The sequence below is a fragment of the Quatrionicoccus australiensis genome (assembly GCF_020510525.1).
Lineage (GTDB): Bacteria > Pseudomonadota > Gammaproteobacteria > Burkholderiales > Rhodocyclaceae > Azonexus > Azonexus australiensis_B.
The window spans coordinates 226,477-283,767 of the sequence record NZ_CP075188.1; the positions used below are offsets into that span (position 1 = coordinate 226,477).

49 protein-coding genes and 2 riboswitches (2 of these 51 cut by a window edge) are annotated in these 57,291 nt (G+C 62.4%); of the genes, 31 read left to right on the forward strand and 18 right to left on the reverse strand.

Features of this window, described 5'->3' with window-relative positions; all coding sequences use genetic code 11:
• From KI612_RS01070 to KI612_RS19810, 5 genes are all read left to right on the forward strand, one after another.
• On the forward strand, positions 1-1,609 hold the 3' portion of the coding sequence (locus KI612_RS01070) for an electron transfer flavoprotein-ubiquinone oxidoreductase (protein ID WP_226441993.1). 29 nt of this gene lie to the left of the window's left edge; 1,609 of the gene's 1,638 nt are visible here — the last part of the coding sequence; its start codon lies beyond the left edge, outside the window; the stop codon is at positions 1,607-1,609.
• Positions 1,610-1,729: 120 nt separating this feature from the next.
• Positions 1,730-2,044 carry a DUF485 domain-containing protein gene (locus tag KI612_RS01075; protein ID WP_226441994.1) on the forward strand — a complete coding sequence of 105 codons (315 nt, stop codon included), beginning with the start codon at positions 1,730-1,732 and terminating at the stop codon, positions 2,042-2,044.
• Positions 2,041-3,714: a cation acetate symporter gene (locus KI612_RS01080; RefSeq protein WP_226441995.1), complete on the forward strand. Its 1,674-nt coding sequence runs from the start codon at positions 2,041-2,043 to the stop codon at positions 3,712-3,714. The genes KI612_RS01075 and KI612_RS01080 overlap by 4 nt, the downstream gene beginning before the upstream one ends.
• 152 nt (positions 3,715-3,866) lie before the next feature.
• Positions 3,867-3,957: riboswitch (cyclic di-GMP riboswitch) on the forward strand.
• 53 nt (positions 3,958-4,010) lie between these two features.
• Positions 4,011-4,418, forward strand: coding sequence for a hypothetical protein (locus KI612_RS01085; RefSeq protein WP_226441996.1), 408 nt, complete (start codon positions 4,011-4,013; stop codon positions 4,416-4,418).
• Between the two features lie 30 nt (positions 4,419-4,448).
• Positions 4,449-5,210, forward strand: coding sequence for a methyl-accepting chemotaxis protein (locus KI612_RS19810; protein WP_319002972.1), 762 nt, complete (start codon positions 4,449-4,451; stop codon positions 5,208-5,210).
• A gap of 2 nt (positions 5,211-5,212) precedes the next feature.
• Here the strand turns inward: KI612_RS19810 and KI612_RS01095 are convergent, their stop codons facing one another.
• From KI612_RS01095 to minC, 5 genes are read right to left on the reverse strand one after another with little or no spacing between them, the layout of a single operon-like run.
• Entirely contained in the window at positions 5,213-6,091 is an 879-nt protein-coding gene (locus KI612_RS01095) for an alpha/beta fold hydrolase (RefSeq protein WP_226441997.1), read from the reverse strand.
• The gene (gene clpX, locus KI612_RS01100; protein WP_226441998.1) at positions 6,088-7,083 is read right to left on the reverse strand and encodes an ATP-dependent Clp protease ATP-binding subunit ClpX; all 996 of its coding nucleotides are present in this window, start codon (positions 7,081-7,083) and stop codon (positions 6,088-6,090) included. The genes KI612_RS01095 and clpX overlap by 4 nt, the downstream gene beginning before the upstream one ends.
• 42 nt (positions 7,084-7,125) lie before the next feature.
• A complete protein-coding gene (gene minE / locus KI612_RS01105; RefSeq protein ID WP_226441999.1) occupies positions 7,126-7,383 on the reverse strand; it encodes a cell division topological specificity factor MinE in 258 nt (85 codons plus the stop codon).
• A 1-nt stretch (position 7,384) separates the two neighbouring features.
• Positions 7,385-8,200, reverse strand: coding sequence for a septum site-determining protein MinD (gene minD, locus KI612_RS01110; RefSeq protein WP_226442000.1), 816 nt, complete (start codon positions 8,198-8,200; stop codon positions 7,385-7,387).
• 33 nt (positions 8,201-8,233) lie between these two features.
• Complete coding sequence (gene minC / locus KI612_RS01115) at positions 8,234-9,025, reverse strand: septum site-determining protein MinC (RefSeq protein ID WP_226442001.1); 792 nt, start codon at positions 9,023-9,025, stop codon at positions 8,234-8,236.
• 57 nt (positions 9,026-9,082) lie between these two features.
• Between minC and KI612_RS01120 the strand changes: the two genes are divergently transcribed.
• The 3 genes from KI612_RS01120 to KI612_RS01130 all read left to right on the forward strand — a co-directional run bounded on the left by KI612_RS01120 (position 9,083) and on the right by KI612_RS01130 (position 14,798).
• Complete coding sequence (locus KI612_RS01120; RefSeq protein ID WP_226442003.1) at positions 9,083-12,043, forward strand: response regulator; 2,961 nt, start codon at positions 9,083-9,085, stop codon at positions 12,041-12,043.
• An 83-nt stretch (positions 12,044-12,126) separates the two neighbouring features.
• Positions 12,127-13,767 (forward strand): 2,3-bisphosphoglycerate-independent phosphoglycerate mutase, encoded by a 1,641-nt coding sequence (gene gpmI, locus KI612_RS01125; RefSeq protein ID WP_226442005.1) that lies wholly within the window; start codon positions 12,127-12,129, stop codon positions 13,765-13,767.
• Positions 13,768-13,910: 143 nt separating this feature from the next.
• Entirely contained in the window at positions 13,911-14,798 is an 888-nt protein-coding gene (locus tag KI612_RS01130) for a YihY/virulence factor BrkB family protein (RefSeq protein ID WP_226442006.1), read from the forward strand.
• Positions 14,799-15,003: 205 nt separating this feature from the next.
• On the opposite strand, the gene KI612_RS01135 is transcribed toward KI612_RS01130, so the two are convergent.
• Positions 15,004-16,347: an NAD(P)H-dependent oxidoreductase gene (locus tag KI612_RS01135; protein ID WP_226442007.1), complete on the reverse strand. Its 1,344-nt coding sequence runs from the start codon at positions 16,345-16,347 to the stop codon at positions 15,004-15,006.
• A 103-nt stretch (positions 16,348-16,450) separates the two neighbouring features.
• Positions 16,451-17,464, reverse strand: a complete 1,014-nt coding sequence (locus KI612_RS01140; protein ID WP_226442008.1) for an AraC family transcriptional regulator — start codon at positions 17,462-17,464, stop codon at positions 16,451-16,453.
• Positions 17,465-17,659: 195 nt separating this feature from the next.
• Here KI612_RS01140 and icmF point away from each other — a divergent pair, with 195 nt between their 5' ends.
• Both icmF and KI612_RS01150 read left to right on the forward strand, forming a co-directional pair.
• A complete protein-coding gene (gene icmF / locus KI612_RS01145) occupies positions 17,660-20,923 on the forward strand; it encodes a fused isobutyryl-CoA mutase/GTPase IcmF (protein ID WP_226442009.1) in 3,264 nt (1,087 codons plus the stop codon).
• A gap of 152 nt (positions 20,924-21,075) precedes the next feature.
• Positions 21,076-22,401: a M48 family metalloprotease gene (locus tag KI612_RS01150; RefSeq protein ID WP_226442012.1), complete on the forward strand. Its 1,326-nt coding sequence runs from the start codon at positions 21,076-21,078 to the stop codon at positions 22,399-22,401.
• A 25-nt stretch (positions 22,402-22,426) separates the two neighbouring features.
• Here KI612_RS01150 and KI612_RS01155 read toward each other — a convergent pair whose 3' ends face one another.
• Positions 22,427-23,545: an extracellular catalytic domain type 2 short-chain-length polyhydroxyalkanoate depolymerase gene (locus KI612_RS01155; RefSeq protein WP_226442014.1), complete on the reverse strand. Its 1,119-nt coding sequence runs from the start codon at positions 23,543-23,545 to the stop codon at positions 22,427-22,429.
• Between the two features lie 267 nt (positions 23,546-23,812).
• On the opposite strand from KI612_RS01155, the gene KI612_RS01160 reads away from it, so the two are divergent.
• The 3 genes from KI612_RS01160 (at position 23,813) to KI612_RS01170 (ending at position 29,769) form a co-directional block, all read left to right on the forward strand.
• Entirely contained in the window at positions 23,813-26,617 is a 2,805-nt protein-coding gene (locus KI612_RS01160) for a cache domain-containing protein (RefSeq protein ID WP_226442016.1), read from the forward strand.
• Between the two features lie 132 nt (positions 26,618-26,749).
• Entirely contained in the window at positions 26,750-28,426 is a 1,677-nt protein-coding gene (locus tag KI612_RS01165; RefSeq protein WP_226442018.1) for a type I secretion system permease/ATPase, read from the forward strand.
• A complete protein-coding gene (locus tag KI612_RS01170) occupies positions 28,423-29,769 on the forward strand; it encodes an HlyD family type I secretion periplasmic adaptor subunit (RefSeq protein ID WP_226442020.1) in 1,347 nt (448 codons plus the stop codon). Before KI612_RS01165 ends, KI612_RS01170 begins: the two co-directional genes overlap by 4 nt.
• 109 nt (positions 29,770-29,878) lie before the next feature.
• Here KI612_RS01170 and KI612_RS01175 read toward each other — a convergent pair whose 3' ends face one another.
• A complete protein-coding gene (locus tag KI612_RS01175) occupies positions 29,879-30,553 on the reverse strand; it encodes a Crp/Fnr family transcriptional regulator (protein ID WP_226442022.1) in 675 nt (224 codons plus the stop codon).
• A gap of 177 nt (positions 30,554-30,730) precedes the next feature.
• Here KI612_RS01175 and KI612_RS01180 point away from each other — a divergent pair, with 177 nt between their 5' ends.
• The 10 genes from KI612_RS01180 (at position 30,731) to KI612_RS01225 (ending at position 41,061) form a co-directional block, all read left to right on the forward strand.
• On the forward strand, positions 30,731-32,698 hold the full coding sequence (locus tag KI612_RS01180; protein WP_226442024.1) for an AMP-dependent synthetase/ligase: 1,968 nt from the start codon (positions 30,731-30,733) through the stop codon (positions 32,696-32,698).
• A gap of 1 nt (position 32,699) precedes the next feature.
• Positions 32,700-32,849 (forward strand): hypothetical protein, encoded by a 150-nt coding sequence (locus tag KI612_RS01185; protein WP_226442025.1) that lies wholly within the window; start codon positions 32,700-32,702, stop codon positions 32,847-32,849.
• Complete coding sequence (locus tag KI612_RS01190) at positions 32,846-33,628, forward strand: ABC transporter ATP-binding protein (RefSeq protein WP_226442026.1); 783 nt, start codon at positions 32,846-32,848, stop codon at positions 33,626-33,628. The genes KI612_RS01185 and KI612_RS01190 overlap by 4 nt, the downstream gene beginning before the upstream one ends.
• Positions 33,629-33,640: 12 nt before the next feature.
• Positions 33,641-34,555 carry a branched-chain amino acid ABC transporter permease gene (locus KI612_RS01195; RefSeq protein ID WP_226442027.1) on the forward strand — a complete coding sequence of 305 codons (915 nt, stop codon included), beginning with the start codon at positions 33,641-33,643 and terminating at the stop codon, positions 34,553-34,555.
• Between the two features lie 16 nt (positions 34,556-34,571).
• A complete protein-coding gene (locus KI612_RS01200; RefSeq protein WP_226442028.1) occupies positions 34,572-35,648 on the forward strand; it encodes a branched-chain amino acid ABC transporter permease in 1,077 nt (358 codons plus the stop codon).
• A gap of 42 nt (positions 35,649-35,690) precedes the next feature.
• Entirely contained in the window at positions 35,691-37,013 is a 1,323-nt protein-coding gene (locus KI612_RS01205) for an ABC transporter substrate-binding protein (protein ID WP_226442029.1), read from the forward strand.
• Positions 37,014-37,123: 110 nt separating this feature from the next.
• Complete coding sequence (locus KI612_RS01210) at positions 37,124-37,951, forward strand: ABC transporter ATP-binding protein (protein WP_226442030.1); 828 nt, start codon at positions 37,124-37,126, stop codon at positions 37,949-37,951.
• Between the two features lie 212 nt (positions 37,952-38,163).
• Positions 38,164-39,393: a phenylacetate--CoA ligase family protein gene (locus KI612_RS01215; protein WP_226442031.1), complete on the forward strand. Its 1,230-nt coding sequence runs from the start codon at positions 38,164-38,166 to the stop codon at positions 39,391-39,393.
• A gap of 13 nt (positions 39,394-39,406) precedes the next feature.
• A complete protein-coding gene (locus KI612_RS01220; RefSeq protein ID WP_226442032.1) occupies positions 39,407-39,907 on the forward strand; it encodes a hypothetical protein in 501 nt (166 codons plus the stop codon).
• Positions 39,904-41,061 (forward strand): CaiB/BaiF CoA transferase family protein, encoded by a 1,158-nt coding sequence (locus KI612_RS01225; RefSeq protein WP_226442033.1) that lies wholly within the window; start codon positions 39,904-39,906, stop codon positions 41,059-41,061. The genes KI612_RS01220 and KI612_RS01225 overlap by 4 nt, the downstream gene beginning before the upstream one ends.
• Positions 41,062-41,084: 23 nt before the next feature.
• On the opposite strand, the gene KI612_RS01230 is transcribed toward KI612_RS01225, so the two are convergent.
• Complete coding sequence (locus KI612_RS01230) at positions 41,085-41,951, reverse strand: SPFH domain-containing protein (RefSeq protein ID WP_226442034.1); 867 nt, start codon at positions 41,949-41,951, stop codon at positions 41,085-41,087.
• A gap of 12 nt (positions 41,952-41,963) precedes the next feature.
• Positions 41,964-42,407, reverse strand: a complete 444-nt coding sequence (locus KI612_RS01235; protein ID WP_226442035.1) for an NfeD family protein — start codon at positions 42,405-42,407, stop codon at positions 41,964-41,966.
• A gap of 97 nt (positions 42,408-42,504) precedes the next feature.
• On the opposite strand from KI612_RS01235, the gene KI612_RS01240 reads away from it, so the two are divergent.
• Positions 42,505-43,401 carry an AEC family transporter gene (locus KI612_RS01240; RefSeq protein ID WP_226442036.1) on the forward strand — a complete coding sequence of 299 codons (897 nt, stop codon included), beginning with the start codon at positions 42,505-42,507 and terminating at the stop codon, positions 43,399-43,401.
• Here the strand turns inward: KI612_RS01240 and KI612_RS01245 are convergent, their stop codons facing one another.
• Positions 43,402-43,863 (reverse strand): PhaM family polyhydroxyalkanoate granule multifunctional regulatory protein, encoded by a 462-nt coding sequence (locus tag KI612_RS01245; RefSeq protein ID WP_226442037.1) that lies wholly within the window; start codon positions 43,861-43,863, stop codon positions 43,402-43,404.
• Positions 43,864-43,950: 87 nt separating this feature from the next.
• Between KI612_RS01245 and KI612_RS01250 the strand changes: the two genes are divergently transcribed.
• A complete protein-coding gene (locus KI612_RS01250) occupies positions 43,951-44,613 on the forward strand; it encodes a response regulator transcription factor (RefSeq protein ID WP_226442038.1) in 663 nt (220 codons plus the stop codon).
• Here KI612_RS01250 and KI612_RS01255 read toward each other — a convergent pair.
• From KI612_RS01255 to KI612_RS01265, 3 genes are all read right to left on the reverse strand, one after another.
• The gene (locus tag KI612_RS01255) at positions 44,583-46,670 is read right to left on the reverse strand and encodes a sensor histidine kinase (RefSeq protein ID WP_226442039.1); all 2,088 of its coding nucleotides are present in this window, start codon (positions 46,668-46,670) and stop codon (positions 44,583-44,585) included. The genes KI612_RS01250 and KI612_RS01255 overlap by 31 nt on opposite strands.
• Positions 46,670-47,419, reverse strand: coding sequence for a class I SAM-dependent methyltransferase (locus KI612_RS01260; RefSeq protein ID WP_226442040.1), 750 nt, complete (start codon positions 47,417-47,419; stop codon positions 46,670-46,672). The genes KI612_RS01255 and KI612_RS01260 overlap by 1 nt, the downstream gene beginning before the upstream one ends.
• A gap of 97 nt (positions 47,420-47,516) precedes the next feature.
• Positions 47,517-48,419, reverse strand: coding sequence for a LysR family transcriptional regulator (locus KI612_RS01265; protein WP_226442041.1), 903 nt, complete (start codon positions 48,417-48,419; stop codon positions 47,517-47,519).
• A 135-nt stretch (positions 48,420-48,554) separates the two neighbouring features.
• On the opposite strand from KI612_RS01265, the gene KI612_RS01270 reads away from it, so the two are divergent.
• The 3 genes from KI612_RS01270 (at position 48,555) to KI612_RS01280 (ending at position 51,418) form a co-directional block, all read left to right on the forward strand.
• The gene (locus KI612_RS01270) at positions 48,555-49,154 is read left to right on the forward strand and encodes an FMN-dependent NADH-azoreductase (RefSeq protein WP_226442042.1); all 600 of its coding nucleotides are present in this window, start codon (positions 48,555-48,557) and stop codon (positions 49,152-49,154) included.
• 58 nt (positions 49,155-49,212) lie between these two features.
• Entirely contained in the window at positions 49,213-50,091 is an 879-nt protein-coding gene (locus KI612_RS01275; protein WP_226442043.1) for a pirin family protein, read from the forward strand.
• A 172-nt stretch (positions 50,092-50,263) separates the two neighbouring features.
• Entirely contained in the window at positions 50,264-51,418 is a 1,155-nt protein-coding gene (locus tag KI612_RS01280; protein ID WP_226442044.1) for a GGDEF domain-containing protein, read from the forward strand.
• A gap of 17 nt (positions 51,419-51,435) precedes the next feature.
• On the opposite strand, the gene KI612_RS01285 is transcribed toward KI612_RS01280, so the two are convergent.
• The gene (locus KI612_RS01285) at positions 51,436-52,317 is read right to left on the reverse strand and encodes an HDOD domain-containing protein (RefSeq protein ID WP_226442045.1); all 882 of its coding nucleotides are present in this window, start codon (positions 52,315-52,317) and stop codon (positions 51,436-51,438) included.
• Between the two features lie 73 nt (positions 52,318-52,390).
• A riboswitch (cyclic di-GMP riboswitch) is annotated at positions 52,391-52,483 on the reverse strand.
• A 233-nt stretch (positions 52,484-52,716) separates the two neighbouring features.
• Here KI612_RS01285 and KI612_RS01290 point away from each other — a divergent pair.
• From KI612_RS01290 to KI612_RS01300, 3 genes are all read left to right on the forward strand, one after another.
• Positions 52,717-53,634, forward strand: coding sequence for a VTT domain-containing protein (locus KI612_RS01290; RefSeq protein WP_226444090.1), 918 nt, complete (start codon positions 52,717-52,719; stop codon positions 53,632-53,634).
• A 268-nt stretch (positions 53,635-53,902) separates the two neighbouring features.
• On the forward strand, positions 53,903-55,552 hold the full coding sequence (locus KI612_RS01295; RefSeq protein WP_226442046.1) for a methyl-accepting chemotaxis protein: 1,650 nt from the start codon (positions 53,903-53,905) through the stop codon (positions 55,550-55,552).
• Positions 55,553-55,598: 46 nt separating this feature from the next.
• A complete protein-coding gene (locus KI612_RS01300) occupies positions 55,599-55,961 on the forward strand; it encodes a hypothetical protein (protein WP_226442047.1) in 363 nt (120 codons plus the stop codon).
• Positions 55,962-56,097: 136 nt separating this feature from the next.
• On the opposite strand, the gene KI612_RS01305 is transcribed toward KI612_RS01300, so the two are convergent.
• Entirely contained in the window at positions 56,098-56,805 is a 708-nt protein-coding gene (locus tag KI612_RS01305; protein WP_226442048.1) for a hypothetical protein, read from the reverse strand.
• Positions 56,806-57,087: 282 nt separating this feature from the next.
• Positions 57,088-57,291 carry the 3' portion of an indolepyruvate ferredoxin oxidoreductase family protein gene (locus KI612_RS01310; protein ID WP_226442049.1) on the reverse strand. Its footprint extends 3,273 nt past the window's final position, so 204 of the gene's 3,477 nt are visible here — the last part of the coding sequence; its start codon lies off the right edge, out of view — the gene reads right to left on this strand; its stop codon occupies positions 57,088-57,090.

Consider the following 57,291-nt stretch of genomic DNA (forward strand, 5'->3'; position numbering starts at 1 on the left):
CGACGTCGTGATTGTTGGTGGCGGCCCCTCCGGGCTGTCGTCGGCGATCCGCATCAAACAGCTGGCCGAACAGGCCGGCAAGGAAGTCTCGGTCTGTCTGCTGGAAAAGGGTTCCGAGATCGGCGCCCACATCCTGTCCGGCGCCGTGCTCGAGCCGCATGCACTGGCCGAACTCTTCCCGGACTGGCAGGAACGCGGCGCGCCGCTCAACACGCCGGCCGGTGAAGATCGTCTGCTGTTCCTGACCGAAAGCGGTTCGTACAAGCTGCCGACGCCGCCGCAGATGGGCAATCACGGCAACTACATCATCAGCCTCGGCAACCTGGCCCGCTGGCTCGGCGAACAGGCGGAAGCGCTCGGCGTCGAGATCTATCCCGGCTTTGCCGCCGCTGAAGTCCTCTACCACGAGGACGGTTCGGTCAAGGGCGTCGCCACCGGCGATCTCGGCGTCGGCAAGGATGGCCAGCCCGGCCACAATTTCCAGCCGGGCATGGAGCTGCACGCCAAGCAAACCATCTTCGCCGAAGGCTGCCGCGGTTCGCTGACCAAGACGCTGTTCGACAAATTCAATTTGCGCGATGGCGTTGATCCGCAAACCTACGGCATCGGCATCAAGGAACTGTGGGAAGTCGATCCGGCGAAACACCAACCGGGGCTGATCGTGCACTCGGTGGGCTGGCCGCTGACCTCGGATACCTATGGCGGTTCTTTCCTCTATCACCTGGAAAACAATCTGGTGGCGATCGGCATGGTGGTCGGTCTCGACTACAAGAATCCGTGGCTGTCGCCGTATGAGGAATTCCAGCGCTACAAGACGCACCCGGCGATTCGCGGCTTCTTCGAAGGCGGCCGCCGGATTTCCTACGGCGCGCGTGCGCTGTCCGAAGGTGGCTACCAGTCGGTGCCGAAACTGAGCTTCCCGGGTGGCCTGCTGATCGGCGATACCGCCGGCTTCCTCAACGTGCCGAAGATCAAGGGCACGCACATGGCGATGAAGTCGGGCATGGTCGCGGCCGAAGCCGTCTTCGCGCATCTCGGCAAGGAAAACGCCGGCAGCGAAGCGACCGAATATCCGGAGCAGATCAAGAAGTCGTGGCTGTGGGACGAGCTCTACAAGGTGCGCAACATCCGTCCGGCCTTCAAGTGGGGCCTGTTCGGTGCGCTCGCCTATGGCGCCGTCGACACCTTCCTGTTTGGCGGCAAGGCACCGTGGACGCTGCATCACCACGACGACCACTCGCAGCTCGCCGACAAGAACAGCCAGCCGAAGATCGTTTATCCGAAGCCGGACGGTCAACTGACTTTTGACCGCCTTTCTTCGGTCTTCCTCTCGGCTACCAACCACGAGGAAAACCAGCAGTGCCATCTGCGTCTGAAGGATGAAAGCGTCGCGATCAGCGTCAATTACGCCAAGTACGGTTCGCCGGAAACGCGTTATTGCCCGGCCGGCGTCTATGAAATCCTCGGCGAGGATGAAGGCAAGCCGCGCCTGCAGATCAACGGGCAGAACTGCCTGCACTGCAAGACCTGCGACATCAAGGACCCGACCCAGAACATCAACTGGACGGTGCCGGAAGGTGGCGGCGGGCCGAACTACCCGAACATGTAAATGTGATCTGGACTGGCGGGCGACCTTTCGCGCATTGAGGCGACCCGGCAGCCAGATGAAATACGAACGCGAGAACAGCACTCAGCATCGTTTCAACCACTTATGTTCCCTGGAGGGGTCATGTCACAAAATACTATCCAGACAAAGATTCGGGCTAACCCGAAATTTGCCGAACTTGTCGGCAAGCGCACTCGCTTCGCCATCATTCTGTCGCTTATCGTGTTGGTGCCTTACTACACCTTCATGTTCCTCGTCTCCACGCAGCCGCAACTGTTCGCGGCCAAGATCGGCGAAGGTAGTGTCATCACCATCGGCTGGCCGATTGCTGCACTGATCATCGTTGGCGGCTGGCTGCTGACTGGTGTTTACGTCAACCGTGCCAACGGCGAGTTCGACAGCATCACCGAAGAAGTGCTCAAGGAGGCCCGCAAATGAAGCGCTCCTTTCTCGCACTGATTGCCGGCAGCCTGCTGGCGGTCTCTTTTACCGTCTTTGCTGCCGGTGGCGCCATCGAAGGTGTCGAAAAGCAGCCGATCAACGTCAGCGCCATCGCCATGTTCATGATCTTCGTGCTGGCTACGCTCGGCATCACCAAGTGGGCGGCCGGCAAGACCAAGACAACGGCAGACTTCTACACGGCTGGCGGCGGCATCACTGGCTTCCAGAATGGCTTGGCCATTGCCGGTGACTACATGTCGGCGGCGACCCTGCTCGGTATTACCTCGATGGTCTACTTCAAGGGCTATGACGGTTTTGTTTATGCCGTCTGCTTCTTCGTTGGCTGGCCGATCATCCTGTTCATGATGGCGGAACGCCTGCGCAATCTCGGCAAGTTCACCTTTGCCGATATCGCCTCCTACCGCCTCGACCAGAACCGCATCCGCACCTTCGCGGCCATCGGTTCGCTGACTGTCGTCTGCTTCTACCTCATCGTCCAGATGGTCGGTGCCGGCCAGTTGATCCAGTTGCTGTTCGGTCTGGAATACAACACGGCGGTGGCTGTCGTCGGTATCCTGATGATGGTGTACGTCACTTTCGGCGGCATGACGGCAACGACCTGGGTGCAGATCATCAAGGCCTGCCTGCTGCTCGGCGGCGGTATCACGCTGATGCTGCTGACCTTGTCGCAATTTGGCTGGTCGCTGGACAACCTGTTCTCGAAGGCTATTGAATCGCACAAGCTGGGCGAAAAGATGATGGCGCCGGGTTCGCTGATGGCCGATCCGGTCTCTGCCTTCTCACTGTCGCTTGGCCTGCTCTTCGGTACTGCCGGCCTGCCGCACATCATGATGCGCTTCTTCACCGTGCCGAACGCCAAGGAAGCCCGCAAGTCGGTGTTCTACGCGACCGGCTTCATCGGCCTGTTCTTCCTCGTCACCATCATTCTCGGTGCCGGGGCGATCACCATCGTCGGTACCAATGGGGCCTTCTTCGAAGGCGGCCAGGTCGGTGGCAAGCTGATCGGCGGCAACAACATGCCGGTCATGCACCTGGCCAAGGCTGTTGGTGGCGACATCTTCCTCGGCTTCCTGTCGGCCGTCGCCTTCGCCACCATCCTGGCTGTGGTTTCCGGTCTGGCCCTGGCTGGCGCCTCGGCCATCTCGCATGACTTGTATGCCCGCGTGATCAAGAAGGGCACGGCGACCAGCGCGCAGGAAATGAAGGTCACCCGCTTTGCTTCCGTTGGCCTGGGTCTCACCGCCATCCTGCTCGGCATCGCCTTCAAGGATCAGAACGTGCTGTTCCTCGTCGCGCTCGCCTTCGGCGTCGCCTCGTCGGTCAACTTCCCGGTCCTCATCCTGTCCATGTACTGGAAGGGCCTGACCACCCGTGGCGCACTGTGGGGCGGCATTGCCGGCCTGGTGTCGTCGGTGGGTCTGGTTGTCCTGTCGCCGACCGTGTGGGTCAAGATTCTCGGCAACAAGGCCGCGATCTTCCCGTACGACCATCCGGCCATCGTTTCGATGACGCTTGCCTTCTTTGTCACCTGGCTGCTGTCGGTTACCGACAAGAGCGTGCGTGCCAACAAGGAAAAGGAAGCCTACGAAGAGCAGTACATCCGTGCCCAGACCGGCCTTGGCGCTTCGGCGGCATCGGATCACTAAGCAACTCTGCGGGTAAGACTTCGGAGAACAGCAATCCGTCGTCTTTATCCTTTCGGGAGCCTGCGGGCTCCCTTTTTTTGTCCACGGCAAACTGCTTGATTTGCGTCAAATTCGTAAAATCATCATTTATATAAAATACGTCAAGCAATAAGCCGCGAAAAGGGCAACCCCGGTACGAAAGTCCGGGGGCGCAAAGCCACCTGTCTAACGTCTCGCCGAGACCATGAAAGAGGGGCTGCCGTAGCAGGAGTGCTTTGGCATCTTCGCGAACCGATCATCCGTTGTGAAGGTGTCCCATGAGTCTCCCGGCCAACAAAGCCAGCGTTTACAGCACCCTGTTGTTCGGCATCACGCTGGTCGTGACCTTGCCGTTGATCTATTTCACCAATCCCTGGTTCATCCGCGAACTGCTGCCGGCGGTTGGCCTGTCCGAACAGGCCGGCACGACGATAGGCATCGCCCTGATCCTGATTTCGGTCTATTTCGGGCAGCAGGTCCTGTCCTTCGTCATTTTCCGCGACGGTTCGGCCGGTCAGGCCAAGCGAGAGGCGGCCTTGCTCGAGCGGGTACGTCTGGTCGAGCAGGCCGAAGCCGACGTGCGTCGTCAGTTGCAGGCCATGCCGACGCAGTTAGCGCTTGCCCACGGGCATCTGGCTGACGTGGTGACGGTGGCCGAGCACGCCGCGCAGAGTCTGGGCAGCTAGCTGGCAGGCATCGATGCCAGTCTGCTCGAGATGGACCAGGTGGTGACGGCCTCGCTCGACGCCGCCAATGACGATGCGGCGCTGTCCGAGCATGCGGCGGACAACAACGGCGAATTGATTGCCGCGATGCACGGTTACGTCAAGGAACGCATGGCCGACAATGCGGCGAACCAGCAAAAGATCCAGCGCGTCGTTGCCGAAACGCGCGCCCTCAACGAGATTACCGGGCTGATTTCAAATATTTCCAAGCAGACCCGTCTGCTCGCCCTGAATGCCGCCATCGAGGCAGCGCGGGCCGGCGAAGCGGGGCGTGGCTTCTCGGTGGTGGCCGACGAAGTCAGCAAGTTGTCGGGCGACACCGACAAGGCGGTGGAAAAGATTTCGGCCGGCATTTTCCGGGTTGCCGATTCGATCGAAAGTGAATTCTCGTCGCGTCTGGCGATCGAGCAGGCGGCCAAGGAGCAGCTCGTGCTCGAGCGTTTTGCCGGTCAGTTGAGCGGTCTCGGGCAAAGCTATGCCGAGCTGATGGAGGCGCAGCAGGCAATGGCCGGGCATATCCATGGTGCGGCAGAAGTCGTCGGCGGCAATTGCGCCGAGGCGTTGCGCGGTGTCGGCTTTGCGACCACGATCAAGGGCCAGGTCGGCACGATAGCGGCAATGCTGAATGACCTGGCTGCCCAGGCAGGGCAGCTGGCAACGAGTTCCGCTGAGCGTCCGGCCCTGGGTGTTGCCCACGCCGGGCGGGTCGGCGACACGAACTTCCCGGGCAAGCTGGCGTTGCGCGTCGCCTGATTTCAGCCGGCGCGGCCGGCCGCAGCGCAGATCGCGTCGGCGAATTGCGCGCTGAGTGCGACCGGAAAATCATGTCCCATGCCGGCGATGATGCGCAGTTCGGCGCCGGGAATGTTGGCCGCCACGTCTTCGCCGCAGGCCGGCGGAATCAGCTGGTCGGCGGCGCCGTGCATGACAACGCTGGGCACGCGGATCGTCTGCAGCAAGGCGCGGCGGTCGCCATTGACGATGATCGCGGCGAGCTGGCGGCCGATGCCGCGCGGGTCGAAATTGCGGTCGAATTCATTTTCGAACATTTTTTGCAGTTGACCGCGTGGCGTCGGAAAGTCCGGGCTTTCCAGCGTCGCAAAGCGGGCGATGCTGTCGGCAACGATGCTGTCGCGGTCGCGGACCCTGGGCAGCGGTGCGAACAGCGCTGCGGCAGCGGCCGGCGTCGGCGGTGGCAGGGCCGGGTTGCCGCTGCTCGACATGATGCTGGTCAGCGAGCGCACGCGTTGCGGGTAACGCGCCGCGGCGATCTGCACGATGGCGCCGCCCATCGAGGCACCAACCAGATGCGCCCGTTCGATGTTCAGTGCGTCGAGCAGGCCGATGCCGTCGGCGGCCATGTCATCCAGCGTGTACGGCACGGCCAGCGGCTCGCCGCGCTGCAGGGCGCGCAGATCGGGCACCGGCTGTTCGCCGAAGTGGGTCGATAGTCCGCAGTCGCGGTTGTCGAAGCGGATGACGCGGTAGCCGCGATCGACCAGCAATTCGCACAGCGCGCCATGCCAGCGCGTCATCTGGCCGCCCAGACCCATGACGAGCAGTACGGCGGGGGCGGTCGACGGCCCGAAACTCTCGAATTCCAGCGTGATGCCGTTGGCGCTGAGCTGGCTCATGCGCTGGCGATCATTGGCGGCTCGAACAGCGAGCGGATGCTGACACTGCGGATCGCCGGGTTGTCCGGGATCGCATACAGAATGTCGGCCATCATTTCCTCGAAAATGCCGCGCAGGCTGCGCGCCCCGGCCTTGTATTCGATCGCCAGCTCGGCGATCTGCTCGAAGACGAGCGGCGCGATTTCCAGTTTGACGCCGTCGGCCTGCAGCATGGCGGTGAACTGCTTGGCGATGGCATTTTTCGGTTCGGTCATGATGCGCACCAGCATCTCCTGCGACAGGTCCTGCAGGCGGGTGACGATAGGCAGGCGGCCGGCGAATTCCGGAATCAGGCCGAACTCGAGCAGGTCGGTCGGCTTGATGCGGGCATTCAGGCGTTCGAGGATGTTGCGGTCGTCGTCGCCCGACGTCGAGATGAAGCCGAAGCTGTGCGTCTTGGTCAGGATCTTGTCGAGGCCGACGAAGGCGCCGCCGCAGATGAACAGGATGTGCGTGGTGTCGATGTGACGGCCGTCGCGCAGGCGCACCGGTGCACCTTCCATGATCTTGAGCAGTGCATGCTGGACGCTCTCGCCCGACGTGGCGCGCGCGTCGCCGCCGGCCGCCTTGAGCTTGTCGACTTCATCGACGAAGACGATGCCGCGCTGGGCGCGTTCGAGATCGTCACCGGCGCGGTCAAGCAGGCGGTGCAGGATGGCTTCGATCTCGTCGCCGACGAACTGCGTCTGGGCGAGCGAAGTGGCATCTGCGGTAACGAAGGGTACGTCGAGGATGCGCGCCAGGGTTTCGCAGAGCAGGGTCTTGCCGGTGCCGGTCGGGCCGATCAGCAGGATATTGCTTTTGCTCAGTTCGACGCTGTCGACCGTGCTGGCCGCCATGCGGCGAAAGTGGGCGTAGATGGCGACAGCCAGTGTCTTCTTGGCGGCGTCCTGGCCGACCACGTGCTCGGAGAGCCGCTGGAAGATTTCGCTGGGTTTGAGCAGGGTGGGCATCACAGCCTCCGGGGATTGCCGAAGGCTGTGATGCTAGTCGTGTCAGCCCTTTTCGGGAAGCACGATATTGACTTCGAGGACCTCGTAGCGGTCCTGCTTTTCCAGCGAGACGCGGATGTCGTCGGGATTGACCTTGACGTACTTGGAGATCACGGCGATCAGTTCGCGCTGCAGGTCGGGCAGGAAGTTGGCGCTGCTGCCGCCGCCATCGCGTTCGTGCGCGATGATCAGTTGCAGGCGTTCCTTTGCCAGGTGGGCGGTTTTCGGCTGGTTGCCGAACAGTTTCTGGAGCCAGGACATGTCACTTGCCTCCGAACAGGCGCTTCAGCAGGCCCGGCTTGACGTAATCGACGAAGCGCAGCGGCTTGTCTTCACCGAGGAAGCGGGTAATCACGTCGTGATAGGCCTCGGCCGCATCGGTTTCCTTCTGGTGGATGACCGGCGAGCCCTGGTTGGAGGCCTGCAGGACTTCTTCCGATTCCGGGATGACGCCGATGATGGGCACCCGCAGGATTTCCTGGATGTCCTTGTACGACAGCATTTCGCCGGCTTCGACGCGGCCCGGGTTGTAGCGGGTGATCAGCAGGTGTTCCTTGACCGGCTCGCGGCCTTCGATGGCGCGCCGCGACTTGGCCTGCAGGATGCCGAGGATGCGGTCGGAGTCGCGCACCGAGGAAACTTCCGGATTGGTCACGACGAGCGCTTCGTCGGCGAAGGTCAGGGCCATCACGGCACCCGATTCGATACCGGCCGGCGAGTCGCAGACGATGTAGTCGAAGCCCTGGTGTTCCAGTTCCTTGATGACCTTCTCGACGCCTTCTTCGCTCAGCGCATCCTTGTCGCGCGTCTGCGAGGCGGGCAGCACGTAGAGGTTGTCGCAGTGCTTGTCCTTGATCAGGGCCTGGGTCAGCGTCGCTTCACCGTTGATGACGTTGATCAGGTCATAGACGACGCGGCGCTCGCAACCCATGATCAGGTCGAGGTTGCGCAGGCCGACGTCGAAGTCGATGACGGCCGTCTTGAAGCCGCGCATCGCGAGGCCGGTGGAGAAGCTGGCGCTGGTGGTGGTCTTGCCGACCCCGCCCTTGCCGGAAGTTACGACGACGATTCTGGTCACGGTGATTTCTCGCTGGATGATGTTGGAATGATTTTAACGCAGCGCCAGGGGCGCGATGTTGAGGCGGGCCTCGCCGGCTTCTTCGAGCAGGCTGACGGTGGCTGGCAGACGCGCCATGTCGGCCGGCACGCCGGCCTCGAAAGTGCGATACAGGCCGGCGACCGAAACCAGTTCGGCCTCCAGGCTGGTGGTGAAGATGCGCGCCGTCTTGTCGCCGCTGGCACCGGCCAGGGCACGGCCGCGCAGTGGCGCATAAACGTGGATGTTGCCGTCGGCGATCACTTCGGCGCCGGCGCTGACCATGGCGGTGACGATCAGGTCGCAGCCCTTGGCGTAAAAGCGCTGGCCGGAGCGTAGCGGTTTGTCGAGGGTAATCGTGCGCGGTGCCGGTTCGGGCGCGGGCGCCGGGATGGAAACGGCTTGCGGCCGGGCGACCGGTTCGGCGGCCGGCGCAGGCGCTGCTGCGGGTTCGGCGACCGGGGCAGCTTTGGTGCGCGGCGGCCGGCTCAGGGCGCTGTCGACGAGGGCGGGCAGGCCGGCATTGGCCGCTGCCGCAGCCAGCGTTTCGGGCAGGCCGTGGGTTGCCACCGCATGCAGGCCGGAGCCGCGCAGCAGTTCGCGAATGGCGTTCCAGTCAGCGCTCTCGACCAGGTTTTCGGCGCTGCTGAAATCGAGGACAGCCAGTTCGTTCTCGAAAAAGTCCGGGCTGTTGCCGGTCAGTTCGCCCAGTGCCGCATGCAGGGTAGCGAGGTCGGTCGTCCGGAGAAGGGTCTGGATGATCTTGAGCGAGGTGCCCTTGAACTGGATCGGTGCGTCTTTTGCCATGCCTGCTGCGTGTCTTGCGAAAGGGGGTGGATTATCCCACAGGCAGGCTGTGGCGAAATGAAAACCGCTGTTCCGGCGGCGTCGACCGGTGGCCGGAAAATGCCGCAAAAGACGCTGCCGGCGGGCTTTACATCGACTCCCGCAGAGCGGATAGTTCACCGATTGAAGTCGCTCCTGATCGGCATGAACAAGATATCTGCATGGTTTGCTGCGGCGCGTCCCTTGCGCTGGCGTTTCGTCCTCGGTCTGGTCGTCGTGTTCGTGCTGATCGGCAGTTTGTCGAACGTCTTTTTCGAATATTCGACCGGCCGCATTGTCGACCGTCTGGGCCGCGGTTTTGCCGAGCGCCAGGCGCAATTCGACCGCGAGCGCATCCTGTCGCCGCTGCTCACGGAAATTGCGCTGTCACGCAAGCTCGCGGACTCGCCGTTGCTGAAAAAATGGGCGCTCAACGAAAGCGATCCTGCCCTCAAGCGCGCGGCGCTGGGAGAACTGGAAAGCTATCGCGCCCACTTTCGCGATGGCAGCTATTTCTTCATTCCGGTGCAGTCGGGCAACTATTACACCAACGACAAGGCCAACCGTTACCCGGACGGCCAGATCAGCCAGGTGGTCAAAGCCGGGCTGGAGGAATACTCCTGGTTTTTCGCCGCGATTCGCAGCCCGGATGCCTTGCAACTCAATGTCGATGCGAATCCGGTGCTCGGCTCGACCAAGGTCTGGATCAATGTCCAGGTTCGCGTTGCCGACGAAGTGGTGGCGATGGCCGGAACCGGCATCGAGCTCGGCGAATTCACGCGCGCCGTTGCCGCTTCGGCGACGCCCGGCGTCTACGGCATCCTGCTCGATGCGCAGGGGGCGATCCAGGTACATCCGGATGCGGCGCTGATCGATTTCAACTCGCGCGCCAAACGCGCCGAGGATAGACACACGATCTTTGACCTGCTCGCCGATGACGGCGAGCGGCAGCGCCTGCGCCAGAGCCTGGCGCGTCTGGTCGCCGGCACGCATGCGGTCGAGGTCGAGCAACTGACCATCAACGGCAAGCCGGAACTGGTGGCGATGAGCTACCTGAAGGAAATCGGCTGGATCAATCTGGCGGTGGTCGATACGACGCAACTGGTCAGCCGCGGCGAGTTTTCGACGCTGGGCTTGCTGGTCGGTGCCGCCATGCTGCTCACCATCCTGGTCGTGCTGGTGTTGCTCGAGCGCATGGTGATCCGGCCGCTGCGCCAGCTGGTTTCCGGGACGCGGGCGATTGCCGGCGGCAACTACAAGGTGCGGGTGACGGCCGCCGGTTCGGCCGAGTTCGACGAACTGGCCGGCAATTTCAACCGCATGGCGGAAACGGTCAGCGATTACACCGGCCACCTCGAACGCCGCGTTGCCGAACGCACCAGCGAGCTGGCCGGTACCAACCATGAATTGCTGCTCGCCCGCGATGCCGCCGAGTCGGCGAACCGGGCGAAGAGCGAATTTCTCGCCAACATGAGCCACGAAATCCGGACGCCGATGAACGGCGTGATCGGCATGACCTCGCTGCTGCTCGATACCGAACTCGACGAAGAGCAGCGCGAGTACGCCAACATCATCAACAGCAGCGCCGGCTCGCTGCTCGGTGTGATCAACGACATTCTCGACTTCTCCAAGGTCGAGGCCGGCAAGCTCGACATCGAGGTCATCAACTTCGATTTGCGGGCGCTGGTCGATGACGTGATGTCCATCGTTGCCTACCGCGCGGTCGAAAAGAACCTGCAGCTGGCCGCGCTGGTCGGGCCGGATGTGCCGTCCTTGCTCAAGGGCGACCCGGGGCGCTTGCGCCAGATCCTGACCAACCTGCTTGGCAACGCGATCAAGTTCACCGCGCAGGGCGAGGTCAGCCTGCAGATCAGCCTGTTGGCCATCGACGATGCCGGCGTGACGTTACGTTGCGAGATCCGCGATACCGGCATCGGCATTGCGCCCGAGCAGCTTGAGCGCCTGTTCAAGCCGTTCAGTCAGGCCGATGCCTCGACTACCCGGCGTTTTGGCGGCAGCGGTCTGGGCCTGGCCATTTCGCAGCGCCTGGTCGAATTGATGCATGGCCAGATTGGCGTCGATAGCGCGCCGGGCAAGGGTTCGACCTTCTGGTTCGAGTTGCGTCTGGCCCGCCAGCCGAAAGGCGCCGGCAACGATTATCAGCCGGCGCGCGACCTGGTCGGCCGGCGCGTGCTGGTCGTCGACGACAACGCGACCAATCGCCGCGTGCTGCAGTTGCAGCTGGAAGACAACGGCTGCGATGCGGTCTTTGCCGAGAGCAGTGCCGCCGGGCTGGCCGCGATGCGCGCCGCGCAGGCTGCCGGCGCCGCCTTTGATGTCGCGATCATCGATCTGCAGATGCCCGAGGTTGATGGTTTGTCGATGGCCCGCCACATCCGCGCTGACCCGCTGCTCGCGGCAACGCCGTTGATGATGCTGACTTCCCTGACCAGCCGTGGCGATGCCCGCCTGACCCAGGAGGCCGGCTTCGATGCCTACCTGACCAAGCCGGTGAAGAAGGCACTGCTCGAACGCGGCCTGCGCCAGTTGCTCGGCAAGCCGGAACAGGCAGGGGGAGCGTCTGGACTGATTACCCGCCATTCGCTGGCCGAGTCGGTACGCCAGGGACGCATCCTGCTGGTCGAGGACAATCCGGTCAACCGCCAACTGGCGCTGAAATTGCTCGAACGCATGGGCATGCAGGTCGAGGTGGCGGAGAACGGTCAGCTGGCGCTGGACAGCCTGGCCAGGAGCAGCTTCGACCTCGTGTTGATGGATTGCCAGATGCCGGTCATGGACGGCTTTGCGGCGGTGGCGGCGATTCGTTCGGGCAATGTGCCGGGCATCGACGCCGCCGTCCCGGTCATTGCGATGACCGCCGGGGCGCTCGACAGCGACCGCGAGGCGGCACTGGCGGCCGGCATGAACGATTACCTGGCCAAGCCGATCGATGTCCAGGCCTTCGAAGCCTGTCTGCAGCGCTGGCTGGCGCTGCAGTAGCCCGCCGTTCAACGTAAAATTACGCCTTTTGACCCGCAACGCCAGTTGCCTGTCATGATCCATCCTTTGCCGGAATCCACGCCATGCTCGAGAAGCTTTCCACATTCGCCGGAGTTCCCGGCCCGGTCGTCATCATTGTCATGGACGGCTACGGCCTGCCCAAGACCGAGGCGGGCAGCGCCATTGCCGCCGCCCGCAAGCCGGTGCTCGACCGCCTGTTTGCCGCCTACCCGAACATCCGCCTGCGCGCGCACGGCACCGCGGTCGGCATGCCGTCCGACGACGACATGGGCAATTCCGAAGTCGGCCACAACGCGATTGGCGCCGGTCAGGTTTATAGCCAGGGCGCGGCGCTGGTCGCCAACGCCATCGCCGACGGCGCCATCTGGCAGGGCGAGGCTTGGCAGCAGATCGTCGCCGGCGCCAAAGCCGGTCGCGGTGTAATCCATTTTCTCGGCCTCTTTTCCGACGGCAACGTGCACAGCCACATCGACCACCTCAAGGCCATGGTCGTCCAGGCCAAGGCCGAAGGCGTGCCGACGGTGCGCATCCACGCGCTGCTCGACGGTCGCGACGTGCCGGAAACCAGTGCGCTGGAATACGTCGTGCCTTTCGAAGCCTTCCTCAAGGAAGTCAGCGTTGATGGCTTCGACGCCCGCATCGCTTCCGGCGGCGGCCGCCAGAACATCACCATGGACCGCTACGACGCCAACTGGTCGATGGTCGAAGCCGGCTGGAAGACGCATGTGCTCGGTCTCGGCCAGCAGTTCCCGGATGCGGTCGCAGCGGTCAACGGCCTGCGCGAGCAGAATCCCGGCACCATCGACCAGGATCTGCCGCCCTTCGTGATTGCCGATCAGGGCAAGGCGATCGGCACGATCGAGGATGGCGATTCGGTCGTTTTCTTCAATTTCCGCGGCGACCGCGCCATCGAGATCACGCGCGCCTTCGAGGAAGCGCCTTTCGACAAGTTCGACCGGGTCCGCGCCCCGAAAGTCACCTACGCCGGCATGCTGCAGTACGACGGCGACCTCAAGCTGCCCGCCCGCTTCCTGGTCGCGCCGCCGGCGATCAAGGACACCACCGGCGAATGGTTCAGCAAGGCCGGCATCGCCCAGTTCGCCTGTTCGGAAACGCAGAAGTTCGGCCACGTCACTTACTTCTGGAACGGCAACCGTTCCGGCAAGTTCGACGGCGAAACCTGGCTGGAAGTGCCGAGCGACGTCGTGCCCTTCGAGCAGCGGCCGTGGATGAAGGCGGCCGAAATCGCCGACGCGATGATCGCGGCGCTGAAGAGCGGTCAGTACAAGACCCTGCGCTGCAATTTCGCCAATGGCGACATGGTCGGCCACACCGGCAATTTCCGCGCCGCGACCATGGCCGTCGAAGCGGTCGACCTCGCGCTCGGCCGCATTTTGCCGGTCATCGACGCGCTGGGCGGCGTTGCGCTGATCACCGCCGACCACGGCAATGCCGACGAGATGTACGAACTCGACAAGAAGACCAAGGCACCGGCGCAGAACGCCGACGGCAGCTTCAAGGCGAAGACGGCGCACACGCTGAACCCGGTGCCGCTGATCCTCTACGACAACGTCAGCGGCGGCAAGCTGGCGCTCAAGCAGACCGAAAAGGCCGGCCTGTCGAACATCGCGGCCACCGTCGCCAATCTGCTCGGGCTGGAAAAGCACGTGGCCTGGGACGAGAGCCTGCTGGAAGTGCGCTGATTGGCCCTGTGTCAACACGCCGGGGCGTCGGGCCGCAAGGCCGGCGCCTTTTTTCATGCGGCGCCGCTATTTAGCGGTCGACCGGCATTTTTGCCCGTTTTTCGGCGTCGACCGCTGGCGCACTGAACCGCAAGGGAGACCGCATGCTCTACCCGACTGAATCGATGCGTCACGTCCTGCAGCATCCGGCCGGCTTCGCACTGCAGGTGCTGCGCGGCTTCGGGCGCAACCAGGGCCTGCTGCTGGCCGGTGCGATCGCCTATTACGCGCTGCTCTCGGTGGTGCCGTTGCTCATCCTGTCGGTGATGGCGCTGTCCAACCTGGTCGAGCAGGCGACGCTGCTCGACACCGTCGGCCGCTACCTCGAATGGCTGGTGCCCAGCCAGTCGCAGGCGGTGCTCGCCGATGTTTCCGGCTTTCTCGCCAACGGCCTCGGTCTCGGCTTCGTGCTGCTCGGCACGATGCTGTTCTTCAGCTCGCTCGCCTTCTCGGTGCTGGAAAAGGCGCTGGCGGTGATCTTCGAGCACCGCGGTTGCGACGACAAGCGGCATTTCCTGGTCTCGGCGGTGCTGCCCTACTGTTTCGTCGTGTTGCTCGGCATCGGCCTGTTGCTGCTGACCTTCGCGTCGGTGGCGCTGCAGACCCTGGCCAGCGAGAGCATTCACCTGTTCGGTCGCGACTGGTCGCTGCGCGGCGTCTCGGGCGGCCTGCTCTACCTGTTCGGTTTCGCCATCGAAACCCTGGTCATGACCACGCTCTACCTGGTCATTCCGGTCGGTCGCCTGCGCCTCAGCCACGCGCTGATCGGCGGCGTCACGGCGGCGGCGCTCTGGGAACTGCTGCGCCACATCCTGATCTGGTACTTCACGACCCTGTCGAAGGTCAGCGTCGTCTATGGCTCGCTGAGCACCGCCGTGGTCGCGCTGTTCAGCATGGAACTCGCCGCCACCGTCTTCCTGCTCGGCGCGCAGGTCATCGCCGAATACGAGCGGCTGGACGAAAAACCGCCTGGCGCAGCGGTCGACCGCTAGAAAAAGGCGATTTCCAAGAGGCTGTCCACGATTTCCGAATGGTCGTATTTTTGGACATCGGCACCGCTTCGCCGGGCCCCAAACCCCTCCCAACCTCCCCTTGTCAGGGGAGGAGCCCCAAATCGCGCACTGGCGAACTCCCTCCCCTGAGAAGGGGAGGGCTGGGGAGGGGTTTTAATAACAAATCAAGGAACGCCAATGGCTTCTAAGCGGCTTCGTCCGGATTGCCGGCAGCTGCCGCGGCAAGCGGCCGGGCGTGCAGCTCGCGCCAGGCGACACCGTGCCGGCGCGCCATCCACCACCATTTGAGCGGCGCCACGAGGCGAAACAGCCAGGCCGGCAGCAGCGGGCGCGCCATGGCGCGGCTGGCTTCTTGCGAAATGCCGCGGCCGGCGGCGAGATCGGCGGCGGCCAGGCGCAGGGCGCGGATCTGGGCGCGCGCGACGAAACGCGCCCGGTGCAGCGGCTGGCCGTGAATGATTTCGCCGGCGCCCATCGCGAGGCCGCCGGCCCAGACCAGTCCGTTGGCGTGCGCGAAAGCGCGCAGGATGCGCAGCGCGCTGCGATTGTGGTCGGCCTCCGGGAAGCCGCAGTTGAGCAGGCCGACGACCTGGCGCAGCGGCGAGACCTTCTCTGCGAGATGCGCGCCGAGCTGTTCCAGCGCCCGTCCGACCAGGGCGGGCAGGGCATCGACGTAGAGCGGCGCGGCGACGATCAGCAAGTCGGCGCCGGCCAGTTCGGCCAGCGCCTTGTCTGCCATCCGTCCGTCCTTGACGAAGCTGATCGCGTAGACCAGCTTGCTGGCGATGCCGGCCCGTTCGAGGTTGGCGGCCAGCGCCCGGGCCAGCGACTCCGAGGTGCTCGTGCCTTTCGGGCGGGCGCTGCCGATCAGGATGGCCGCCGTGCGCGGCACCGGGCAGTTTGCCGTCGCCGGGTCGGGCGCACAGGCGCGGGCCAGGGCGCGCCGGTCGAGTTTGGGCAGCGGAGTAGCCTCCGTCGCGGTTAACCCGGCGCGGATGGCGCTTTCGATCTGCGGCTGTGCCATCGCGTCCTGCGGCGTCAGCAGCAGGCTGCGGAACCACGGCGTCTGCAGGTTGATCGCGTTGCCGCCGGCCAGTTCTGCGAACAGGCTGCGCGTTTCGGCATCCGGCTGATCGGCGAGGCCGATGAACAGCATCGCCGGATAGCGTGCATAGCGGCGCTGATGCCGCGTCGTGCCGGCCTGTTCGTGGAAGAAGGAGTCGGTCAGCGGGATCAGGCGGTCGACCAGTTTTTTCAGGGCAAAAGCGTAGCCGCCGAAGACGAGCGGCGTCAGGAAGACGACCAGATCGGCGTCGTGGATGGCCTGCGTGATGTCGGGCGCGGCGTCGCGGGTGCGGCAGCGGCCGGGCGTTTTCGTCCAGCACTCGAAGTCGCCGAGGCAGGGCGCGAGGGCGATGTCGGCCAGCGCGTAGTGCGCAATTTCGGCGCCGAGCGCCTGGCCGGCCAGGGCGATGTGCTGGACGATGGCCGGCTGGTCGGTGCTGCCGTCGAGAATGACCACTTGCATGCTGTCTGCCTCCCGCTGAGCGCCGCTGCCGGGCAGGGGCCGGCGGGCGCGGAATTCGCCGAGTATCGGCGAGTCGACCGCTGGCGGTCAATGCCGGGTGGATTTATTTGCCGCGTACCAGTTGCTGCCGGTAATGCAGCGGCGCCATGCCGGTCCATTCGACGCAGGCGCGGTAGAAGGCCGAGGTGTCGGCATAGCCGAGATCGGCGGCGATGCGGGCGATCGCGTCATCGCTCTTGGCCAGGCGGGCGAGCGCCATGTCGCGGCGCAGCGCATCCTTGATTGCGCGAAAGCTCGAACCTTCCTCTTCCAGTCGGCGATGCACGCTGCGCGGCGACAGGTAGAGGCGCTCGGCGACGGCGTCCAGGCTCAGCGTGTCGGGCAGCGCGGCGCGCAGCAGGTCGCGGATGCGGGTGACCATTTCGCGGTCGCGCCGGTAGAGGGTCGTGATCTTGCCCGGCGCGCCGTCGAGAAAGCGGTTGAGCGCCGCCTCGTCGCGGCGCACCGGCAGGTCGAGCAGGTTGGCATTGAAGGCGGCGACCAGCGTGCCGTTGCCGCCCGGTACGGTCGGCGCGAAGCGCGAATCGGCGGTGAAGATCAGCGCGTAGTCGGCAAAGTGCGCCGGCTTGCGGTAGGGAAAGATGACGCTGTCGAGGGCGATGCCGCGCCCGGCCAGCCAGCAGGCCAGGCCGTGCAACAGGCGGAGCAGCCATTCGAAGGCGAAGATGCGGCCGGGGTCATCCGGCTGCTCGGCGAGCTTGCGCGTTTCGCTGATCACCAGCTCGGCGTGCTCGTGCGAACGCCGCACGCTGACCGCGAGATCGGGCAGCACGACATGCAGGAAGCGGCTCGCCCGCTGTAGCGCCTCGGCTAGCGTCGGTGCCGACAGGCAGCCGCGGCAGAGGAATTCGAAACTGCCGACGCGCATCGGCTGCGCGAACAGGCCGAAGCCTTCGTCGTCGAGCTGGCGGTTGAGCAGGTTGTAGAGCGCAGCGTAATCGGCGACCGGAATCCGGCTGGCGGGGTCTGCAATATCGATGTTGCTGGCGGCGAGCAGCGCTTCCGGATCAATCCGGCGGCGCGCCAGGCCGGCCAGCATGCCGGTAACAAAACCCATTGCAACAGTAGCTTGCGTACGACTTCCCGAATTCGGCATGGTGCATTGCAGCATTTTGGCTGCTTTTGGCGCGTGGACCGCTGCAGCTTATCACCTTGGCGGAATTTGCACGATAGTCGTCAGGCGTGGCAATGGCAGGGTCGGCAAAGCGGCCTACCATGGGCGCCTTTCCGTCCTTTAGTCGAGGCAGATGTCATGACCGATCTTTCCGTTGCCAAGAAACTGATGCCCTACAAGCCGAAAAACAAGGTGCGTTTCGTCACTGCCGCTTCGCTGTTCGACGGCCACGACGCCTCGATCAACATCATGCGGCGCATCCTGCAATCGACCGGCGCCGAAGTGATCCACCTCGGCCACAACCGTTCGGTGCAGGAAATCGTCAACGCGGCGCTGCAGGAAGATGCGCAGGGCATCTGCATCACCAGCTACCAGGGCGGCCACGTCGAGTTCTTCAAGTACATGATCGACCTGCTCAAGGCCAACGGCGGCGAGCACATCAAGGTCTTCGGCGGTGGCGGCGGCGTCATCGTGCCGTCCGAAATCAAGGAACTGCACGCCTACGGCGTGACCCGCATCTACGCGCCGGAAGACGGCGTGCACATGGGCCTGCAGGGCATGATCAACGAAGTCGTCGAGAAATCCGACTTCGATGTCGCCGATGAAGGCGTACCCGGCGTCGAACAAGTGCTGGCCGGGCTGCAGGCCGGCGACAAGCGTCTGCTGGCGCGTGTCATCACCCTGCTCGAAAACGGCGAAGCGCCGGCCCTCAAGGAGCCGCTGCTCAAGGCTGCAGCCGTGCTGAGCGTGCCCGTCCTCGGCATCACCGGTACCGGCGGCGCCGGCAAGTCGTCGCTGACCGACGAAATCGTGCGTCGTTTCCGTCTCGATCAGGGCGACACGGTCAAGATCGGTCTGGTTTCGATCGACCCGTCGCGCAAGCGCACCGGCGGCGCGCTGCTCGGCGACCGCATCCGCATGAACGCCATCGAGCATCCGAACATCTTCATGCGTTCGCTGGCCACCCGCGACACCGGCAGCGAAATCTCCGTCGCGCTGCCCGAGGTGATCGCCGCCTGCAAGCTGGCCGGCTTCGATCTGGTCATTGTCGAAACCTCCGGCATCGGTCAGGGCAATGCCGCCATCGTGCCTTTCGTCGATCTGTCGCTGTACGTGATGACGCCGGAGTTCGGCGCCGCCTCGCAGCTGGAAAAGATCGACATGCTCGACTTTGCCGACTTCGTCGCGATCAACAAGTTCGACCGCAAGGGCGCCGAGGACGCGCTGCGCGACGTGCGCAAGCAGTACCAGCGCAACCGCGAAGCCTTCACGACGCCGACCGACGACATGCCGGTGTTTGGCACGCAGGCCGCCCGCTTCAACGACGACGGCGTCACCGCGCTGTATCAGGCGCTGGTCCCGGCACTCAGCGAAAAGGGCCTGAAACTGGCCCAGGGCAAGCTGCCGCTGGTGACCGTCAAACAGTCTTCCAGCCAGCGCGCCATCGTGCCGGCCCAGCGCGTGCGCTACCTCGCCGAAATCGCCGATGCGGTGCGTGGCTACCATGCGCATACCGAAGAGCAGGTGAAGATCGCCCGCGAACGCCAGTCGCTGCGCATTTCGCAGGGCATTTTTGCCGCCTGCGACAAGTCGACCGCTGATTTCGCCGAAATGCTTTCCTTCAAGGATAGCCAGCAGGATCCGAAGGCCAAAAAGCTGCTCGACATGTGGCCGGCCACCGTCGAAGCCTATGCCGGCGACGAATATGTCGTGAAAATCCGCGACAAGGAAATCCGTACCAAGCTGGTGTCGGAGTCCCTGTCCGGCACCAAGATCAAGAAGGTCATCCTGCCCAAGTTCGGCGACGACGGCGAAACCCTGCGTTTCCTGATGCGCGAGAACGTGCCCGGTTCCTTCCCCTACACCGCCGGCGTCTTCGCCTTCAAGCGCGAGGGCGAAGACCCGACCCGCATGTTCGCTGGCGAAGGCGACGCCTTCCGCACCAACCGCCGCTTCAAGCGCGTCTCCGAAGGCATGCCGGCGCACCGTCTGTCCACCGCCTTCGACTCGGTGACCCTGTACGGTTGCGACCCGGACGAGCGCCCGGACATCTACGGCAAGATCGGCAATTCCGGCGTCTCGATCGCCACGCTCGACGACCTCAAGGTGCTTTACGACGGTTTTGACCTGCTCGCCCCGAGCACGTCGGTATCGATGACCATCAACGGTCCGGCGCCGATCATCCTGGCCTGCTTCTTCAATACCGCGATCGATCAGCAGATGGTCAAGTTCGAACAGCAGAACGGCCGTCAGCCGACCGAAGACGAAGCCGAGAAAATCCGCGAATGGACGCTGTCGACCGTGCGCGGCACGGTGCAGGCCGATATTCTCAAGGAAGATCAGGGCCAGAACACCTGCATCTTCAGCACCGAATTCGCGCTGAAGATGATGGGCGACATCCAGGAATTCTTCGTCCATAACCAGGTGCAGAATTTCTACTCGGTATCGATCTCCGGCTATCACATCGCCGAAGCCGGTGCGAACCCGATCAGTCAGCTCGCCTTCACGCTGTCCAACGGCTTTACCTACGTCGAGTCCTACCTGGCGCGCGGCATGCAGATCGATGACTTCGCGCCCAACCTGTCCTTCTTCTTCAGCAACGGCATGGACCCGGAATACTCGGTGATCGGCCGCGTCGCCCGCCGCATCTGGGCGGTCGCGATGAAGAACAAGTACGGCGCCAACGAACGCAGCCAGAAGCTCAAGTACCACATCCAGACCTCGGGTCGCTCGCTGCACGCGCAGGAAATGGACTTCAACGATATCCGCACGACGCTGCAGGCGCTGATCGCCATTTACGACAACTGCAACTCGCTGCACACCAATGCCTACGATGAAGCGATCACGACGCCGACCGAGGAATCCGTGCGGCGTGCGATGGCCATCCAGCTCATCATCAACCGCGAGTGGGGCGTCGCCAAGAACGAAAACCCGAACCAGGGTGCCTTCGTCATCGACGAACTGACCGATCTGGTCGAGGAAGCCGTGCTCAAGGAATTCGAAGCCATCGCCAGCCGCGGCGGTGTGCTCGGTGCCATGGAAACCGGCTACCAGCGCGGCAAGATCCAGGAAGAGTCGATGTATTACGAGCACAAGAAGCATGACGGCTCCTACCCGATCATCGGCGTGAACACCTTCCTCAACCCGAAGGGCATGGCGCAGCAGGAAATTGAACTGGCCCGTTCGACGGAAGAGGAAAAGCAGTCGCAGATCAGCCGCCTGCGCGATTTCCAGGCGCGCAATGCGGCGACCGCCCCGGCCATGCTGGAAAAGCTCAAGAAGACGGTGATCGAGGACGGCAACGTCTTCGCCGTGCTGGTCGATGCGGTTCGTCACTGCTCGCTCGGTCAGATCAGCTCGGCGCTGTACGAAGTCGGCGGGCAGTACCGGCGCAGCATGTAAGGACTTCTCAGGGGAGAACAGCAACCCCGCAAACCCGCAAGGGTGGAGGAGAAAAAACGACGGCGGGGCCAAGACCCCGCCGTTTTCATGAGCATGACAGGGCGCGCCGTTTTGGCGGAAAATTGTGCCAATGTCCTTTTTCGGAGCCTGCCATGAACATTGACGAACTTGCCCTGAGCCTGCAACGCAATCGCCTGACCCGGCGTCAGGTGCTCGCCCTGTTCGGCGCGGCGGCGCTGTCCGGTTGCGCCAGTTCGCCGGTCGGCGGCGGTTCCATCTTGGTCGGCATGGACGAGGACGAGGAGAAGGCGGTCGACAAGAAGGTCGCGCCGCAGCAGTTCTCGCAGGATCTCGGGCCGGTGCAGGATGCCCAGATCAACGACTATGTGAGCAGCGTCGGGCGCCGGCTGGATGCCAACGTGCACCGGCCGCAGATGCCTTATTCGTATCGCGTGCTCAATGCCAATTACGTCAATGCCTACACCTTCCCGGGCGGGGCGATGGGCGTGACGCGCGGCATTCTGGTCGAACTCGACAACGAGGCCGAACTGGCTGGTCTGCTCGGTCATGAACTGGGCCACGTCAATGCGCGGCATGCGGCGCAACGCCAGGGCAAGGCGATGGTGGCGCAGGTCGCGATGAGCGGTGCCAACCTGATCGGTACGGCAGCCGGCTATGGTGGCCTGGTCGATCTCGGCACGCAGCTCGGGGCCAGCGTGCTGCTCTCAAGCTATTCGCGCGACAACGAGCGCGAGGCCGACCAGCTCGGCCAGGACTACATGGTCCGCGCCGGCTATCCGGCGAATGGCATGGTCGGTTTGCAGGAGTTGCTGGTCGAGCAGCAAAAGAGTTCGCCCGGCATGCTGCAGACGATGTTCTCGACGCACCCGATGAGCAGCGAGCGGCGCGATACGGCACGCCAGCTCGCCGAGGGAAAATACGTGGCGAGCAACAAGCGCGATCCGGGGCGCGAGCGCTTCATGGACAGCACGGCCGCCCTGCGCCGCATCAAGCCATGCATCGATGCGTGCCAGAAGGGCGAAACGGCGATGGCCGGCAAGCAGTACGGCAAGGCCGAGGAGCAGTTCCGTACGGCGCTGAAAGCGACGCCGCGCGACTATGCCGCCAACCTGCTGCTGGCCAAGGCGCTGTCGATGCAGGACAAGGATGCGCAAGCGCTGGAATATGCGCGCACCGCGACGAAAATCTACCCGCAGGAGGCGCAGGCGCAGAAGCTGGTCGGCGTGCTCGCGCTGCAGCAGCGCGATCCGGCCGCGGCCTACGAGCATCTCGAACGTTACGATCGCCTGCTGCCGGGCGATGCCGGCGTCACTTTCCTGAAAGGCGTGTCACAGGAAGGCATGGGCAACCGTCAGGAAGCAGCCCGCTTCTATGCGGCCTACCTGCGCCAGAACCGGCAGGGCAAGGCGGCCGAGTATTCGCAAAGCCGCCTGGTGAGCTGGGGCTATCTGAAATAGCTGGTTCTCCCGGCCGGTTTGCTGCTCAGGGGCGGGCGCCGGCGCCCAGGCGATCGACCATCGCCTTCAGGGTCTGGATCTGCACGCCATTCTGGTTGGCGTAATCGGCGCCGCTGTAGCCCCACCAGTCCCAGCAACCATTCGGGTTCTGCAGCGGGATCGACACCGCCTGCGGGTAGAGGATGACCAGGTGATTGTTGTCGGCCCAGCGGTTGTAGCCGCTGTTCCTGACGAAGGTCGTGCCGTAATAGAGACCGCCGCCCGCCGGTGCCTGCAATGGCAGGTAGCTCTGACCCTGCTTGCAGCCGTGCAGGGCGATGTGCAGGCGGCAGGGCTCGCCCTTGGCACAACTGTTCGGGACGTAGAGCCAGCCGCTGTTGTCCATGCCGCCATGCCAGGAAAACAGGCCTTGCTGCGCGGCTGGCAGGTAGCCGCGCTGGTCGAATTCGACGAGGCGCCCCTTGGCCTTCGTTGACGCCGCCTTGAGCGGACCGTAGATCCAGCTCAGGATGTTCCTGGCGCTGTCATAGTGGCATTTGCCGATGTAGGGCTCATCCTGTTTGGCGCAGGCGATGCCGTAATCGGGTGTCGGCATGGTGTGGGCCGCGTTGTCCAGCGTGACGCGCGACAGGTTGGCAGCGGGCAGGCCGAGGGCCGTGTAGTAAGCGGCGAGCTGATCGGCAATCGCCAGCGGGACGAGGGTGTCCTTGCGGCCGGCGAGGATCAGCACCTTTTGTTGGGCAATTTTCGCGGGCGAATCGATCTTGTTTTGCTCGGCCAGCTGGTGGGTGGCGTTTACCAGCTCCGGTACGGCGGCGCTGTTTTCGCTGACCTGGCAGGGAACGCTGGGTTCGCCGGTGCATGAACACTTGGCGACCGCGGTCAGGACGTTGTTCTGCGCACAAGCATAGGGACCGCTGGCGACGATGCCGGCCCCCCTGACGGTCGACGCGTGCGCGACCTGGAATTGCACGGCCATGAAACCGCCCGAGGAAATGCCGGAAACCGAGGTCTGGCTGACGTCGATATTCAGGGCCGGCAATGGTGGTGCCGCCATGACCAGGCCGGTGCAGCCGGTCAGGATGAAGAGAAGGCCGCGGCGCAAGGGCGTGGCCAGGGGGGTAAGGGTGAGATGACGCAACATGGGTTTCTCCTGTGCTCATGGCCGATGCGCGATCGCATCGGGGAAGGCGGGCCGGCATGCGGCCGGCCGCTGTCAGCCTAATTCTCTGCTGCTTGCATGTCAAAGGCATTTCAGTGCTTGCCGGCAGGGCCGGGGCGCTTTTCGTGCAGTGCTCGGGAGACGCCAGGGAGCAGCTATTCGGCCGATTTTTCGCGGTCGCGGTAGCTGGATGAAAAGACGCATACAATAGCGAAACTATTACTAAAGTATTAGATGGGGGGGAATGCCTTGCAACTGACTGCCGACGAGAAAACGGTTCCGCGCATCCATCTGCTGGGTACGCTGCTCATCGTTTTCGTGCTGACGGTGGGTTTGAGTGCGTTTTTTTCCTGGCAATACCTTGGTGAGCAGCGCGCCTCGCTTGGACGTATCGAGCAGCGTGCGACGGCCCAGGTGCACGGCCGCCTGACGGCGGAGATGGCGAGCGCCGAGAGTTTCATCGAATTCACGCGTTTGCGGACTGAAGCGGTGCTACGCAAGAGCATTACCGAGCAGATCGATACGGCAATGCAGATGGTCGAGGCGATCCATGCCCGCGAATCGAAGACCCACACAGTTGCCGAGGTCAAGCGCCTGATCATCGAAGCGCTGCGTCCGGTGCGCTTCTATGAGGGGCGTGGCTATTACTTCATCGACGACATGCAGGGCCAGTTCATCCTGCTGCCGACTGCGCCGCAGATGGAAGGCAAGACACTGCTCGACAATCGCGACGATACCGGGCACTACATCATGCGCGGCTTGATCGAAGCAGCACAGAAGCCGCGCGGCGAAGGTTTCTCGCGCTACCGCTGGTATCGCCCGGATGATCCGAAACAGATGGCGGAAAAGCTGGCCTATGTCCGTTATTTCGCGCCTTACGGCTGGCTGATCGGCACCGGTGACTACACCTATCAATGGGAATTGATGCAGCAGAAGGAGGCGATCGCCCGTTTGCGTGCGTTGCGCTTCGGCAGCAGTGGGTATATCGGGCTACTGGATCGGGAGGGGCGCAGCCTGCTGTTGCCGGGCTATCCCCAACTGGAGGGCCTGAACTACAAAGACATGCCGGCCCCGCATGGCGCGATCCTGGAAAAAATGCACAAGCTGGCCCACGCTGGTGGTGGCTTTACCCGTTACGAATGGCTGAACCCTGAAACCGGCCTTCCCGCCAACAAGACGGCACTGGTGAAGACGATCGAGCCCTGGGGCTGGACGCTGATTGCCACAACTTACGATGACGAGTTGCAGGCGCTGGTTGCCAGCGAAAACAGCCGCTACGAAGAGGGCGGAACCGAGCGCTGGTTGCGCTTCCTGCTGGTCATGCTGGGGGCGCTGTTGCTGGGCGTGATCGGTTCTTTCCTGTTCTCGCGCTGGTCGAACAGGCTGTTTCTCAGCTACCACCGGCAAAACCTGCTGCAGGCCGAGATCCTGCGGGAAAGCGAGTATCGCCAGGGGGTCATCCTCGACAGCGTCGAGGCCTATATCTACATCAAGGGTAGCGACTATCGCTATCAGTACGCCAACGGCTCCGTGCGTCAGTTGTTCGGCAAGACAATGGATGAAATTGTCGGCCATGACGATTCGAGCTTCTTTGATGCAGCGACGGCGGCCAATATCCGGATCAATGACAGTCGTGTGCTGGAAAATGGCGAACGTGTCGTTGAAGAAGAGGTGAACACCACGGCCGACGGCGCCATTACCAGCGCCTTTTTCTCGATCAAGGTGCCATTGCGCGAGCCGGATGGGCGTATCTATGCGCTGTGCGGCATTTCCACCGATATCACGCCACGCAAGCAGGCCGAGGCCGAGCTTGAGCATTACCGGCATCATCTCGAGGCGCTGGTTCAGTCGCGTACCGCCGAACTCGCCCAGGCCAGGGATGCCGCCGAAGCAGCCAGCCGGGCGAAGAGTTCCTTCCTGGCCAACATGAGCCATGAAATCCGCACGCCGATGAATGCCATCATCGGCCTGACGCATCTGTTGCGCCGCGATGTCGCCGATCCGAAGGCACAGGACCGGCTGGCCAAGGTCAGTGATTCGGCGCGCCATTTGCTCGATGTCATCAATGACATTCTCGACCTGTCGAAAATCGAGGCGGGCCGGCTAGCGCTGGAAGAGCGCGAGTTCTCGCCGGCCGAGGTGCTGGCGCAGACGCTGTCCATGCTCGATGAGCGGGCGGGCAGCAAGGGGCTGCGTCTGACCACCTCGATTGCCCCCGACGTGCCCGCCTTGCTGCGTGGCGATTCGGTACGCATCGGCCAGGCGCTGCTCAATTTCGTCGGCAATGCGATCAAGTTCTCCGAGCACGGTGAAATTGCCCTGCGCGCGACGGTCGACCGGGATGAAGGCAGTCACGTCATGCTGCGTCTGGAGGTTCAGGATCAGGGCATCGGCATGAACGGCGAGCAGCAGGCGCAGTTGTTCCAGGCCTTTACCCAGGCAGACGGTTCGATTACCCGGCGCTATGGCGGCACCGGTCTTGGTCTGGCGATCAACCGTCACCTGGCCCGGCTGATGGGGGGCGATGTCGGCGTGATCAGCAGCGAAGGCGGCGGCAGCCTGTTCTGGCTGACTGCCCGTCTGGAAAAATGCCTGCCACAGCCGGTCAGTCTGAGTGGTGATGCTGAGCAGGTGCCGCTCGAGGATCAGATCGCCCGGCGCCATGGCGGGCGTTGTGTGCTGCTCGTCGAGGACGAACCGATCAATCAGGAAGTGGCTGAGGAATTGCTGCTCGGCGCCGGCCTGCGCGTCGAACTGGCGGCCAATGGCGCCGAAGCGGTCGACCGGGTGCGCAGCGAGGATTTTGCGCTGGTCCTGATGGATATCCAGATGCCGGTCATGGGCGGTTTGGATGCCACCCGGCTGATTCGCCGGATGCCGGGCCGGGGCGATTTGCCGATCCTGGCGATGACGGCCAATGCCTTTGCCGAAGACCGCCAGGTCTGTCTCGATGCCGGCATGAACGACCATATCGGCAAGCCGGTCGATCCGGACGTGCTTTACTCAGTCTTGTTCAAGTGGCTGGAGAGCTGTCACCCATCAACTTCTGATTAGCTTGTCTTGAGACCTGGTTTGATGCCATTTTGTTAAAAATTTCGAATCGCATCCTGCGTTCTATGATTAAATTTGGCCCCCGGCCGCTTCGCCTCTGGCGCCTAACTGAAAATTGTTTAAAGTAATGATTTAATGCATGAGTTTCTAAAAACCTATCGGCCCGTACTGCTGCAGGCAGGGGTTATCAGTTTCTTTTTGAACCTGTTGCTGTTGGCGCCAACCCTCTACATGCTGCAGGTGTTTGACCGGGTATTTACCAGTCGCAGCAATGAAACATTGGTTTGGTTGACGGTGATCACCGTCATCATGCTGTTTCTTTACTTTGTGATCGAGTGGACACGGGCCCGGCTTTTAAACAGCATCGGTACCTGGCTGGACCGCCTGCTGGGTGTGCCGGTCATGCGCCGGGTACTGGAGGATGCGGCTGCGCCGACGCGCGGCAAGTTGACCTATCTGACACGCGATGCCGGTATCCTGCGCAACTTTTTTGCCGGGCCCGGCATTCTGGCTGTGCTTGAAGCGCCGTGGCTGCCTTTCTTCATCCTCATCATCTTTTTCTTCCATCCGTTGTTGGGGGCCATGGCTGTGATTTCGGCCTGTCTTCTGGTCGGTCTTGCCCTGCTTAATTTCAAAATGACGCAGAAGCCGCTCGAGGCGATTCAGGATGCGACCCGACGTGCCGGCCGGTTTATCGATGTTGGTTCGAGAAATGCCGAGGTTGTGAAGGCACTGGGGATGCATGGCAATGTGGTCGAGCGTTGGGGGACTTATAACCGTAAGGCGCTGCAGATGCAGAACGACCTGGCACGCCGGACGGCATGGCTTTCGGGGGGGTCGCGCTTTGCCCGGCAACTGATTCAGGTCATGATGCTTGCGGCCGGTGCCTATCTGGTGATCGATCAGCATGTAACCCCCGGCGTGATGATGGCCGTGACCTTGATCCTTGGCCGGGCCCTGGCTCCCGTGGAGCAATTGATTGCCAACTGGAAGCTGATTGGTGAGGCCAAGGCCGCCTACGGACGATTGCAGGAAGCTTTTGCCGAAGAGAACGAAGTCTTGCGTGGTGTCGAGCTTCCCGCATTACGCGGTGATGTCTTGCTAGAAAAAGTGTTTTTTGCCATCAGGGTAGGCCAGCCGCCTCTTTTGAAAAATGTCAGTTTCCAACTGGCCGCCGGGGAGTTTCTTGGTGTCATCGGCCCGAGCGGTTCGGGAAAGTCTACCTTGGTACGCGTATTGATTGGTGTCTGGAAGCCGCAGTCAGGCGCTGTCCGCTTGGATGGTGCGGAGATCGACCAGTGGGATCCCGCCCTTCTCGGATGCCAGGTGGGCTATCTGCCGCAAGATATCGAGCTGTTTCCGGGGTCGGTGGCGGATAACATCGCTCGCATGGGGGAGCCTGACGATGGCGCGGTTATTGCTGCTGCGCAACTTGCGGGCGTGCATGATTTGATCCTCAATCTGCCCGAAGGCTATGCCACCGAGGTCGGGAGCAATGGTGAAAACTTGTCCGGCGGGCAGAGGCAGCGTGTTGCCTTGGCGCGTGCCCTGTACGGCAAGCCTCGGCTGATCGTTCTTGATGAGCCGAATGCGAGTCTGGATGCCGAAGGCGATGCCGCATTGCTTTCAGCACTCAGGCGCTTGAAGGAGTCGGGGATTTCCGTGGTGATGGTATGTCACCGGCCAAGTTTGCTGGCTATGGCCGACAAGTTGTTGATCTTGAAGGAAGGGATGGTTACCGCTTTTGGGCCAAGGCAAGAAATCGTTGCCAAACTGGCGCCGGTAACTCCTGCTGTACGGGGATTAAGGTGAAGCTGATTCAATCTTGGGTACGCCCTACATCAACCAGTCCGGACGAGTTGCCGGAATTGCGGGAAGTCAGGAAATGGGGGCGCGTTGGTGCCTTGCTGGCCCTTTCCAGTCTGGTTGTCATCCTTGTCTGGGGGGTTATGGCATCGCTGGATAGCGCGGTGGTTGCCCGCGGTTTGCTCAAGGTCGATAGCTATCGCCAGGTTGTGCAACACCAGGAAGGCGGCATCGTAAAATCCATTCTGGTAAAAAATGGCGACGAAGTTCACAAGGACCAGGTTCTGCTTGTGATTGAGGATCTACGAGTTTCCGCTTCTTTCGACATGCTTGAGCAGCAGTATTTTTCCGAGCTGGCGAAAAATGCCCGTTTGACGGCTGAGCGTGAAATGTTGTCGAGTATTGTCTGGCCCAAGACCTTTTTGGCAGGTCTCGGCAAACCGCAGGTGCAGGAAATGCAGCGCAAGGAAAAGGACCTCTTTACCCAGCGGCGTTTTGCCCTGAAACAGCAAGTTGAGATTCTTTCCCGACAGATCCGGGAGGCGGAGGAAGAAATGGCGGCGACCGAGCGTCAGATTGTAGCCGATCGGGCTGGTCTCAAGTCCATGCGTGATGAAGTCAGGGCCAATCGCGGTTTGCTCGACAAGGGATTTATTTCTCCGACCCGCATGCTTGCTCTCGATCGTTCGGAAGCGGACTACGCATCGCGCCAAGCTGAGCATGAAGCTGACCTAGCTCGGGCCAGGCAAAAGCAAAGTGATCTCAAGTTTCGGATCGAAGGCTTGAGGAGTGCCTATCGCGAAGGGGCCGCGAGCGAGTTGAAGGAATCCAACGACCGTCTGAATGACGTAATGCAGAGGGTTAAGCCGGCTCTTGACGCACAGGAACGGCAACAGGTCGTTTCGCCTGTTGACGGTATTGTGGTCGATCTCAAGGTGCATACCTTGGGGGCCAGTGTCGGACCTCGCGAAGTTCTGATGGAAGTGGTTCCGCGCGGTCAAGAGCTGGTGGCGGAATTGAAACTGCCAATTGATTCGGTTTCGGATCTTCATGTCGGAATGCTGGCGGAGGTGCGGCTGTCGGCATTCCAGCAACGGACGACACCATTGATGCCGGGTGTTCTGACTTATATCTCGGCGGATGCGCTAGCCGAGCCGAGCGGGCAAGGCGGTTACTACTATCTGGCGCGAGTCCGCCTGGATGAAAAAGCTCTGAAAGCTGCCAATATCGGTGAGTTACAGGCGGGGATGCCGGTCGAGGCTTACATGCGTTCGCGCAGTCGCTCTGCATTGGGCTACTTCTTCGATCCCATCAGCCAGTCGATGTACCGGGCCTTCCGGGAGAGATAGCGCAAGACGGATCGACCTGCTTCTTCGATCGATTGCACGACGGGGAGGTGAGCGGGTTGCCGTTCTTCCTTGCCTGGTCATGGCCTGAATCGCTTCGGGGATCCCTTGCTCAATCCCCGAAGCTGCGCAGACCTTCGAGGTCGAGCACGTTGATGCCGCCGTATTCGCTGCGCACCAGCCCGGCATCTTCCAGCACCTTGAGCGCCTGGTTGGCGCGCTGGCGCGAGACGCCGGCGAGGTAGCCGAGTTCTTCCTGGGAAATCTGCAGCAGGCGGTTGGTGCCCGGATAAAGCACCGGGTTGAACAAGGCGGCCAAACCGCGGGCGATGCGGGCGTCGGTATCGAGCATGCGCTCGTTCTCGATCATGCCGATGAACTGGCCGAGACGTTCATTCAGTTGTGCGATCAGGTAGCGGTTGAACGGAATGCTGTGATCCATCAACCAGTTGAAGGTGTTGCGGTTCATGAAGGCGACGCGGCTCTCGCGGATTGCCATGACGTCGTAGCGACGCGGCTCGCGCTTGAGCATCGAGCCTTCGCCGAACCAGGCGCCGGAACTGATGCCGGTCAGCGAAGTGGTCTTGCCGGTGGTCCAGTGGCTGGCCATCTTGCCCAGGCCGTCGATCAGCCCCATCCAGTAATCGACCGGTTCGCCCTTCATGCAGATGAAGGCGCCGGCGGCAAAAGTCCGTTCGGTCGTGCCGGCCAGGGCGCGTTCCATTTCCTCGGCGCTCAGCGCTTGCCCCCAGAGCGAGGTGCGCAGCAGTTCCTCAGCATTTTTCAATTTATTTTCCGGATTGTCCGCAGGATGACAATTATACGTCGGGGGCTTGCATACACTGGCTCGCGACTATCGGTGCATTGACTGTCCTGTTGCAAGGTCTGCGTAAGGCAGCAGTAGCCCAATGAGTCAAACGAACGTTAGACCGCGAACAATGAGTCGCGGCGGAGGAGACAAGAAATGCCCAAGCAGGCGAATTTCGCCGCAGTGGACGGTTTGCATACCTTCCCGCGGCTGTTGTTCCATCATGCCCAGGTCCGTCCGCAGGCGCCGGCGATGCGCGAGAAATATCTCGGCATCTGGCAAACGTGGACCTGGCTCGACGTGGCCGAGCGCGTGCGTGCGCTGGCTTGCGGTCTGGCCGCGCTCGGTTTCAAGCGCGGCGACAACCTGGCGATCATCGGCGACAACCGGCCGCATCTCTACATGATGATGAGCGCCGCCCAGTGTCTGGGTGGCGTGCCGGTACCGCTCTACCAGGATGCAGTGGCCGGCGAGATGCTGTTCGTGCTGCAGGACGCCGGCATCCGCTTCGTCGTCGTCGAGGATCAGGAGCAGGTCGACAAGATGCTCGAAGTGCGCGACCAGGTGCCTGACCTCGCCCACATCATCTACGACGATCCGCGCGGCATGCGCCACTACAACCAGCCCTTCCTGCACGACATCCATGAACTCATGGAAATGGGCCGCGTGCATGATCGCAACCACGCCGACTTCCTCAATGCCGAAGTCGAGCAGGGACATTACGACGACGTCTCGGTGATGCTCTACACCTCGGGCACAACCGGCAAGCCGAAGGGCGTCTGCCAGACGCACGCTGCCTTCATCGCCGCGGCGCAGGGTGGTGTCGCGGTCGACAAGCTGGGGGCGGACGGCGACATCCTCTCCTACCTGCCCATGGCCTGGGTCGGCGATCACCTGTTTTCCTATGCGCAGGCGATGGTTGCCGGCTTCACGATCAATTGTCCGGAGTCCGGTGACACCGTGATGTCCGACCTGCGCGAGATCGGCCCGACCTGCTATTTCGCCCCGCCACGCGTTTTCGAGAGCCTGCTCACCTCGGTGATGATCCGCATGGAAGATGCCGGCAAGCTGAAACAGAAAATGTTCCACCACTTCATGGCGGTGGCCAAGCGCTGCGGCGCCGACATCCTCGACGGCAAGTCGGTCGGTCTGGGTGACCGGCTGCAGTACTGGCTCGGCAATCTGCTGGTCTACGGTCCGCTGCGCAACGTGCTCGGCATGAGCCGCATCCGTGTCGCCTATACGGCCGGCGCGGCGATCGGGCCGGAGCTGTTCCGTTTCTACCGTTCGATGGGCATCAACCTGAAGCAGTTCTACGGCCAGACCGAAACCTGCGCCTATGTCTGCCTGCAGCCGGATGGCCACATCAAGTTCGATTCGGTCGGTCAACCGGCGCCCGGCGTCGAAATCAGGATTGCCGACAATGGCGAGGTGCTGGTCAAGGGGCCGATGCTGTTGAAGGAATACTACAAGCGCCCGGATGCCACCGCCGAGTCGATCAACGCCGATGGCTATTTCATGACCGGCGATGCCGGCTTCCTCGACGAGGATGGTCACCTGAAGATCATCGACCGCGCCAAGGACGTCGGCAAGTTGTCGAACGGCGCGATGTTTGCGCCCAACTACATCGAGAACAAGCTGAAGTTCTTCCAGCACATCAAGGAAGTCGTCTGTTTCGGTCACGACCGTGACATGGTCTGCGCCTTCGTCAATATCGATGTCGGCGCGGTTGGCAACTGGGCCGAGCGGCGCGGCATTTCCTATGCCGGCTATGCCGATCTGGCCGGCAAGCCGGAAGTGCTCGAGCTGATCCGCGAATGCGTCGAACAGATCAATGCCGACCTGGTGCATGACAGCATGGTGGCCGATTCGCAGATCCACCGCTTCCTTGTCCTGCACAAGGAGCTCGATCCGGACGACGATGAGCTGACCCGAACCCGCAAGGTGCGGCGCAATTTCGTTGCCGAAAAATACAAGGTGCTGATCGACGCCCTCTACGCGGGCAAGAGCAACCAGTTCATCGAAACCGAGGTCAAGTTCGAGGACGGTCGACGCGGCAAGATTTCCGCCGACCTGAAGATTCTCGATGCGAAAACCTTCCCGATAGTACAAAAGGTGGCCTGACATGACAGCACGCAACAACTACCCGGTCGGCGCCGTGCAGCGGCAGAGCGAGGCCAGCCGGCGCGAGATCATCTTTTCGTTCGCCTCGGTATTCGTGGTCTCGGCCTTCATTTACGCGGTGACCTATTTCGTGGTGAGGTTGCCGGCATGAGCAAGAGAATCGGCGAGGTCATTCTCGACCTGCAGAACATTTCCCTGCGCTTCGGCGGCGTCAAGGCGCTGACTGATATCTCGTTCAACGTCCGCGAGCACGAAATCCGCGCCATCATCGGTCCGAACGGCGCCGGCAAGAGCTCGATGCTCAATGTCATCAACGGCGTCTATCACCCGCAGGAAGGGAAGATTTTCTGGCACGGCAACGAGCGCAAGAAGATGGAACCGCACATGGCGGCGCAGCAGAACATCGCGCGCACCTTCCAGAACATCGCGTTGTTCAAGGGCATGACGGTGCTCGACAACATCATGACCGGACGTATCACCAAGATGAAGGCCAACTTCATCGAGCATGCGCTGTGGTTCGGCCGGGCCAAGAACGAAGAGCTCGAACACCGCAAGAAGGTGGAAGAGGTCATCGATTTTCTCGAGATTCAGCACATCCGCAAGACGCCGGTCGGTCGACTGCCCTACGGCCTGCAAAAGCGCGTTGAACTCGGTCGCGCGCTGGCTGCCGAGCCGTCGATGCTGCTCCTCGACGAGCCGATGGCCGGCATGAACGTCGAAGAGAAACAGGACATGTGCCGCTTCATCCTCGACGTCAATGACCAGTTCGGGACGACGATCGTGCTCATCGAGCACGACATGGGCGTCGTCATGGATATCTCCGACCGCGTCGTCGTGCTCGATTACGGCAAGAAGATCGGCGACGGCGTACCGGATGAAGTGAAGAACAACGAGGACGTGATCAAGGCCTATCTGGGCGCTGGTCACTGAGGAGCGGGCGAGATGAATTTCTTTCTGGAAGTATTGATCGGCGGTCTGCTCAGCGGTGTCATGTACGCCCTGGTCGCCCTCGGTTTCGTGATGATCTACAAGGCCTCGGGCGTCTTCAACTTTGCCCAGGGCGCGATGGTCTACATGGCGGCGCTGTCGGTCGTCGGCTGCATCGAGAAGGGCGCGCCGCTCTGGCTGGCGATCATTCTTGCCTTCGCGATCATGACCCTGTTCGGCATTGCCACCGAAAAGTTCGTGCTGCGCAAACTGGTCAACCAGCCGCCGATTTCGCTATTCATGGCGACCATCGGTCTCGCCTTCTTCATCGAGGGCCTGGCACCGATGATTTTCGGCAGCGATCCGCGCGCGCTGGAACTGGGCATTGTCGATGAGCCGATTCCCTGGATTCTCGACAACTGGAACATGGTGATTTCCAAGTTCGACCTCGTGGCGGCCGGTGTGGCTGCGGTGCTGGTCGCGACACTCGCCCTGTTCTTCCAGTACACCCGCATCGGCCGGGCCCTGCGCGCGGTGGCGGATGACCATCAGGCAGCGCTGTCGATCGGCATTCCGCTGCAGCACATCTGGGCGATCGTCTGGGGCGTGGCCGGTTTCGTCGCCCTGGTTGCCGGCATGATGTGGGGCGCCCGCAATGGCGTGCAGTTTGCGCTCACTTTCACTGCACTCAAGGCGCTGCCTGTGCTGATCCTTGGCGGCTTCACCTCGGTGCCGGGCGCCATCGTCGGCGGCCTGATCATCGGTGCCTCGGAAAAGCTGGCGGAAATCTACATTCCGCCGGTCATGCAGGATCTGTTCGGCGGCAATTTCGGCGGCATCGAAGGCTGGTTCCCGTATGTGCTGGCTCTTTTGTTCCTTCTTGTCCGGCCGGAAGGCTTGTTTGGCGAGAAGCACATCGACCGCGTGTAAGAGAGGATAGAACAACATGCTTTACCGTGAAGCCGGTCAATTCAAGACCACCTACGCCGCCGACCAGCAGCTCTTTCCGATCCGCCAGGACCGGATCGGCGTGCTTGTGCTGCTTGCCGTCGCCTTTCTCGGGGTGCCGATGTTTGCCAGCGAATACTGGTTCTCGGCCATCCTGATTCCCTTCCTGATCTTCGCGCTCGCCGCGCTCGGGCTGAACATCCTGACCGGCTATGCCGGCCAGTTGTCGCTCGGTTCGGCCGCCTTCATGGCGGTCGGCGCCTACGCTGCCTACAACTTTCAGTTGCGCGTCGAAGGCATTCCCATCCTGGTTTCCTTCGCTCTGGCGGGGTTGACCGCTGCCGGCGTCGGCATCCTGTTCGGCTTGCCATCGTTGCGCATCAAGGGCTTCTACCTGGCGGTGGCGACGCTGGCGGCGCAGTTCTTCATCGTCTGGTGCCTGACCAAGTTTCCGTGGCTGTCGAACAACTCGTCGTCCGGCGTGATTTCGACGCAACAACTGATCATCTTCGGTCACGAACTGACTACGCCGGTCGAGAAATACCTGCTCGTGCTCTGCATCGTCGTCGTCATGGCGCTGGCTGCCAAGAACCTGGTGCGCTCGACCACCGGCCGGGCCTGGATGGCGGTGCGCGACATGGACGTGGCAGCGTCGGTGATCGGTATCAAGCTGATGCCGACCAAGCTGCTCGCCTTTGCCATCAGTTCCTTCTACTGCGGCGTGGCCGGCGCGCTCTATGCCTTCTGCTACCTCGGTTCGGTCGAGCCGGACGGCTTCTCGCTCGACATGTCCTTCAAGATCCTGTTCATGATCATCATCGGTGGTGTCGGTTCGATCATGGGCAGTTTCCTCGGCGCCGCCTTCATCCTGCTGCTGCCGATCTTTCTCGACGTTGCCCTGCCGTTCTTTGCCGAACTGTTCGGCCTGCCGTTTTCCAGCGCTACCGTGTCGCACATCCAGATTCTGGTGTTCGGGGCGCTGATCATGTTTTTCCTGATCGTCGAGCCGCACGGGTTGGCCCGCTTGTGGCAGATCGCGAAGGAAAAGTTGCGCCTGTGGCCTTTCCCCCATTGAGGCGGGAAGGTCTGTAATTCAATAACTAGAGGAGACAAAACCATGATCAAAAGCTTCAAACCCGCCCTGAGTGTTGTTGCGCTTTCCCTGGCCATGCTCTCGCAAGGCGCTGCCGCTGCCGAAGAGCAGTTCTTCCCGATTCCCGGCTACCGCGTCGGCCCTTACGGTGCCAACGGTCAGTCCTTTTACGGTGGTTTCATCGACTACCTGAACTATGTCAATTTGAAGGAAAAGGGCGTCAATGGCGTCCAGCTGACCTACGAGGAATGCGAAACCGAGTACAACAACGCCAAGGGCGTCGAGTGCTATGAGCGCCTCAAGGGCAAGGCCGCCAAGTCGGCCGGTCCGATCCACACCATGTCCACCGGCATTTCCTATGCCCTGATCGACAAATCGGCGCAGGACAAGCTGCCGCTCGCCATGATGGGTTACGGTCGCACCGATGCCGTCGACGGTTCTGTCTTCCCCTATGCCTTCCCGCTGGTCACGACTTACCAGATGCAGGCCTCGGCCATCGTCAAGTTCGTCAAGGAAAAGATGGGCGGCGATCTCAAGGGCAAGAAGATCGTTTACCTCTATCACGACTCCGCCTACGGCAAGGAAGCCATCATCGCGATGGAAGCCGAAGCCGCGCTGAACAAGTTCCAGCTGGTGCAGATTCCGGTCGCCCACCCGGGCAACGAGCAGGGTGCCCAGTGGCTGAAGATCCGCCAGGAAAAGCCGGATTTCGTCGTCTTCTGGGGCTGGGGTGTGATGAACCAGACGGCATTGAAGGCCGCCCAGAAGGTCGCTTACCCGCGTGACAAGATGATCGGCTCGTGGTGGACCGGCTCCGAAGAAGACGTCGTGCCGGCCGGCGATGCCGCCAAGGGCTACATGGCGGCGACCTGGAACGTCGCCGGCAAGCAGGTGCCGGTGATCGCCGACATCGAGAAGGTGGTCTATGGCGCCGGCAAGGGCAACCTGCAGGACAAGGCCAAGATCGGCACCATCCTCTACAACCGTGGCGTGTCGGCAGCGGTGCTGTCGGTCGAGGCGATTCGCAAGGGCCAGGAGAAATATGGCAAGGGCAAGGCGTTGACCGGTGAGCAGACGCGTTGGGCGCTGGAAAACCTCAACATCAACGATGCCCGCCTGAAAGCGCTGGGCGCCACCGACCTGCTGCCGGAAATCAAGACCTCCTGCGACAACCACGAAGGTTCGGGCAAGGTGAAGATCCAGCAATGGGATGGCGCCAAGTGGGTGCCGATCTCCGGCTGGATCGAGGGCAACAAGGCGCTGATCCACCCACTGTTCCAGGCCTCTGCCAAGCAGTACGCCAAGGAAAAGGGCATCACGCCGCGCGATTGCTCCAAGGAGAAGTAAGGATCGAGGATTCAGGATCGAGGATCGAGCCAAAGCTTGCGCGCCGCTGGCGCGAACCATAGCTAACAGCTCTAGCCCCTCGATCCTCGATCCTGAACACCGGGACTGCCATGAACACACAAACCACTACCGCCGCCGACAACTACCTTGCCATCAACAACATCGAGGTCATCTACGACCACGTGATCCTGGTGCTCAAGGGCGTGTCGCTGAATGTCCCCAAGGGGAAAATCGTTGCCCTGCTCGGCGCCAATGGCGCCGGCAAGTCGACGACGCTGAAAGCCATCTCCAACTTGTTGCATGCCGAACGTGGCGATGTGACCAAGGGCTCGGTCGAATACAAGGGCGAACGCATCGACCAGCTGACCCCGAACGAGCTGGTCAAGCGCGGCGTCATCCAGGTCATGGAAGGGCGGCACTGCTTCGGCCACCTCTCGATCGAGGAAAACCTGCTGACCGGTGCCTACACGCGCTCGATCTCGCGGGCCGAACTGAAGGACAGCCTGGAGAAGGTCTATCACTACTTCCCGCGCCTGAAGACGCGGCGCACCTCGCAGGCCGGCTACACCTCGGGCGGCGAGCAGCAGATGTGTGCGATCGGCCGCGCCCTGATGGCCAAGCCGGAAATGATCCTGCTCGACGAACCGTCGATGGGCCTGGCGCCGCAGATCGTCGAAGAGATCTTCGAGATCGTCAAGGACCTGAATTCGCGCGAGAACGTCAGCTTTTTGCTGGCGGAGCAGAACACCATGGTCGCGCTGAAATATGCCGATTTCGGCTACATCCTGGAAAACGGGCGGGTGGTGATGGAGGGGGATGCCGAGGATCTCAGAACCAATGAGGATGTTAAGGAGTTCTACCTCGGCTTGTCTTCCGCCGGGCGCAAATCCTTCAAAGACGTAAAGCATTACCGTCGTCGCAAACGCTGGCTGTCATGACAGCAGTGCGCAGCCCGGCGCGGCGTTGTCGGGTGGCTTGTTTGCAGGAGCAAACGGCGCCACCCTCCGCCTTGCTCCTGTCTGCTACTTTGCCGTCATGGATGAGCGTTGGGGAAACTCTGCCTCTCTGCAAGCTCGGGCATGTCCGAGGTTTGCGTTGTAAAAAACATTGAATCTAGACGGTCGACCGCGCAAAAACGGAGAAAACCAAGATGAGTTACTACGATCCGCTGGAAACCCGCGATCCGGATGAGCGCGAGGCCGATCTGATGGACAAGCTGGCGCGCCAGGTGGCGCATGCCAAGGAAACGACGCATTATTATTTCCAGGCGCTGGCCGGGGTGAATCCCTATGAATGCACGACGCGCGAGGCGCTCGCCAGACTGCCGCTGACCCGCAAGCGCGACCTGATCGACTTGCAGAAGAAGACGCCGCCCTTCGGTGGTCTCAATTCGCTGCCGCGGCACAAGGCGAAGCGTGTCTTTGCTTCGCCCGGGCCGATTTACGAAATCCAGGGCAAGGACATCGATCCGTGGCGCATGGCGCGCGTGCTGTATGCGGCCGGCTTTCGCGATGGCGACCTGATCCATAACTGCTTTTCCTATCACTTCACGCCGGGTGCCTTCATTTTCGAGGGCGGGGCGCGCAAGCTCGGTTGCGCCGTGTTTCCCGGCGGCACCGGCCAGACCGAACAGCAGGTGCAGGCGATGCTCGATCTGAAACCGGAAGGCTATGTCGGCACACCATCCTTCCTGCGCATCATTGTCGAGAAGGCCGAGGAACTGGGGGCGAATATCAGCTTCCTGCGCAAGGCCTGTGTCTCCGGCGAAGCGCTGCCGGGCGTGACGCGTGACTGGCTGCGCCAGCGCGGCATCAGCGTGCGCCAGTGCTATGCGACGGCCGACATCGGCGCCATCGGCTACGAAACCGAGGCTGAAGAAGGCCTGGTCGTCGAAGAGGAACTGCTCGTCGAGATCGTTCGGCCGGGTACCGGCGACCCGGTGGCGCCGGGCGAAGTCGGCGAGGTCGTCGTGACCACCTTCAACCCCGACTATCCGCTGATCCGCTTCGCCACCGGCGACCTTTCCGCCATCCTGCCCGGCCGTTCGCCTTGCGGGCGCAGCAATATCCGGCTCAAGGGCTGGCTCGGCCGGGCCGACCAGACGACCAAGGTCAAGGGCATGTTCGTGCATCCCGAGCAGGTGGCCGATCTCGCCAGGCGGCATCCGGAAATTGGCCGCATGCGTCTGGTAGTGGACAATCCGGGCGGCCAGGATCGCATGGTGCTGCATTGCGAAACCGCGCTGGGCAATCCCGAACTGGACAAGGCGCTGGTCGCCAGCCTGCGCGAAGTCACCAAGTTGCGCGGTGAAGTGGCCTTTAGTGCGCCGGGGGGCTTGCCCAATGACGGCAAGGTGATTGAAGATAGCCGGGTCTATTGACCGGGCATTTCCCATGAAATCATTTCTTGTTGTACTGGCCCTGCTGGCAACGCCAGCCCTGGCCGAAGAGACGGCGCTGCGGCCGTCGGCCCGCCTGTTGTTCAAGCAGCCCGAACTGCTGCAAGCCGGTAGTTGTGTCATCTACGAAGAGGGTGGCAGCGGCTGGGTGGTGACCGAGCCGCTCTTCTACCTGAAGGGCAAGGTCATCTCTGCCGAGGTGCGCACGCGTCATCTCGGCGTCTGCCCGCAGGTGCCGGGCAAGAGCATGAAGCAATACAGCCGTGATGAATTCAACCGGCATGCGCTGGCCTATCCCTGCGTCTCGCCCAATGTGCCCGAACGCGACGAACAGCTCGGCGTCGTGCGTATCCGCGTCGACAGCTGGGAGACGCCGCATGCGGTCAAGATGGCCAATGCCGGTCGCCTCTATCGCGGCAATTTCATCGACCGCAAGCTGGAAAAAGGCATGGAAATCGAACTCGAAGCCGATCTGCTCGGCGTTTGCGAGCCGTGAGCGGTTCGGGGCCGCTGGCCGGCATCAAGGTCGTCGAGTTTGCCGGGATCGGTCCCGGTCCATTCTGCGGCATGCTGCTCGCCGACATGGGGGCGGAAGTCACGCTGCTTGAGCGGGCCGGAGGCACGTTCGCCTCGCAACTGTTTGGCGGGGGGCACAAGGCGGTAGCCAATCGAGGCAAGAAATCCCTGTGCATCGATCTCAAGAATCCGGAAGCCAAGGCCCTGGTCATGCAGCTGATTGGCGAGGCCGACGTGCTGATCGAAGGGTTTCGTCCCGGCGTCATGGAAAGACTGGGTTTCGGGCCGGACACCTGTCTGGCGCTCAACCCGCGTCTGATCTACGGCCGCATGACGGGTTGGGGCCAAAGCGGTCCGCTTGCCGCCCGGGCTGGCCATGATGCAAATTACGCGGCACTGGCCGGTGTGCTGGATACCGGGCGTCGCCATGGTGGCGCGCCGTGGGCCCCACCGACCCTGATCGGCGATATGGGTGGTGGCGGACTGATGCTCGCCTGGGGAATTGCCTGTGCGCTGATCGAGGCCCGCAGCAGCGGCCAGGGCCAGGTCATCGACGCGGCGATGTGCGAGGGGGCTGCGGTGCTTGCCCATGGCTTGTTCAATCTCGACGCGCTGGGCGAGTGGCAGGGCAAGTGCGCGATTGATTCGAGTGCCCCGTTTTACGACGTATACGCCTGTGCCGATGGGCAGTGGATCAGCGTCTGTCCGCTTGAGCCGCAGTTTTACCGGACTTTTCTCGAGCGGCTGGGCCTGGCGAGTGATCCGGACTTCAGCGGGCAGCAATACGACACGATGCGCTGGCCGGTCATGAAGCAGCGCCTGGCTGCAATCTTTGCCAGTGCGCCGCGCGCGCACTGGGAGCAAGTGTTCGATGACACCGACGATTGTGTCTGGCCGGTCCTGTCCATGCAGGACGCACCGTTGCATCCGCACAATCAGGCGCGGGAGGCCTTTGTCGATATTGCCGGTGTGCGCCAGCCGGCACCGGCGCCGCGCTTTTCCCGTACGCCTGGCAGTATTCAGAGTCCGCCGCCGCTGCTCGGCGAGCATACGCAGCAGCGCCTGCTGGATCTGGGGCTGTCGAGCGAGGAAATCGCGCGCCTGGTCGCTCTCGGCGCAGTTTCAGTCGCCTAGGCGGGGCGGGCGGCTCTAGCTGCTCAGCGCCCGCTGGCCCGCCCGAACAGGCCGCGCACTGCTTCCTGCAAGTCGGCCGGCAGCACGACGACCTTGGCGTTGTCTTTCTCGCCCATGCGTTCCAGTGCCTGGATGTATTTTTCACCGAGCATGTAGGACATCGGTCCGGTCTGGTCGCCGATCGCCGCGGTGATGCGGCGGATTGCCTCGGCCGAGGCTTCGGCCAGCATGACCTGGGCGTTGGCATCGCGCTTGGCGGATTCGAGGCGCGCTTCGGCTTCGAGAATGGCCGCCTGCTTGGCGCCTTCCGCCCGGATCACCACGGCCTTGCGCTCGCGCTCGGCGGCGGCCTGCATTTCCATGGCGCGCTGCATCGACTCCGAGGGCTTGATGTCCTGGATCTCGACGGATTTGACCGTCAAACCCCAGTCGACCGCTTCGTCGGCAATGCTTTCGCGCAGCCGGGCCTTGATCTTGTCGCGCGATGACAGCGCCTCGTCGAGCTCCATTTCGCCGACGATGGAGCGCAGCGTGGTCATGATCAGGTTGCGGATGGCTTCGGAGAAGTCGGTAATGCCATAGACCGCCTTGACCGGATCGGTGACCTTGATGAAGGCGATGGCATTGGTCAGGATCACCGCGTTGTCGCGGGTAATCACTTCCTGTTCCTGGACGTCGAGGATGATGTCCTTGGTGACCAGCTGATAGGCCACCTTGTCGAGATAGGGGATGACGATGTTGAGACCGGGCTTGAGGGTGCCATGGTATTTCCCCAGGCGTTCGACGATCCACTCCTCGCCCTGCGGCACGATGCGCACGCCCTTGGCGATGGTGACGACAGCAAAGGCCAGGAGGGCGAGAACGACGACAAAACCGGCACTGAATTCCATTTTTCCGACTCCTTAAGCCTTGCTGACCTTGAGAAAACTACCTTCGACGGCTACGACGCGCACCCGTTCGCCGGCTGCGATCGCCGCATCGGCGATGCAAGCCCATTCTTCGGAACCAAGCAGGGGGCGCTGGAAACGCACCTTGCCGCGCGCGAAGGGGGCAACCGCACCGACCAGCAGGCCGACTTCGCCGATGACCTCGCCATCTGCGGTGCCGATGCGGGTCTTCTGAAAGCTCTGCTTGAATACCTTGAACCAGAGGATGACCAGCGCCAGCGAGGCCAGCGTCCAGGTGGCGACCTGGGCGGTTGCCGAGAGTTCAGGAAACAGCAGCATGAGCAGGCCGACGAGTAGCGCACCGAGCCCGAACCAGATGACGAAAAAAGCCGGGATCGCGAGTTCGGCGATGATCAGCGTGATGCCGCCAACAATCCACATCCACCATTCGAAAGTCATTTTTCTCTCCTGTGGTGGCGAGTATTTCGGGTTTGCCGGGGCAGGTCAAGCGGCAAAGTGTTTTGGCGCGGGGCGTGGCAAGCCATAAAATGACCGCATGAACACCGCCCTGCTCCTGCTTCCCGACTTTTCGCTGATCCTGCTTGGCGCCGCCATCCGGCGCTGGATGCATCTCGGTGACCATTTCTGGAACGGGGTCGAAAAGCTGGTTTATTTCATCCTGTTTCCGGCTCTGCTGATCAACGCCATCATCAAGACCAGGCTCGATCTCGGCGCGGCGCTTCCCCTGCTGGCCACGGCTTTCATTGCGATGGCCGGGGCGATGCTGCTCGGCCTGTTGCCGAAGCTGTTCTCGCGTCTGCCGCCGCTGACCTTTGCCTCGCTCTTCCAGTGCGGCTACCGCTTCAATTCCTACATCGCACTGGCCGTCGCCGGCATGCTGTTCGGCTCGCCGGGCATTGCCACCATGGGCTTGATCGTCGGCACCGCCGTGCCGGTGGTCAATCTGGTTTCGGTGTGGATGCTGGCCCGCCATGGCGAATCCGGCCTGTGGCGGGAAGTGGCGCGCAATCCGCTGATCTGGGGCACCTTCGCCGGCTTCCTGCTCAATCTCGCCGGCTTCGTGCCGCCGGCGCCGGTACAGGCATTTCTGGGCCGCCTGGCCGATGCCTCGATTGCGCTCGGCTTGATCGCCGTTGGCGCGGCGTTGCGTCTGGAAAGTTCGCCCGGCGTGCGCGGCTTTTCCTTGTGGCTGCTTGCCGTCAAGTTGCTCGCCCTGCCGCTGATTGCCGTCTTTGTCGGGCAGTACTTCGGGCTGGCCGGGCTCAATTACCAGGTGGTGGTGTTGTTTGCCGCCTTGCCGACCGCTTCGTCGGCCTACATTCTGGCGATGCGCATGGGCGGGGACGGCAAGAGCGTCGCCTGGCTGATTTCCGCGACGACGCTCGGTTCCATGCTGACGCTGCCCCTGTGGGCAGCGTATCTGCTCGGCTGATCAGTCTTTCTTGCTGCGCCGGCTGGCCGGCTTTTCGGCCGGCTTCGCTTCGGCGCTTGCCTGGGTCGCCGCTTCGGCAGTCTGCTGCAGTTGCTCGCGCATCTGCTGCATCATCTGCCAGGGCCACATTGCGGCTTCGGAAAAGCCGCCCTGGGCCGGGTCGACCGCTGGCGCTTCTTCCGGAGCTCCGGCAGCCATCGACTTGGCAGCTTCGCTTGCCATCTGGCCCATGGCCTGTACGGTCGACACCGTGGTGCGTTGCATTTCCAGGCTCTGGATGGTCATTTGCAGCATCGACAGGTTCATGCGCAGCCAGCCTTCGACCGCCTTCATGTCCTTGATCCGCTTGTCGAGTTCGTCGACGTCGAAGGTCGGTGCCACCATGCCCGGCAGCGAAAAGCCCATGTTGCCCCACATGTTGCGCATGAAGCCGAGCGGGTCGTTGTTTTGATCGTTTGCCATGTGTCTCTCCTCGGGGTGGATTTCATCATCTTAAACCACTTCGTCATGCAAAATGCTAAATTAGCGCCCGTTGATAAGGGGGTCAGAATGCTGAAGTTACTTGTCGTGGAAGATCATGCTCTGGTGCGCGAAGGTCTGGTGCGCCTGCTCGGGCAGATTGAAGAGGGGGCGCAGGTCTTCGAGGCGGCCGATTTCGAGTCGGCGCTCAACGTGCTCGATGGCGAAGGTGAATTCGATCTGGTCCTGCTTGACCTGGCCTTGCCCGGCATTGACGGTTTTGCCGGTCTCGACATCCTGCGCCGCCGCTACCCGGCGATGCCGGTGGCCGTGGTTTCGGCCTTTGATGACACGCCGACCGTCACGCGCGTGATGAATCTCGGGGCGTCCGGTTTCATTCCCAAGGCTTTTTCCGGCGAGGCGCTGCTTGCCGCGGTGCGCGAAATCCTTGCCGGCAACCTGTTCCGTCCCTGCGGACAGGTCGGTGCCCGTCTCGATGACGCCAAGCCGGTCCCGCCGTCCAAGGTCAGCGTGCGCCCCGATGAAATCGGTCTGACCGATCGTCAGGCCCAGGTCCTGGCGCTGATGGTGCGTGGCCTGTCGAATCGTGATATCGCCGAGCAGTTGCAGTTGTCCGAAGGCACCGTGAAAATCCATGCGACCGCAGTTTTCAAGGCGCTCGGGGTGACCAGCCGGACCCAGGCGCTGGTCGCCGTCGCCCGTTATGGCGTCGATTTCGAAAGCGTCTTCTGAAGCTGGCCTAGCAGGGCCCTGAACCTGGCCGGGCGAACCGGCAGGGGCAGGGCGTGGGCGCCGGGCGGCACGCTGGCCTGTGCGTCCTTGACCAGGACGATCAGTTGCGTGTCGGCGGTCAGTTCCCGGGCGACATCGTCGGCCAGTTCGGCGTCGGCGATGATGACCGAATGGCGCGGCAGGATGTCGTCGCCGCCGCCATCGGTATGCGTGATCTCGTAATCCCAGTGTTCGGCCAGGGCGATGCATTCGAGCATGGCCGGCGAACTGCCGATGCAGAATACCTTGCCGGCCGTTTGTGGCCTGGGTTCGACCGGCTCATGGGCCGGCCGTCCGCCGCGCACGCGCAATGCAAAGTTTGTCCCGCCGCCCAGACGCGAATTCAGGACGATGCTGGCGTTGAGAACGCGGGCCAGCCGGTCGACGATGGACAAGCCGAGGCCGAGTCCCTTGTTGTGCTCGCGTGCCGCGTTGCCGACCTGGTAAAACTCGGCAAAGATCGCTGCCTGGTGTTCCGGGGCGATCCCCATGCCGTTGTCGCGAACCTCGATCAGTACCTCTTCGCCGCGTTGTCTGGCGGCCACCAGCACGCGACCGCCGGGCGGGGTGTAGCGCAGGGCGTTGGAGACCAGGTTGGCAATGATCCGCTCGACCATCACCGGATCCGACTCCAGCCACAGGAGGGTGGGCCGGAAACGCAGCGTCTGCTTGCGGTCGACGGCTGCCCGCCGGCTCGAATTGGCAAGGCGTTCGAACAGGGGGCCGAGCGGGAACAGCCGGATTTCCGGCTTGATGCCGACGACATCGAGGCGCGAAATGTCGAGCAGTGAATCGAGCAGTTCGCCGAGCATCGCCGTCGAGGTCGAGATCTGTTCGGCCAGCCGGGGCAGCGCCTCGGTCGTGCCATTGCGCACCTGGCGCTGGAGGTCGGCGGCAAACAGCGACAGGGCGTGCAACGGTTGCCGCAAGTCGTGGCTGGCGGCAGCAAGAAAGCGGCTCTTGGCCCGATTGGCGCGTTCGGCCGTGTCCTTCTGTCCGGCCAGTTCAACCGTTGCGGTGCGCACGCGCGCTTCCAGGTGTTCATGTCCGGCCGCGAGTTCGGCGGTCAGGGCGGCCATTTCGCGCAGTTGGCGCCGGACCAGCAGGCCGCCGACCAGAAGGACGGTGGCGACGAGCACGGCGAGCGTACTCAGCTCGATCAGGCGGCTCTTCCAGCTGGCGAGCAGGGTGCTTTCCGGAATCGCGGTGAGGATGCGCAGATCGGCAAAGCCGGGTACCGGCGAGACCGAGATCAGCAGGTCGTTGCCGCTGGCCTGACCGGTTTCCGGGACATGGCCACGCAACTGGCCATTGAACAGCGTGTCGGCCGCGATCGAGCCGAGGATGGGCGACAGGCGGCTCAGGTCGGTCGGACGGCAGGAGGCGATGATCTGGCCTTTGGCATTGATCAGTACGGCCTCGAAGTCATCGGAAAGCCGGTTCGACCAGCAGAAATCCTGCAGATAGCTCGGCTCGATGGCAGCAAAGGCAATGCCGCTGAAGCTGTTGTTTTCACCGGTGATGCGATGGCCGACGGCATAAATGTAGCGGCCCGAGTTGCGCCCGACGTAAGGGCCGTAGGTGGCTGATTCGGCACCGTTGGCGATGGCCTCGAAATACGGGAGGTCCTGGACGTTGACGTGCGGTGTCGGGAAATAGGTCGAGATGAAGCGCTGGTCGCCATTGCGGTCGAAGATGATCAGGTCGCGCAATTGCGGCATGGCGCGCGAGTGGCGCTGGGCAACATATTCCCAGCCCTGGCTGGCTTCCCATTTTTCCCAGTTGCGCCGGTTGTTCGACAGGTCGACGGCCATTTCGCGCAGCAGTACATCGACGGCTTCGAAGGCGCGTGCCGTGTGTTCGGCCATCATGATGCCGAAGTGTTGCAGGCGACGTTCGCCAGCCTCGGTGTCGCGATGGCGGGCAAGCAGCAGGTCGGTGAGAAAGACGAAAAGAACGATCAGCGTGCCGATCAGGGCAACGATAAGGGCGAGGGTTTCCGGCTTTCTCTTGAGCATCAGCGCTGGTAGCAGTACAGCGGCCGGGGCGGCGTGCAGTCGACTTCGATGACGCGGTCGGGAGCGCGGCCGGGCACCGGGAAAGTGTTGCTGATGAACAGGCTGCCCGGCGCCATTTCGGCCTCGACCTTGTGCCACAGTTTTTCCATCGGGGCTGGCGAGAGGAAGGCGTAAACCACGTCGTAGTCGCCCAGCTTTGCCTGCCAGAGATCGTCCCAGCGCCACTGGATGTTGGGCCGGCCGAGGCTGAGCACGCGGCCGACCAGCCAGGTCAGCGGTGCGTTCTCATAACCGGTGAAATGACTGTCCGGCAGGTGGTCGGCCAAGGGCACCGTGGTGCTGCCAAGGCCGGAACCGAGATCGAGAAAGCGGCCAGGGCCGCGTTCGGCGAGCAGGTCGGCGAGCGCCTGTACGGTCTGCCGGTTGGACAGGTAGAGCGGTACCTGGCCGGACAGGGCGCCACGGTAAACCAGCAAAAGCAGCACAAAAGCGAGCAGGAACCAGCCTGGTTCGATATTCAGCCCCTGGGTCAGCCAGATCAGCGGCATGAAGCCGGCGTGCATGACACGCCACCACCATGGCTGCCGCGACAGGGTCGCAAAGATGAAGGCCACGCCGCCGATCGCCAGGCTGGTTTCCAGCCAGGGAATGGCGCCGACCTGCCAGCCAAAGTAGGGCCAGGCGAGCGACAGGACGAGAATGACAGCGGCCCCTTGCAGGGCGAATTGGCGTTGGGGAGTGGCAGACATGGCGCGATTCTAAGGGAAATATGCCGGCACGATCAGGTTTGCGGCATGGCAACCGGTTTTTGCCGTTCTGCGACGGTCGACCGTTGGCCGGGCTGATTTATGCACCGGCATTCAGGACGCTGCGCAACAGGTCGATGAAGGCGGTGGTCCGGGCCGGCAGCAGGCGGCGGCCGGGGGTCACGCACCAGATGGTGATGCCGGGCAACTGCCACGCGGGCAGGATGCGCTTGAGCAGGCCCTGGGCGACCAGGTTTTCGGCAAAACGGTCGGTCAAGCCGACGATGCCCATGCCGTGCGCCGCCAGGTCGCGTTGCAGGCCGGGTGAGTTGGCGGCGAGCGGGCCGTTCGGCGTGCCTTCCCAGGTTTCGTTGCCGCGCGTCAGGCGCCAGGCTACGGCATCGCCATTGCCGCCAATCAGCCCGAGGCCGATGTGACTGGTCAGGTCGGCCGGTGTCGTCGGCTCGCCGTAGCGCGCCAGATAGGCCGGGCTGGCATAGAGGCCGTTGTGCATCTGGCAGAGCTGGCGGGCGACCAGCGCGTTGTCGTCGGGCAGGCGGCTGGCGGCGCGGATGGCGATGTCGAAGCGTTCGGCCAGCAGGTCGACGCGGCGCGGCGACAGGTCGAGTTCGAGCCGTACTTCCGGGTAAGCGGCAGCGTATTGCAGGAGCAGGCGGGTCAGGTCCAGCTCGACGAAATCGGGCGGCATCGAGACGCGCAGCACACCGCGCGGCATGGCCTGGCGATGCTGGGCAATGTCCGTCGCTGCCTCGGTTTCCTCAAGCAGACGCTTGGCATGCTCGAGAATGCGTTCGCCGAACTCGGTGATGCTGAGGCGGCGCGTGCTACGCGTCAGCAGGCGCTCGCCGAGCTTGGCCTCGAGCGCGGTCAGGCGGCGCGACAGCGTCGATTTCGGCAGGCCGGCGCGTTCGGCAGCACGCGCGAAGCTGCCCGTCTCCATGATCAGCGCGAACAGCAGCAGGTCGTTGGCATCCAGGCTCATGGCAGCTTATTGGTTCATTAATGGAATAATGATACCCAATCCGACGGCTTCCGGTGCGATATTGTTGTCAATATCATCTGTTCCATGGTGTCGGCCTGACCGACCCGGAAAGCCAACCTCAACGGAGAAAAGATCATGAAAATCCTGCAAATCAACGCCAGTGCCCGTTCTGCCGGTGCCAACTCGACCCGTCTGGCCGATGCCGTCACCGCCCGCCTGCTCGCTGCCAACCCGCAAGCCGTCGTCGAACTGCGTGACCTCGCCGCCCAGCCGCATCCGGTGCTCGACGAGCCGGCTCTCGGTGCCTTGTTCACCCCGGCCGAACAGCGCTCGCCGGAACAGGCGGCGCGCGTCGCCCTCGACGATGCGCTGATCGCCCAGGTCCAGGCCAGCGACGTCATCGTGCTCGGCGTGCCGATGTACAACTTCGGCGTGCCGGTGCAACTGAAGACCTGGATTGATGCCATCGCCCGCGCCGGCGTCACCTTCCGCTACACCGAGAACGGTCCGGAAGGCCTGCTCAAAGGCAAGAAGGTTTACGTTGCGCTGGCCCGTGGCGGTCTCTACCGCGGCACCCCGGCCGACTCGCAGGTGCCTTACCTGCAGAGCGTGCTTGCCTTCCTCGGTCTGAGCGACGTCGAATTCATCTACGCCGAAGGCCTGGCCATGGGCGCCGAATCGGCTGCCAAGGCCTTTGCCGAAGCCGATGCGCATCTGGACCAACTTTTTGCCTGATTCCCGGTCTGAACGGGCAGGGAAACCTGCCCGCCGGCCAGCCACAAGGAGTACCAACATGACCACGCAAAATGCCGCAAACACCTTCCGCAAGGTCGAGCGTCTCGTTCACGGCAAGGCGACTTCCGATGGTGCCGGCGTACGCCTGACCCGCGTCCTGACCCAGGACCTGCAACGCCGGCTCGATCCCTTCCTGATGCTCGACGCGTTCCGCAACGAGAATCCGGACGACTACATCGGCGGTTTCCCCGATCATCCGCACCGCGGTTTCGAAACCATCACCTACATGCTGGCCGGGCGCATGCGCCACCACGACAGCGCCGGCAACCGCGGCCTGCTCGGGCCGGGCAGCGCGCAGTGGATGGTCGCCGGCAGCGGCCTGATCCATTCCGAATTGCCGGAACAGGAATCGGGCCTCATGGAAGGCTTCCAACTCTGGCTCAACCTGCCGGCGGTCGACAAGATGATTGCGCCGAATTACCGCGATATTCCGGCGAATGCGATTCCGGAATACACCGCGGCCAACGGCGTGCACGTGCGCGTCATCGCCGGCGAGAGCCAGGGCACGGCCGGCGCGGTACAACGCCCGGTGACCGAACCGCTCTACCTCGACATCCACCTGCCCGCCGGCAGCCATTTCGAGCAGGCGGTCCCGGCCGGGCATAACGCCTTCGCCTACGTCTATCGCGGCCGGGCCGATATCGGCGGGACAACGGTCAACGATCGCCAGATGGCCATTTTCGCTAACGACGGTGCCGGCAGTGTGCGGGTCGAAGCCGCGGAAGACAGCCGTCTGATCCTGGTTGCCGGCCAGCCGCTCAACGAAGCGATCGCTCAATACGGGCCGTTCGTCATGAACACTGCCGAGCAGATCGAGCAGACGCTGCGCGACTACCGTGATGGCAAGTTCGAGGCAGCAGTGGTGCAGGCGCTGTAAGGCGATGCGGTCGCTGCTGCCCGGTAGCCGCGGCATGCCTCGCGAATAAGTGCGGCATGTCGTGCGAATAGGGCCGGAGCGGGCGGTTTACAGCGCCAAGCCAATCGGCTCAAATGTACGTTCGCCCGCCCGTTTTTCCGCCCCGGCGGGCGCTTTCCTTGCGACGCCCGCCATGCACCCGCTTGCCCGATCACTGCCTGACGATGCTTCACCCGATCTCGCGCTGCGCGTCCGGGCCGATCAACTGCACCTTTTGTTCCGGCAGTCCTTTCCGGCGGTTTACATCAGCGTTCTCGTTGCCGCGATCGTCTGCCAGACCTTGTGGGGCGAAGTGCGGCACGAACTGTTGCTCGGCTGGTTGTTCGTGCTCTGCTTCTGCAGCATGCTCCGCTACACCCTGTTCCGGCAATACTGGAAGTGCCAGCCGCAAGGTTTGCAGATCCTCGACTGGGAAAAGCCGTACGCCCTGACGCTGTTTGCCACGTCCTCCTTCTGGGGCCTGGGCATGCTGTGGTTTGTCAGCGAAAGCACGCTGCTCTACCGCCTCGTCGAATTTCTTTTCTTGCTCGGCATGTCAGCCGGCGCCTTTTCGCACTACTCGGCGCGGCGCTACATGGTCATGGGGGCGATGACCAGTGTTCTGCTGCCGACGACGCTATGGTTTGTTGCCTGTGGTCAGCCGATGGAAGTCAGCCTCGGCGTCGCCGCGCTGTTGTTCATCGGCGTCCTGATCCAGGCCGGTAACGCGATGTCTGCCGCCCAGGCCGATAATTTCCGGCTCACCTACCGCCTCGAGGCTGCCCGGCAGAAAGCCGAACAGATGGCGCATACCGACGAACTGACCGGCCTGGAAAACCGGCGGGCCTTTTTCGAGCAGGGACAGGTTCTGGCCAATTATTGTGAACGCAAGCGCTTGCCGCTCAGCGTCGTCATGATCGACGCCGACCATTTCAAGCAGATCAACGACCGTTTCGGCCACGCCATCGGCGATGCCGTGCTCCGCCATCTGGCCGTGCAACTGAAGGAGAGCCGGCGTAAATCCGATATCTGCGGCCGGCTGGGCGGTGAAGAATTCGCCATGCTCCTGCCCGATACGCCGCTCGGCGAGGCGATGGTGCTGGCCGAGCGCCTCTGTCGCGCCTGCGCCGGACAAACGCTGCGCATCGACGGCGAAACCGTCGTCAACACGGTCAGTATCGGCGTCGCCAGCGAAGGCTATACCATCGAGCACATGCTCAGTTGCGCCGACGAAGCCCTCTATCAGGCCAAGGCGGCGGGGCGAAACCGGGTCATGGCCTGGTCCGACCAGGACGTCGTGGCGACCTGAGGCTGCCGCGCAGTCGTTCAGCTGCGATCGAGGCGTATGGTGTTGAGATCTTCCTCGACATCGCACTGCAGTTCGGCCAGTTCTTCCTCGTCGAAATTGAGGTAGTTGAGGGCGGCGGTGCCGTGCGCCATCCATTCCGTTTCGTCCGGCACATCGAGGAAGCGCGCGATCAGGTGGTCGGCGAGCAGGGAGATCGCGGTCAGGGCGCGCACTTCGTCGCTGACGGTCGACGCGCTGTCGGAGAGGATTTCGAAATTGTGATGCATGCGGATCGCCTTGACGATCAGTTCCGGCAGGTGCCAGTTGTGCGCCAGCATGGCGCCTACCGTTACGTGGTCCGTGCCATGCCGCTCGGTTTCCGTCTCCCACACGGCTTTGGCCGAGCGGTTGGCGATGAGCAGTGTCTCCTTGTAGTCGGGAAAACGCTGCATCAGGATGGGAATGCCGCAATCGTGGAACAGTCCGAAGGTGTAGGCATCCTCCTGGCTGATGCCGGGCACCCGCCGCGCCAGCCGGGTCGACACGGTGGCATGGTAATTCGAACGCTCCCAGAAACGTTCCATGCTGACGCCGTTCGATGACAGCGAGCGTTTCAGCGCCAGGCCGTTGACGATGCACAGGATGTTCTTCAAGCCGAGCACGGCCGCCGCCTTCTGCACTGTCTCGACCTTGTTGCGCAGCGCAAAGATCGGCGAGTTGGCCGTCTTCATCATCGATGCCGCCAGACTGAGATCGCCGCTGATCAGGCGGATGATCTTGTTGAAATCGACATCGGCACAGCGCGCCTCCTTGAGCAGGGCAGCGACAACCACGGGGCAGGGCGGGATGAAAATGGTCTTGAGAATGTCGGAGACGGAGTCGGCGGCAACCTCGGTATTGATGACGGCTTCGTTGAGCATGGCAACAACCTCCAGAGATAACGAACGATTCGGAGATCGAGGGCATCCTGCCCGCACACGCTGCAACTGCCTTGTTGGCAACCCCACTGTCATCGAGCCGGCGGACCGGTTCATTAGACTGGAAGCTTTGCGTCCCCGCCTTTCGACGGGTTTGCCCTGATCAATGAGCCGCCACCTTAGCAGCGCTTTTCGACACACTGTTGCGTTAAATCAAATAACTGTCACAGTCCGTGAAAAGAGCTCCCGTCGGGCGGTCGACCGTTAAAAAAGGCGCTTTTTGCGGCGCCCGATTGCGGCATGGTTGCGACCGATGGCGAAGCTGCTCGTCGCATGCATCGGGGCGTTCAGGAAACCATCCCGGATGCGACAATATCCATCCCAAAAACGGAAGGCGCCGCAATGGACTTCTCCCAGCTCAGTGAATCCCTGCAGCGCGATGCGGTCTGGGTCGTTTTTCTCAACGTGCTGGCGCAACAGGTCGGCCTGCCGGTGCCGGCGGTGCCCACCTTGCTGCTGGCCGGCAGCCTTGCCCTCGGTTCCGGGCAACTGGCCAGCATTCTGGCTGCGGCCATTGTTGCCTCGGTGCTTGCCGACTGGATGTGGTATTTGGCCGGCCGGGCCTTCGGCTACCGGGTGCTGTCCGGGCTGTGCCGCCTGTCGATCAACCCCGGCTCCTGCGTCAGCCAGACGGAAGCGCGCTTCGTGCGCTGGGGGCTTGGCTCGCTGGTCGTGGCCAAGTTCATTCCCGGCTTTTCCACCGTCGCTCCGCCGATTGCCGGCGCCTTGCGCATGCGCTTGCCCGGCTTCCTGCTCGCTGCGGCCACCGGTGCCGCGCTCTGGGCCGGACTGGCGCTGATCACCGGCTGGCTCCTGCGTGACGAGGTGCAAGCGACGATTGGCATGCTCGACCGGCATGCCGGCGGTGCGCTGATCGTGGCGGGCGGTGTGATCGTCGTCTGGCTGGGCTGGAAGCTGTGGCAGAAATATCGCTTCCAGCAATTGTCGGTCGTGCCGCACATCACCCCCGACGAACTGCTGGCCGCCATGGCGTCCGGACAAGCCCCGCTTCTGCTCGACCTGCGCGGCCCGGCCATGGTCGCCGAGAGTGGCCCGATCAGCGGTGCCACCCTGGCCGAACATGATCGCCTGCTTGATGCGGTCGGCGCGTGGCCCAAGCATCAGCCCATCGTCACTCTGTGCAATTGTCCGGAGGATGCCGGTGCGATCCTCGCCGCGCATCGGCTGCTCGAGGCAGGCTATTTGTCGGTGCGACCCTTGCAGGGCGGCTACGCGGCCTGGCTGGCGGCGAACGGCTAAGCTGGCCGGGGAGACAGAAATTTCCACCTGACCAGATGTAAAACCTCCCGGGTTGGAACTTTCCCGGGTAGCGAATGTCGGATTTTTGCAGCCGATACAAATAGTAGCGCCCGGTTTGTTGAGGAGAAGCGCTCGCGTAAACAGGGATGACAGCAGCGGGAAAACGCATGTAATGATGTTTTGCCATATTTGATATATATGGCATTATTGTCATGTGCGTTTTCGTCAAATATCCTGCTTCGTCACCCCTAAAGAGGTTTGCTCGGCCATGAATATCCAAATCAAGCAAAAGCTGCTCATTCTTGTTGCAGCTGCCTTGTTGGCGCTGGTCAGCGTCGGCCTGTTTTCTTTCCTGCAGGCGAGCAAGCTGAATAATGCGCTGAACGAGGCGATTGTTCGCCATGCGGTGGTTGTCGATGCCATCGACAGGGCGCGTGCCGCCCAGGTTCATTTCAAGACCCAGGTGCAGGAGTGGAAGAACATTTTGCTGCGCGGCAAGGATGTTGAAGCCTTCAACAAGCATCTGAAGGGATTTGACGAAGAAGAGCGTGTCGTGAAGGAGAGGCTTGCCCAGGTCCGGGCTGCCACTGCAACGCTGGGCGTTGAACGGCGCCTGAAGATCGATGAGGTGGTTTCCACCTTCGACAAACTGGGGCCGAGCTACCGCGATGCCCTCAAGCAATACGACCGTGCTGCCGCCGACCCGGCTGCTGCCGTTGACAAGCTGGTCAAGGGCATGGACCGCGCTCCGAGCAAGGCAATTGACGAGCTGGTGGCAGAAATGCAGAACATTTCGACCGAATTCAACGCCGACGAAGCCGCGAAGGCGGCGGAGACCTTCTCTGCCGTCAAGACCGGGCTGCTTGCCTCGCTTCTCGTTGCGGTCATTGTCCTTGGCATCCTGTCCGTCTTTCTGGTCAGATCCATTACCGGCCCGCTGGCGAGCCTGGAGGCAACGATGACCCAGATTGCCGATAACGGCGACCTCACCAGGCGTGCTGCCATCCACCATCAGGACGAAATCGGCCGTATGGCGGGGGCCTTCAACACCATGATGGGCCGTCTGCAAAAAATCATCGGCGAAGTGCATGGCGCCAGCCAGCAGGTCTCTGTCGCTTCCGAGCAATTGGCAGGCTCCTCACGCTCCTTGGCCGATGTCTCCGAACAGCAGTCGAATGCCGTGGCGAGCAGTGCGGCCGCCATCGAGCAACTGACCGTGGCCATTTCATCGGTCTCGGAAACGGCCGGGGATGTGTACTCTCTGGCGCATGCCAGCGTCGAGCGCACGGATGAAGGCTCGCGCAAGGTGTCGCAACTGGTCGGCGAAGTCGATCGCATCCAGCAGAACATGAACGAGATAGCCCGTACCGTCGATGCCTTCGTCAAGAGCACCGAAGCGATTACCGGCATGACCAAAGAAGTGCGTGACATTGCCGACCAGACCAACCTGCTCGCACTCAATGCGGCCATCGAGGCGGCGCGCGCAGGTGAGGCTGGGCGGGGATTTGCCGTGGTGGCCGACGAGGTGCGCAAGCTGGCGGAAAAATCCGGTCTGTCGGCCAAGGAAATCGATGCCGTTACCCAGACGATCGTGGCGCAATCAGGTGCCGTTCAGGCCGCGATTGATGCCGGGGAGCAATCCATCCAGACCAGCACGAGAATCGCCAGTGAAGTGGAGGGCGTTCTCAGTCATTCGCGCGACTCCGTGATGCAGTCGCGGCACGGCGTCACCGAAATCAGCAATTCGGTCACCGAGCAGAAGGTCGCCTCCACCGAAATCGCGCAGAGCATGGAACGCATTGCCAACATGGTGGAAGAAAACAACGCGGCGGCACAGAGCATCAGTGCCTCAACCGATGACCTCCGCTCGCTTTCGCAACGCCTGGCGCTGACGGTTGCGGAGTTTCGTGTGGCTTAGTTTGGCGGGATGAGGCGGTCGGCCGCCGTCAGCCGGACTTCGAGGTGTGACGCGGGCCGAGCAGTGCACGTGCTGTCGCATCGTCCAGCGCTTTGCAATAAGGCGCACCATCGCTGCGGAACATGAAGAAGCAGTAATCGCCCGCCGGCATCCGCACGACACGCGTCAGGACGTAAGCAAGCAGGGCGCCGCCCGACTGCTCGATTTCCTCCTTCTCGCTGACAATCTCGACGCCGGCTGGATGCGTCAGCAGCCGGGCAAATGCCGCCTCGGCCTCGATCCGGAAGCCGGCCGCGAAACGCCGCTTGCGGCGATTCTGCAGAAGCAGGATGGCACCGGTAATGAGCAGCGAAGCGATGATGGCAGTGATGTTTATGCGCCGATTATTGCCCGGTCGCAGCTTGCTTAGCCGGTTTGGCCTGCGATTTCGTGCGGCGGCTCAGTCGGGCAAAAACGTTCAAGTTGAGGCGCCTGCGCGGCTTTTCGCGCAGGTCGCCTCGAACGACGGGTTAGGCGCTCTTGCTGGCAAAGTCGGCACGCCCGATTCATAGTTTACGTTCTACTTCGCTGATTACCAGACTGCCGCTATCGACTTGCAGCGTGAAACGCACCTCGCCAGGTAGGCCATCTGCGTCGACGTACTGGACAGTCGCAACCGATGGTTCTGGACCAGTCTGAAAGCTAAGGCTGATGACATCACCATTGGAGAATACGGCTTGATTGTGATGGGTCAGGCCTATAAGCGGTGGCTCGAATCTCATGCGTAGCTTAGTAGCCGTATTGCCCACGTTGACCACTTTTATCTTGTATTCGGTGACGTCGCCACTACGAATCGTAGTGGAATGTTGTGGAACAAGCTTCGGTCTAGCAGCATCGCGCCGCCTTTCACGCTCTTCCTCAAGCGCTCGCAGCTCTTGCTGCATCTGTTCTCTGCTAACAGCGACCAACTGGCTCTGCTGTTCGACGGAGTTTCTCAATTCTTCTGCCTGGAGCTCAAGTGCCTTGGTACTTTGGCGAAGTTCCTCACCCTGCTGCAGGTAGCCGAGTACGAGCCACAAGAAAGCTAGCGGCGCAAAAAATCCGGCAAAGAAATCACCCCACGCGTTGAGTTCAGTTGGCTGCTTTTGACTCCACAGCATGTACGCAGCGAATAGAAGCCATGCGATTGTGACGATCAAGCCAAAAAGAAATTTCTTGTCTCTCATTAGCAATCCTTCGGCATATTGCCAGCTGAATTCATTGTCTGCATCCAAGCGCCTAACGTAAAGTCGATGGCGATTTCGCCACGTATTCCGGGGCGGCGCCTGCCATTCTGGCGAACATGGCGGGCCGAACGGCGCTTGTATGCTGGAGGGGAACCGAATCCGGGCTGATATTCATCGTGATCTGCATCCGCCAATTGCGTCATTGAGGTGAATCGCCCGGCCAGTCGGCCGGGGCGATTGTTTTCAGGGCAAGAGGATACGGAGTGCCAAGATTGATGTCGATAGGATATGGCGTCCCATGCGAGAGTTCAGCGGTTCAAGGCCGGCGATTCAGGTGATTTTCTGGCGCAGTTCGTTCCGGCTGCCCACCGCTTTCTCCGCCGCCGCGCTGCGCACCGGCCCGAAGCCGCGTACCTCGGCCGGCCAGTTGGCCAGGGCGATGGTTTCCGGGCTGGGGCGATGGCCGACGATCACGTCGAGGTCGCTTTCGTAATCAGCCAATAATTTGCGGTCGACCGTGTTTTCCGGGCTGTT

What these genes read in the sequence shown, in the direction of transcription:
- KI612_RS01075 (WP_226441994.1), top strand. Translation starts at nt 1,730, where the DNA reads ATGTCACAAAATACTATCCAGACAAAGATTCGGGCTAACCCGAAATTT.
- KI612_RS01080 (WP_226441995.1), top strand. Translation starts at nt 2,041, where the DNA reads ATGAAGCGCTCCTTTCTCGCACTGATTGCCGGCAGCCTGCTGGCGGTC.
- KI612_RS01085 (WP_226441996.1), top strand. Translation starts at nt 4,011, where the DNA reads ATGAGTCTCCCGGCCAACAAAGCCAGCGTTTACAGCACCCTGTTGTTC.
- KI612_RS19810 (WP_319002972.1), top strand. Translation starts at nt 4,449, where the DNA reads ATGGACCAGGTGGTGACGGCCTCGCTCGACGCCGCCAATGACGATGCG.
- KI612_RS01095 (WP_226441997.1), bottom strand. Translation starts at nt 6,091, where the DNA reads ATGAGCCAGCTCAGCGCCAACGGCATCACGCTGGAATTCGAGAGTTTC.
- clpX (WP_226441998.1), bottom strand. Translation starts at nt 7,083, where the DNA reads ATGCCCACCCTGCTCAAACCCAGCGAAATCTTCCAGCGGCTCTCCGAG.
- minE (WP_226441999.1), bottom strand. Translation starts at nt 7,383, where the DNA reads ATGTCCTGGCTCCAGAAACTGTTCGGCAACCAGCCGAAAACCGCCCAC.
- minC (WP_226442001.1), bottom strand. Translation starts at nt 9,025, where the DNA reads ATGGCAAAAGACGCACCGATCCAGTTCAAGGGCACCTCGCTCAAGATC.
- KI612_RS01120 (WP_226442003.1), top strand. Translation starts at nt 9,083, where the DNA reads ATGAAAACCGCTGTTCCGGCGGCGTCGACCGGTGGCCGGAAAATGCCG.
- gpmI (WP_226442005.1), top strand. Translation starts at nt 12,127, where the DNA reads ATGCTCGAGAAGCTTTCCACATTCGCCGGAGTTCCCGGCCCGGTCGTC.
- KI612_RS01130 (WP_226442006.1), top strand. Translation starts at nt 13,911, where the DNA reads ATGCTCTACCCGACTGAATCGATGCGTCACGTCCTGCAGCATCCGGCC.
- KI612_RS01135 (WP_226442007.1), bottom strand. Translation starts at nt 16,347, where the DNA reads ATGCAAGTGGTCATTCTCGACGGCAGCACCGACCAGCCGGCCATCGTC.
- KI612_RS01140 (WP_226442008.1), bottom strand. Translation starts at nt 17,464, where the DNA reads ATGGGTTTTGTTACCGGCATGCTGGCCGGCCTGGCGCGCCGCCGGATT.
- icmF (WP_226442009.1), top strand. Translation starts at nt 17,660, where the DNA reads ATGACCGATCTTTCCGTTGCCAAGAAACTGATGCCCTACAAGCCGAAA.
- KI612_RS01150 (WP_226442012.1), top strand. Translation starts at nt 21,076, where the DNA reads ATGAACATTGACGAACTTGCCCTGAGCCTGCAACGCAATCGCCTGACC.
- KI612_RS01155 (WP_226442014.1), bottom strand. Translation starts at nt 23,545, where the DNA reads ATGTTGCGTCATCTCACCCTTACCCCCCTGGCCACGCCCTTGCGCCGC.
- KI612_RS01165 (WP_226442018.1), top strand. Translation starts at nt 26,750, where the DNA reads ATGCATGAGTTTCTAAAAACCTATCGGCCCGTACTGCTGCAGGCAGGG.
- KI612_RS01180 (WP_226442024.1), top strand. Translation starts at nt 30,731, where the DNA reads ATGCCCAAGCAGGCGAATTTCGCCGCAGTGGACGGTTTGCATACCTTC.
- KI612_RS01185 (WP_226442025.1), top strand. Translation starts at nt 32,700, where the DNA reads ATGACAGCACGCAACAACTACCCGGTCGGCGCCGTGCAGCGGCAGAGC.
- KI612_RS01190 (WP_226442026.1), top strand. Translation starts at nt 32,846, where the DNA reads ATGAGCAAGAGAATCGGCGAGGTCATTCTCGACCTGCAGAACATTTCC.
- KI612_RS01195 (WP_226442027.1), top strand. Translation starts at nt 33,641, where the DNA reads ATGAATTTCTTTCTGGAAGTATTGATCGGCGGTCTGCTCAGCGGTGTC.
- KI612_RS01200 (WP_226442028.1), top strand. Translation starts at nt 34,572, where the DNA reads ATGCTTTACCGTGAAGCCGGTCAATTCAAGACCACCTACGCCGCCGAC.
- KI612_RS01205 (WP_226442029.1), top strand. Translation starts at nt 35,691, where the DNA reads ATGATCAAAAGCTTCAAACCCGCCCTGAGTGTTGTTGCGCTTTCCCTG.
- KI612_RS01210 (WP_226442030.1), top strand. Translation starts at nt 37,124, where the DNA reads ATGAACACACAAACCACTACCGCCGCCGACAACTACCTTGCCATCAAC.
- KI612_RS01215 (WP_226442031.1), top strand. Translation starts at nt 38,164, where the DNA reads ATGAGTTACTACGATCCGCTGGAAACCCGCGATCCGGATGAGCGCGAG.
- KI612_RS01220 (WP_226442032.1), top strand. Translation starts at nt 39,407, where the DNA reads ATGAAATCATTTCTTGTTGTACTGGCCCTGCTGGCAACGCCAGCCCTG.
- KI612_RS01230 (WP_226442034.1), bottom strand. Translation starts at nt 41,951, where the DNA reads ATGGAATTCAGTGCCGGTTTTGTCGTCGTTCTCGCCCTCCTGGCCTTT.
- KI612_RS01235 (WP_226442035.1), bottom strand. Translation starts at nt 42,407, where the DNA reads ATGACTTTCGAATGGTGGATGTGGATTGTTGGCGGCATCACGCTGATC.
- KI612_RS01240 (WP_226442036.1), top strand. Translation starts at nt 42,505, where the DNA reads ATGAACACCGCCCTGCTCCTGCTTCCCGACTTTTCGCTGATCCTGCTT.
- KI612_RS01245 (WP_226442037.1), bottom strand. Translation starts at nt 43,863, where the DNA reads ATGGCAAACGATCAAAACAACGACCCGCTCGGCTTCATGCGCAACATG.
- KI612_RS01250 (WP_226442038.1), top strand. Translation starts at nt 43,951, where the DNA reads ATGCTGAAGTTACTTGTCGTGGAAGATCATGCTCTGGTGCGCGAAGGT.
- KI612_RS01255 (WP_226442039.1), bottom strand. Translation starts at nt 46,670, where the DNA reads ATGCTCAAGAGAAAGCCGGAAACCCTCGCCCTTATCGTTGCCCTGATC.
- KI612_RS01260 (WP_226442040.1), bottom strand. Translation starts at nt 47,419, where the DNA reads ATGTCTGCCACTCCCCAACGCCAATTCGCCCTGCAAGGGGCCGCTGTC.
- KI612_RS01265 (WP_226442041.1), bottom strand. Translation starts at nt 48,419, where the DNA reads ATGAGCCTGGATGCCAACGACCTGCTGCTGTTCGCGCTGATCATGGAG.
- KI612_RS01270 (WP_226442042.1), top strand. Translation starts at nt 48,555, where the DNA reads ATGAAAATCCTGCAAATCAACGCCAGTGCCCGTTCTGCCGGTGCCAAC.
- KI612_RS01275 (WP_226442043.1), top strand. Translation starts at nt 49,213, where the DNA reads ATGACCACGCAAAATGCCGCAAACACCTTCCGCAAGGTCGAGCGTCTC.
- KI612_RS01280 (WP_226442044.1), top strand. Translation starts at nt 50,264, where the DNA reads ATGCACCCGCTTGCCCGATCACTGCCTGACGATGCTTCACCCGATCTC.
- KI612_RS01285 (WP_226442045.1), bottom strand. Translation starts at nt 52,317, where the DNA reads ATGCTCAACGAAGCCGTCATCAATACCGAGGTTGCCGCCGACTCCGTC.
- KI612_RS01290 (WP_226444090.1), top strand. Translation starts at nt 52,717, where the DNA reads ATGGACTTCTCCCAGCTCAGTGAATCCCTGCAGCGCGATGCGGTCTGG.
- KI612_RS01295 (WP_226442046.1), top strand. Translation starts at nt 53,903, where the DNA reads ATGAATATCCAAATCAAGCAAAAGCTGCTCATTCTTGTTGCAGCTGCC.